Annotated in this window: 50 protein-coding genes and 3 pseudogenes (1 of these 53 only partly in view); 27 read left to right on the top strand and 26 right to left on the bottom strand. The window is 70.2% G+C overall.

Annotated features, from left to right (window positions below; all coding sequences use genetic code 11):
* The 4 genes from ACIPJI_RS23865 to ACIPJI_RS23850 form a co-directional block, all read left to right on the top strand.
* Window positions 1-1691, top strand: the 3' portion of a protein-coding gene (locus tag ACIPJI_RS23865) for a SpoIIE family protein phosphatase (RefSeq protein ID WP_402248641.1). The gene continues 409 nt to the left of window position 1, outside the view; only the last 1691 of its 2100 coding nucleotides appear in the window; its start codon lies off the left edge, out of view; it ends in the stop codon at window positions 1689-1691.
* A 91-nt stretch (window positions 1692-1782) separates the two neighbouring features.
* Complete coding sequence (locus ACIPJI_RS23860; RefSeq protein WP_402248639.1) at window positions 1783-2601, top strand: isocitrate lyase/phosphoenolpyruvate mutase family protein; 819 nt, start codon at window positions 1783-1785, stop codon at window positions 2599-2601.
* A gap of 90 nt (window positions 2602-2691) precedes the next feature.
* Window positions 2692-3933, top strand: coding sequence for an RNA ligase (locus tag ACIPJI_RS23855; RefSeq protein WP_402248637.1), 1242 nt, complete (start codon window positions 2692-2694; stop codon window positions 3931-3933).
* 2 nt (window positions 3934-3935) lie between these two features.
* Window positions 3936-4850: an AAA family ATPase gene (locus ACIPJI_RS23850; protein ID WP_402248635.1), complete on the top strand. Its 915-nt coding sequence runs from the start codon at window positions 3936-3938 to the stop codon at window positions 4848-4850.
* Between the two features lie 176 nt (window positions 4851-5026).
* On the opposite strand, the gene rpmF is transcribed toward ACIPJI_RS23850, so the two are convergent.
* On the bottom strand, window positions 5027-5197 hold the full coding sequence (gene rpmF / locus ACIPJI_RS23845; RefSeq protein ID WP_402248633.1) for a 50S ribosomal protein L32: 171 nt from the start codon (window positions 5195-5197) through the stop codon (window positions 5027-5029).
* Between the two features lie 394 nt (window positions 5198-5591).
* Between rpmF and ACIPJI_RS23840 the strand changes: the two genes are divergently transcribed.
* Complete coding sequence (locus ACIPJI_RS23840; RefSeq protein ID WP_402248766.1) at window positions 5592-5975, top strand: hypothetical protein; 384 nt, start codon at window positions 5592-5594, stop codon at window positions 5973-5975.
* A 227-nt stretch (window positions 5976-6202) separates the two neighbouring features.
* Window positions 6203-6892, top strand: coding sequence for a ribonuclease H (locus ACIPJI_RS23835; RefSeq protein WP_356623903.1), 690 nt, complete (start codon window positions 6203-6205; stop codon window positions 6890-6892).
* 155 nt (window positions 6893-7047) lie between these two features.
* On the opposite strand, the gene ACIPJI_RS23830 is transcribed toward ACIPJI_RS23835, so the two are convergent.
* Complete coding sequence (locus ACIPJI_RS23830; protein ID WP_402248630.1) at window positions 7048-8091, bottom strand: S66 peptidase family protein; 1044 nt, start codon at window positions 8089-8091, stop codon at window positions 7048-7050.
* Window positions 8092-8304: 213 nt separating this feature from the next.
* Here ACIPJI_RS23830 and ACIPJI_RS23825 point away from each other — a divergent pair, with 213 nt between their 5' ends.
* Window positions 8305-9162, top strand: a complete 858-nt coding sequence (locus ACIPJI_RS23825; protein ID WP_402248628.1) for a universal stress protein — start codon at window positions 8305-8307, stop codon at window positions 9160-9162.
* A 165-nt stretch (window positions 9163-9327) separates the two neighbouring features.
* Here the strand turns inward: ACIPJI_RS23825 and ACIPJI_RS23820 are convergent, their stop codons facing one another.
* Both ACIPJI_RS23820 and ACIPJI_RS23815 read right to left on the bottom strand, forming a co-directional pair.
* Window positions 9328-9861: a hypothetical protein gene (locus tag ACIPJI_RS23820; protein ID WP_356623906.1), complete on the bottom strand. Its 534-nt coding sequence runs from the start codon at window positions 9859-9861 to the stop codon at window positions 9328-9330.
* Between the two features lie 189 nt (window positions 9862-10050).
* Entirely contained in the window at window positions 10051-10608 is a 558-nt protein-coding gene (locus ACIPJI_RS23815) for a M23 family metallopeptidase (protein WP_402248626.1), read from the bottom strand.
* A gap of 316 nt (window positions 10609-10924) precedes the next feature.
* Here ACIPJI_RS23815 and ACIPJI_RS23810 point away from each other — a divergent pair, with 316 nt between their 5' ends.
* On the top strand, window positions 10925-11446 hold the full coding sequence (locus tag ACIPJI_RS23810; RefSeq protein ID WP_307709930.1) for an NUDIX hydrolase: 522 nt from the start codon (window positions 10925-10927) through the stop codon (window positions 11444-11446).
* A 120-nt stretch (window positions 11447-11566) separates the two neighbouring features.
* Here the strand turns inward: ACIPJI_RS23810 and ACIPJI_RS23805 are convergent.
* The 3 genes and pseudogenes from ACIPJI_RS23805 to ACIPJI_RS23795 form a co-directional block, all read right to left on the bottom strand.
* Window positions 11567-11708 (bottom strand): annotated as a pseudogene (locus ACIPJI_RS23805) (IS5/IS1182 family transposase); the annotation flags it as partial.
* Between the two features lie 92 nt (window positions 11709-11800).
* The gene (locus tag ACIPJI_RS23800) at window positions 11801-12199 is read right to left on the bottom strand and encodes a hypothetical protein (protein ID WP_402248624.1); all 399 of its coding nucleotides are present in this window, start codon (window positions 12197-12199) and stop codon (window positions 11801-11803) included.
* A gap of 388 nt (window positions 12200-12587) precedes the next feature.
* Window positions 12588-12728 (bottom strand): hypothetical protein, encoded by a 141-nt coding sequence (locus tag ACIPJI_RS23795; RefSeq protein WP_356623909.1) that lies wholly within the window; start codon window positions 12726-12728, stop codon window positions 12588-12590.
* Here ACIPJI_RS23795 and ACIPJI_RS23790 point away from each other — a divergent pair.
* Window positions 12721-13128, top strand: a complete 408-nt coding sequence (locus ACIPJI_RS23790; RefSeq protein WP_356623910.1) for a hypothetical protein — start codon at window positions 12721-12723, stop codon at window positions 13126-13128. The genes ACIPJI_RS23795 and ACIPJI_RS23790 overlap by 8 nt on opposite strands.
* Before the next feature lie 137 nt (window positions 13129-13265).
* Here the strand turns inward: ACIPJI_RS23790 and ACIPJI_RS23785 are convergent, their stop codons facing one another.
* Both ACIPJI_RS23785 and ACIPJI_RS23780 read right to left on the bottom strand, forming a co-directional pair.
* Window positions 13266-14891: an amidohydrolase gene (locus tag ACIPJI_RS23785; RefSeq protein ID WP_402248622.1), complete on the bottom strand. Its 1626-nt coding sequence runs from the start codon at window positions 14889-14891 to the stop codon at window positions 13266-13268.
* A gap of 20 nt (window positions 14892-14911) precedes the next feature.
* Window positions 14912-15553 carry a TetR/AcrR family transcriptional regulator gene (locus ACIPJI_RS23780; protein WP_402248620.1) on the bottom strand — a complete coding sequence of 214 codons (642 nt, stop codon included), beginning with the start codon at window positions 15551-15553 and terminating at the stop codon, window positions 14912-14914.
* 68 nt (window positions 15554-15621) lie between these two features.
* Here ACIPJI_RS23780 and ACIPJI_RS23775 point away from each other — a divergent pair, with 68 nt between their 5' ends.
* On the top strand, window positions 15622-17085 hold the full coding sequence (locus ACIPJI_RS23775) for a purine-cytosine permease family protein (RefSeq protein ID WP_402248618.1): 1464 nt from the start codon (window positions 15622-15624) through the stop codon (window positions 17083-17085).
* 48 nt (window positions 17086-17133) lie between these two features.
* Here ACIPJI_RS23775 and ACIPJI_RS23770 read toward each other — a convergent pair whose 3' ends face one another.
* Both ACIPJI_RS23770 and ACIPJI_RS23765 read right to left on the bottom strand, forming a co-directional pair.
* Window positions 17134-18312: a YncE family protein gene (locus tag ACIPJI_RS23770; RefSeq protein ID WP_402248616.1), complete on the bottom strand. Its 1179-nt coding sequence runs from the start codon at window positions 18310-18312 to the stop codon at window positions 17134-17136.
* A 415-nt stretch (window positions 18313-18727) separates the two neighbouring features.
* Entirely contained in the window at window positions 18728-19840 is a 1113-nt protein-coding gene (locus tag ACIPJI_RS23765; protein ID WP_402248614.1) for a CapA family protein, read from the bottom strand.
* A gap of 123 nt (window positions 19841-19963) precedes the next feature.
* Here ACIPJI_RS23765 and ACIPJI_RS23760 point away from each other — a divergent pair, with 123 nt between their 5' ends.
* The 3 genes from ACIPJI_RS23760 (at window position 19964) to ACIPJI_RS23750 (ending at window position 22677) form a co-directional block, all read left to right on the top strand.
* Complete coding sequence (locus ACIPJI_RS23760; RefSeq protein WP_402248612.1) at window positions 19964-20725, top strand: SDR family NAD(P)-dependent oxidoreductase; 762 nt, start codon at window positions 19964-19966, stop codon at window positions 20723-20725.
* A gap of 191 nt (window positions 20726-20916) precedes the next feature.
* Entirely contained in the window at window positions 20917-21351 is a 435-nt protein-coding gene (locus ACIPJI_RS23755) for a DUF6193 family natural product biosynthesis protein (RefSeq protein ID WP_402248610.1), read from the top strand.
* Between the two features lie 186 nt (window positions 21352-21537).
* Complete coding sequence (locus tag ACIPJI_RS23750) at window positions 21538-22677, top strand: PP2C family protein-serine/threonine phosphatase (protein WP_402248608.1); 1140 nt, start codon at window positions 21538-21540, stop codon at window positions 22675-22677.
* A gap of 129 nt (window positions 22678-22806) precedes the next feature.
* On the opposite strand, the gene ACIPJI_RS23745 is transcribed toward ACIPJI_RS23750, so the two are convergent.
* Window positions 22807-23637, bottom strand: coding sequence for a nucleotidyltransferase domain-containing protein (locus tag ACIPJI_RS23745; RefSeq protein WP_402248607.1), 831 nt, complete (start codon window positions 23635-23637; stop codon window positions 22807-22809).
* Between the two features lie 260 nt (window positions 23638-23897).
* Window positions 23898-24365: a nucleotidyltransferase domain-containing protein gene (locus tag ACIPJI_RS23740; protein WP_402248605.1), complete on the bottom strand. Its 468-nt coding sequence runs from the start codon at window positions 24363-24365 to the stop codon at window positions 23898-23900.
* 459 nt (window positions 24366-24824) lie between these two features.
* Between ACIPJI_RS23740 and ACIPJI_RS23735 the strand changes: the two genes are divergently transcribed.
* From ACIPJI_RS23735 to ACIPJI_RS23725, 3 genes and pseudogenes are all read left to right on the top strand, one after another.
* The gene (locus tag ACIPJI_RS23735) at window positions 24825-25811 is read left to right on the top strand and encodes a hypothetical protein (RefSeq protein WP_402248603.1); all 987 of its coding nucleotides are present in this window, start codon (window positions 24825-24827) and stop codon (window positions 25809-25811) included.
* 307 nt (window positions 25812-26118) lie between these two features.
* A complete protein-coding gene (locus tag ACIPJI_RS23730) occupies window positions 26119-26622 on the top strand; it encodes a nucleoside deaminase (protein WP_402248601.1) in 504 nt (167 codons plus the stop codon).
* Window positions 26623-27038: 416 nt separating this feature from the next.
* A pseudogene (locus tag ACIPJI_RS23725) lies at window positions 27039-27176 on the top strand (bifunctional RNase H/acid phosphatase); the annotation flags it as partial.
* 254 nt (window positions 27177-27430) lie between these two features.
* On the opposite strand, the gene ACIPJI_RS23720 reads toward ACIPJI_RS23725, so the two are convergent.
* The 8 genes from ACIPJI_RS23720 to ACIPJI_RS23685 form a co-directional block, all read right to left on the bottom strand.
* Complete coding sequence (locus ACIPJI_RS23720; RefSeq protein ID WP_402248599.1) at window positions 27431-28792, bottom strand: LLM class flavin-dependent oxidoreductase; 1362 nt, start codon at window positions 28790-28792, stop codon at window positions 27431-27433.
* 108 nt (window positions 28793-28900) lie between these two features.
* A complete protein-coding gene (locus tag ACIPJI_RS23715) occupies window positions 28901-29806 on the bottom strand; it encodes an ABC transporter permease (RefSeq protein WP_402248597.1) in 906 nt (301 codons plus the stop codon).
* The gene (locus tag ACIPJI_RS23710) at window positions 29803-30642 is read right to left on the bottom strand and encodes an ABC transporter ATP-binding protein (protein WP_402248595.1); all 840 of its coding nucleotides are present in this window, start codon (window positions 30640-30642) and stop codon (window positions 29803-29805) included. The genes ACIPJI_RS23715 and ACIPJI_RS23710 overlap by 4 nt, the downstream gene beginning before the upstream one ends.
* Window positions 30643-30650: 8 nt before the next feature.
* On the bottom strand, window positions 30651-31736 hold the full coding sequence (locus ACIPJI_RS23705) for an ABC transporter substrate-binding protein (protein WP_402248594.1): 1086 nt from the start codon (window positions 31734-31736) through the stop codon (window positions 30651-30653).
* A gap of 75 nt (window positions 31737-31811) precedes the next feature.
* On the bottom strand, window positions 31812-32372 hold the full coding sequence (gene ssuE, locus ACIPJI_RS23700; RefSeq protein WP_356623935.1) for an NADPH-dependent FMN reductase: 561 nt from the start codon (window positions 32370-32372) through the stop codon (window positions 31812-31814).
* Window positions 32373-32585: 213 nt separating this feature from the next.
* A complete protein-coding gene (locus tag ACIPJI_RS23695; RefSeq protein WP_356623936.1) occupies window positions 32586-32756 on the bottom strand; it encodes a putative leader peptide in 171 nt (56 codons plus the stop codon).
* Window positions 32757-33046: 290 nt separating this feature from the next.
* Window positions 33047-33511 (bottom strand): SRPBCC family protein, encoded by a 465-nt coding sequence (locus ACIPJI_RS23690; protein WP_307709943.1) that lies wholly within the window; start codon window positions 33509-33511, stop codon window positions 33047-33049.
* Window positions 33512-33797: 286 nt separating this feature from the next.
* The gene (locus ACIPJI_RS23685; RefSeq protein WP_402248591.1) at window positions 33798-37199 is read right to left on the bottom strand and encodes a CARDB domain-containing protein; all 3402 of its coding nucleotides are present in this window, start codon (window positions 37197-37199) and stop codon (window positions 33798-33800) included.
* Window positions 37200-37567: 368 nt separating this feature from the next.
* Here ACIPJI_RS23685 and ACIPJI_RS23680 point away from each other — a divergent pair, with 368 nt between their 5' ends.
* The 4 genes from ACIPJI_RS23680 (at window position 37568) to ACIPJI_RS23665 (ending at window position 42680) form a co-directional block, all read left to right on the top strand.
* A complete protein-coding gene (locus ACIPJI_RS23680; protein ID WP_402248589.1) occupies window positions 37568-38983 on the top strand; it encodes an extracellular solute-binding protein in 1416 nt (471 codons plus the stop codon).
* A gap of 109 nt (window positions 38984-39092) precedes the next feature.
* On the top strand, window positions 39093-40052 hold the full coding sequence (locus ACIPJI_RS23675; RefSeq protein WP_402248587.1) for a carbohydrate ABC transporter permease: 960 nt from the start codon (window positions 39093-39095) through the stop codon (window positions 40050-40052).
* A 15-nt stretch (window positions 40053-40067) separates the two neighbouring features.
* On the top strand, window positions 40068-40943 hold the full coding sequence (locus ACIPJI_RS23670; RefSeq protein ID WP_356623940.1) for a carbohydrate ABC transporter permease: 876 nt from the start codon (window positions 40068-40070) through the stop codon (window positions 40941-40943).
* A gap of 129 nt (window positions 40944-41072) precedes the next feature.
* A complete protein-coding gene (locus ACIPJI_RS23665; RefSeq protein ID WP_402248585.1) occupies window positions 41073-42680 on the top strand; it encodes a glycoside hydrolase family 13 protein in 1608 nt (535 codons plus the stop codon).
* A gap of 75 nt (window positions 42681-42755) precedes the next feature.
* Here the strand turns inward: ACIPJI_RS23665 and ACIPJI_RS23660 are convergent, their stop codons facing one another.
* From ACIPJI_RS23660 to ACIPJI_RS23645, 4 genes are read right to left on the bottom strand one after another with little or no spacing between them, the layout of a single operon-like run.
* Complete coding sequence (locus ACIPJI_RS23660; RefSeq protein WP_402248583.1) at window positions 42756-44123, bottom strand: GH1 family beta-glucosidase; 1368 nt, start codon at window positions 44121-44123, stop codon at window positions 42756-42758.
* A gap of 49 nt (window positions 44124-44172) precedes the next feature.
* Window positions 44173-45012 (bottom strand): carbohydrate ABC transporter permease, encoded by an 840-nt coding sequence (locus ACIPJI_RS23655; protein WP_356623966.1) that lies wholly within the window; start codon window positions 45010-45012, stop codon window positions 44173-44175.
* A 37-nt stretch (window positions 45013-45049) separates the two neighbouring features.
* Window positions 45050-46045, bottom strand: coding sequence for a carbohydrate ABC transporter permease (locus ACIPJI_RS23650; RefSeq protein ID WP_402248764.1), 996 nt, complete (start codon window positions 46043-46045; stop codon window positions 45050-45052).
* 11 nt (window positions 46046-46056) lie between these two features.
* Window positions 46057-47376 (bottom strand): ABC transporter substrate-binding protein, encoded by a 1320-nt coding sequence (locus ACIPJI_RS23645; RefSeq protein ID WP_402248581.1) that lies wholly within the window; start codon window positions 47374-47376, stop codon window positions 46057-46059.
* A 179-nt stretch (window positions 47377-47555) separates the two neighbouring features.
* Between ACIPJI_RS23645 and ACIPJI_RS23640 the strand changes: the two genes are divergently transcribed.
* From ACIPJI_RS23640 to ACIPJI_RS23615, 6 genes and pseudogenes are all read left to right on the top strand, one after another.
* Window positions 47556-48941, top strand: coding sequence for an ROK family protein (locus ACIPJI_RS23640; protein ID WP_402248579.1), 1386 nt, complete (start codon window positions 47556-47558; stop codon window positions 48939-48941).
* Between the two features lie 287 nt (window positions 48942-49228).
* A complete protein-coding gene (locus tag ACIPJI_RS23635; protein ID WP_307709952.1) occupies window positions 49229-49573 on the top strand; it encodes an STAS domain-containing protein in 345 nt (114 codons plus the stop codon).
* 684 nt (window positions 49574-50257) lie between these two features.
* Window positions 50258-50599: pseudogene (locus ACIPJI_RS23630) on the top strand (TetR/AcrR family transcriptional regulator); the annotation flags it as partial.
* Between the two features lie 619 nt (window positions 50600-51218).
* Entirely contained in the window at window positions 51219-53621 is a 2403-nt protein-coding gene (locus ACIPJI_RS23625; protein ID WP_402248576.1) for a glycosyltransferase, read from the top strand.
* A gap of 150 nt (window positions 53622-53771) precedes the next feature.
* Window positions 53772-54155, top strand: coding sequence for a hypothetical protein (locus ACIPJI_RS23620; RefSeq protein ID WP_402248574.1), 384 nt, complete (start codon window positions 53772-53774; stop codon window positions 54153-54155).
* Window positions 54156-54289: 134 nt separating this feature from the next.
* Complete coding sequence (locus tag ACIPJI_RS23615) at window positions 54290-55255, top strand: glycosyltransferase family 2 protein (protein WP_402248572.1); 966 nt, start codon at window positions 54290-54292, stop codon at window positions 55253-55255.
* A gap of 104 nt (window positions 55256-55359) precedes the next feature.
* Here ACIPJI_RS23615 and ACIPJI_RS23610 read toward each other — a convergent pair whose 3' ends face one another.
* Window positions 55360-56334 carry a helix-turn-helix transcriptional regulator gene (locus ACIPJI_RS23610; RefSeq protein WP_402248570.1) on the bottom strand — a complete coding sequence of 325 codons (975 nt, stop codon included), beginning with the start codon at window positions 56332-56334 and terminating at the stop codon, window positions 55360-55362.
* Window positions 56335-56470: 136 nt separating this feature from the next.
* On the opposite strand from ACIPJI_RS23610, the gene ACIPJI_RS23605 reads away from it, so the two are divergent.
* Window positions 56471-56866: a RidA family protein gene (locus ACIPJI_RS23605; protein WP_402248762.1), complete on the top strand. Its 396-nt coding sequence runs from the start codon at window positions 56471-56473 to the stop codon at window positions 56864-56866.
* Window positions 56867-56964: the final 98 nt, after the last annotated feature.

The following is a 56964-nucleotide window of genomic DNA, read 5'->3' as shown; positions in this document are numbered from 1 at the left end:
GCGCCCGCTCACGCATGACCGTCCTCAACGAGGCCAGCCTGCGCATCGGGAGCACGCTGGACGTGGGCCGTACCGCCGAAGAACTGGCCGAGATGGCCACGGGGACCTTCGCCGACTTCGTCACCGTGGACCTGCTCGCCCCCGTACTCGCGGGCGACGAACCCGGCGCCCCGGAGCCGGAAGCCACCATCGTGTTCCACCGGGCCGCTCAGCACTCGGTCCTGGAGGGCTGCCCCGAGTCCGTGCTGCCCGTCGGCGCGCGGCACACCTTCGCGCGGGAGTCGGCGATGGGGCGTGTGCTCGTCCAAGGCGAGGCCGTGCGGTTCACCGTCGACGAGGAGGCACTGGGACTGTGGGAGGCGGCCGACCCCGACCGCGTGCGCAGCATCCGCGCATACGGCATCCACTCCTTGGTGATCGCTCCGCTCACCGCCCGCCGCATCACCCTGGGGATCGCTGTGTTCTCCCGCCATCGCACGCCCGAACCCTTCGACGACGACGACCTGCTGCTCGCCGGGGAACTCGCCGCGCGGGCCGCGGTGGCCGTGGACAACGCCCGCCGCTACACCCGTGAACACGCCACCGCACTCGCGCTGCAACGCAGCCTGTTGCCCCGGCGCACGGCCCGGCAGCAGGCCGTCGAGGTCGCCTCCCGCTATGTGCCCAACACGGCGGGCGCCGGGATCGGCGGTGACTGGTTCGACGTCATCGCCCTGTCGGGCGCCCGGGTCGCCCTCGTCGTCGGCGACGTCGTCGGGCACGGCGTCCAGGCATCGGCGACCATGGGCCGGCTGCGTACCGCCGTGCGCACGCTCGCCGACGTGGACCTCGCACCCGACGAACTGCTCACCCAGCTGGACGACCTCGTGCTGAAACTGGACCGGGAGGAGTCGGTCGACCCCGCGGGCGGCTCCTCCGTCGCCGGCGCGACCTGCTTGTACGCCGTGTACGACCCCGTCTCCGGGCGGTGCGCCATGGCCCGGGCGGGTCACCCGGAACCGGTGCTCGTCCGTCGCGACGGCAGCGCCGCCCACGTCCCGCTGCCCGGCGGCCCGCCGCTCGGGGTGGGCGGACTGCCGTTCGAGGCGGCGGAGTTCGACCTGCCGGAGGGCAGCATCCTCGCGCTCTACACCGACGGCCTGATAGAGACACCGGGACGGGACATCGACGCCGCGCTCGCCGTGCTGCGCGAGACGCTCACCCGTCCCGCCGGATCGCTTGAGGACACCTGCGACGCCGTGATGGCGGCCCTGCTGCCCGAGCGGCCCGGCGACGACATCGCGCTCCTTCTCGCCCGCGCGGGCCGCCTCGACGCGGATCACCATGTGTCCTGGGACCTGCCCGCCGACCCGTCCATCGTCTCGAGGGCGCGCAAGCACGTCGCCGCACAGCTGGAGCAATGGGGCCTGGACGACGCCGTGTTCGCCACGGAAGTGATCGTCAGCGAGTTGGTCACCAACGCCATCCGCTACGGCGGCGCCCCCATCCGGCTGCGCCTCATCCGCGACACCGCCCTCATCTGCGAGGTGTCCGACGGCAGCAGCACCGCCCCCCACCTGCGCCGCGCCCGCACCTTCGACGAGGGCGGCCGGGGACTGCTGCTCGTCGCGAGCCTCACCGAGTGCTGGGGCACCCGGTACGGCCCCACGGGCAAGACGATCTGGGCGGAGCAGGCCCTGCCGGGCGCATGACGTTCCGTCACACGCGAGCAGAAGACGAGTTCCGACGTCGATGTCGGATTCCTGCCGGACAGCGGCGATCGGGCGGTGTTTGACTGCCCGCATGTTCACCACCCGGCCGGACCAGGCCCGCCGCTTCCGCTCCCTGCACACCTCCTCGCGACCCCTGGCGCTGGCCAACGCATGGGACGTCGCGAGCGCCCGCGTCATCGAGGCGGCGGGCGCCCCCGCGATCGCCACCACCAGCGCCGGCGTCGCCTGGTCGCTGGGCTCGCCGGACGGTGACGCCCTCACCCGCGAGCGCGCACTGGAACTGATCTCCCGGATCTCCGCCGCCGTCGCGGTCCCGGTCACCGCCGACATCGAGGGCGGGTACGGGCAGGACGCGGCCGATGTCGCGGAGACCGTCACCGGCGTGCTCGCGGCGGGCGCCGTCGGCGTCAACATCGAGGACGGCACTCGGCCCCCGGGCGAACTCGCGGCACGGCTGGCCGCCGCCCGGCAGGCCGCCGACCGGGCCGGCGCGGACCTCTTCCTCAACGCCCGCATCGACACCTACCTCTTCGGCCTCGGCGACCCGGACACCCGGCTCGCGGAAACCCTGGACCGGGCACGCAGGTACGTCGACGCCGGCGCGGACGGCATCTTCGTCCCCGGAGTCACCGACACCACCACGATCGCGGCGCTGGCCCGAGACATCTCGGTACCGCTGAACGTCATGGCCGGCCCGGGCGCACCGAAGGTGGCCGAGTTCGGCGCCCTCGGCGTGGCCCGCGTCAGCCTCGGCTCGGGCGTGGCGCAGGCCGCGTACGCCGCCGCCCGTCGCGCCGCGCAGGAACTCCTCGACACCGGCGGCTACGACTCCCTCGCCGACGGCATCGCCTTCCCCGAACTCGACGGGCTGCTCTCCGGGCCCCGCTGAACGGCCCGGCGGGGCGCGGCGGTACGAGGACCTGGCCGCGCCGGCAGCCGTCCTCGCAGGTAAATCGGTACGCAACACGGTCTCCCGCGCGTGACAATCACGGTCCACGAACGGGAGGACCCCATGAGCCAGGCGTACGCGACCCTCCAGGAGCTGCTGCCGCCCGACGAGTTGGCGGCAGCACTCGAGGCCGGCCACGTCACCCGAAAGCGCCACCCCGAACTGCCGCTCTCCCTCTACACGTACACGAGGACGTGTCAGTACGAGCGCGTGTGGAACCGGGTCACCATGCGCTGCCGCGGCCTGGTCGCCGACGACGCCACCGGCGAGATCGTCGCCCTTCCGCTGCCGAAGTTCTTCAACGTCGGCGAGCACGAGGCGGGTCAGCCGTACGCGCCCGCCCTCCCGGACGAGCCGTTCGAGGTCTACGACAAGGTCGACGGCAGCCTCGCGGTGGTCTTCCACTACGCCGGTCGGTGGCGCGTGGCGTCCAAGGGCTCCTTCATCAGCGCCCAGGCGGTGTGGGCGCAGCGCCTGCTGGACGGCAGTGACACCTCCGCGCTGATACCCGGAGTGACCTACCTCGCCGAGATCATCTACCCGCAGAACCGGATAGTCGTCGATTACGGCGACCGCCGGGACCTGGTGCTCCTCGCCGCGTTCGCCGCGGACGGCACGGAGATCGCCCTGAGCGAGGCCGCGGCCGGCTGGCAGGGCATCGGCTCGGTCGTCACCGTCTGGCCCGCCGTGCCGCTGGCCGAACTGCTCGCCCTGGCCGAGACCAATCAGCTCCCCGGCGGCCGGACCGCCACGGGCACCGACGCTGAGGGCTTCGTGCTGCGCTTCGCCTCCGGCGTACGGGCGAAGGCGAAGTTGTCCGAGTATGTACGGCTCCACAAGGTGCTCACCGGCGTCACCGAGCGGGACATCTGGCGCAGCCACGGAATCCAGCGGTTCGCCGGCCTGCCCGCCAAGCAGGTGGCGCAGACGCTGGGTTGTGACCCTGCGGACCTCGCGGCGTCCGACGGGAAGCCGCTCGACTTGCTGCTGGAGCAGGTGCCCGACGAGTTCGACGCGTGGGTGCGCGAGGTGATCGCCCGGATCGAGAAGGACGTGGCCGACCGCGAGCGCGCGATCGACGAGGCGTACCGGTCCCTGGTCCCGCTCGCCGCCGACCGGGGCGCGTTCGCCCGCGCCGTCAAGTCGCTGCCCGACACCGCCGTTCGTTCCGCCATGTTCCTGCGTCTGGACGGGCGCCCGACCGAACTCCTGACCTACCGATCCGTCCGGCCTGTGCCGGCGGACCCGTTCCACACCGACGAGGAGAACTGACCGTGCCCGTGGTACACGTGATGACGGGGCTCCCGGCCTCGGGAAAGACCACCGCGGCGCGCACGTTGCAGGCGGAGTCGGAGGGCCGGATCAGGCGGGTGAATCTGGACGACCTGCGGGTCATGCTCGACATCCCGGCGCCCGGGGCCGGCCGTTCGCACGCGCACGAGCAGACCGTGCTGGCGATCCAGGACGCGGCGGTGCGGGCGGCCGTCGACGGCGGGTTCGACGTCGTCGTGGACAACACACATCTGACACCGCACATCCCGAAGCGTCTGAAGGCCGCGGTGGCCGGTCAGGCCGAGTTCAGGGTGCACGACTTCACCGGCGTACCGGTCGACGAATGCATACGGCGGGACGCCGAACGGGACCGGCGGGTCGGCGAGGAGATCATCCGGATTCTCGCCGACAAGCACGCCAAGGCCAGGAGGGGCGGGTGGCGCCTCACCGAGGACTGGCTGAACGACGAGACCGCGGTCGAGCCGTATGTCGCCGACCCGGCGCTGCCCGCAGCGGTGATGTGCGACATCGACGGCACACTCGCCATCAGGGGCGACCGCAGCCCCTACGACTTCACCCGCTGCGAGGAGGACCTGCTCAACGTTTCGGTGCGCGGCGCGCTGTGGTCGTTCCGGCGCGCGGACGGCGACGTGATCGTCCTGCTCTCCGGCCGCGGTGAGGAACACCGGGAGCGGACGGAGTCGTGGCTGCGCCGCCACGAGGTCCCCTACGACGAGCTGTGGATGCGCGCGGCCGGTGACGGCCGGCGTGACGACGTCGTGAAGGCGGAGCTCTTCGACCGTCATGTCCGCCACCGCTTCGCGGTGCGCGTCTCCCTCGACGATCGCGACCGTGTCGTCGCCGTCTGGCGCCGCATGGGCCTGCCCACGTGGCAGGTCAACTACGGCAACTTCTAGGCACCGGACCGCTGCGGCCGCCCGCCGGACCGCTCCGGCCCGGTTCGCGTAGGGGCGGCGGCGCGGTACCGGGCCGGACGGTGCCGTGGCTGCGACCACCGCCCGGCCCGGAGCCTCACGCGCCTGCCGGCGCCCGGGCGTGGTGCTCGTGCCGGCGGGCGTCGTCCACGGCCGCGTCAGCCCTCGGGCCGCAGCAGGCCACGCTCGTACGCCTTGGCCAGCCGCTGAGGCACGAGGTAGGACGCACCGTCCACCGTGATCGGCACCAGTTGCGGCGTACTCGCCTTCCACTGCGCGCGACGGTGACGAGTGTTGCTGCGGGACATCTTCCGCTTCGGGACAGCCATGAGGACTCCATGTCGGTGAAGGAACCTGACCAGGCTACATGAAAATGATTACCGTTAGCCTTTCGGTCGCTCGGGGTGAGCGGCCTGCGTGAGCGGTCCGTCGCCGCTCGCCCGCCAGCGGCGGCGAAGATTCCACCGCGGTCCCACCGTCCGGACGCCTCCTGCTGCCGTATTGCGCGGGCGACGATCCGGACCGATCGGTATCCGAGCGACAGGAATCGGCGTAGTCGGTGAAAACGGACCTGAATCGCTCTCCGTGTAACGCTTCGTCCGTGCGTGGCGCAGTTCCGGCAGGGGCGCGAAAAAGCGACCTTCATGCGGTCAAGGCCGGGATTTCCGCGCTGTGGTATTTCCTCTGTGCGCCGACCGCGTTTCCGTGCCGTCGAAGCTGTCTATGCGCCAGATTGGGAATCCAGTGAGCAATACCGAACCCCTGCCGGACCACCGGCAGTACGACCCCGTCCAGGGCAGCGGTCACCGTTCTGTACGCGGTGGGGACGGGTCCGGCACACGTCGGGCGGCCCTCATCACCCACACGATCGCCGACATCGCCGCGGCGTTCCTCGGCCTGTGGGTCCTGCTTCACCTGCTCGAGGCGAACAGGTCCAACGTCTTTGTCGAGTTCGTGCATGGCATGGCGGACCTGCTGGCGTGGTGGTCACAGGATATTTTCACGATGGACACGGAAGGCCTCCGCGTTCTCCTCAATTACGGGCTGCCCGCGGTGATTTATCTGCTGATCGGGCACGGTGTCGCGTCACGGTTGCGGCGTCTCTGAGACAATTCACGGGCTGTTCAGGTCTGTGAAGAAACGGCAATTGTGCGGCGGAGGACGTGAAAGCATTTCAGCGCCGCACGCGGGGCCGTTCGCCCGGCCGGGGCGGCGTGCCGTTGGACGCCGCCCCCTCCGTGACGACCCGGCACGGCTGGCTTCACGGAGCCGCCCCGTCCGTGGATGCCCGGGCCGTGGGGGCCCTGTGTGCGGGGCGTGGCAGCATCGGGTGCATGGTGGAACGGATCATCGCCGCGTGTGACGGGGCGTCGAAGGGTAATCCCGGGCCGGCGGCCTGGGCATGGGTCGTTGCCGGCACGGACGGCCAGGTGGCGTCCTGGGAGGCGGGCCCGCTGGGGAGGGCCACGAACAACGTGGCAGAGCTGACCGCGCTGCGCGAGCTGCTCCAGGCGACCGACCCGGTCGTTCCGCTCGAAGTGCGCATGGACTCCCAGTACGCGATGAAGGCGGTCACGACCTGGCTGCCGGGCTGGCGCCGCAAAGGCTGGAAGACGGCCGCCGGAACGCCGGTGGCCAACCGGGACCTGGTCGTCGCGATAGACACGCTGCTGACCGGCCGGGACGTCACCTTCGTGTACACCCCGGCGCATCAGGTCGACGGGGACGCGCTGAACGCGGCCGCAGACGCCGCCGCGAGTCACACGGCCCGCTCCCAGCAGCCGGCCGGCTCGGCCGCCGGCTCCGTCCTGCCGCCGCCCGAGCCGGTGTCACGGCCCGCGACGGCGGGACGCAACCGGCGGCCCGCGGAACGGCGCTCCCCGGCCGCGGGGTCCTCCCGTGGTTCGGTCGCGGCGAAGTTCCCCGGCCGGTGCCGCTGCGGCCGGTCCTACGCCAAGGGGGAGACGATCGCGAAGAACCCCGACGGCTGGGGCCACCCGGCCTGCGCCACGGACGGCGGCTGAACCCCACAACGGCAGGCTCCACGGCGCGCGGGACGGTGGCCGGTCGTGCACGGCCGGGAAGACGTTCCCCTCACCCACCGAGGCTCCGCGGCCGAGCGTCCGTGACCGAGGGTCCCCGGCCGCGCGGTCACCGGCCGTGGGCCGCCATCGGCGGCTCAGTAGGCGACGTGGATGCGGCGCGCCGGGCCGTCGACCCGGATCCGTCCTCCGACGGGGATGACGACTTGCGGGTCGGTGTGGCCGAGGTCGACGTCGAACACCGCCATGGTGTCGGGGGCGTACCGGTCGAGAGCCCGCAGGACGGCCTCGCGTTGCTGCCGGCGGAAGCGCGCCCGGGCCTGCGGGTCGAGCGGGTGCTCGAACGACCAGCTCTTCGCCCTGCCCATCAGCAGCGCGGGGAACTGCCGCAGCAGCCCGCTTTCGCCCATGCTCCTGAGGATCCAGAAGACGTCCTGGGCGGGCGGCATCTCCTCCGAGGTCTCCAGAAAGAGCACGCTGCCGGCGTAGGAGTCGACCGGTCGCACGACGCGGTCGGCCATCAGCAGCCAGGACAGGATCTCCAGATTGCCGCCCCAGCCGGCTCCCTCGACCACCCGGTCGCCGTTGTGCCAGAACCAGCCTTCGGAGGGCTCCGCCTCCGGTTCGGTCTCGAAGGTGCGCGGGTCGTCCCAGGGCCTGTCGACGTCGCCGTACGTGCTCGAGGGAGTGAGCTCGTACTCGCCCGACGTGAACAGCGCCGCCCGGAGCGAGTCCGCCGTCAGCGGGTGCATCGCGCCGGGCCGTCCGAGCTCGACCATCACCGAACCGCCGTGGTAACCGACGACGCCCAGGTCCCGCAGGAACAGCAGGAGGTTGGTGTTGTCGCTGTAGCCGAAGAAGGGCTTCGGGTTGGCGCGGAGAAGGTCTCCGTCGAGGTGAGGGAGGACGGTGATCTGGTCGTCGCCGCCGATGCTCGCGATGACCGCCTTGATGTCGGGGTCCGCGAAGGCCGCGTGGATGTCGGCGGCTCGCTCCTCGGGCGTCGCGCCCATCTTCCGGGTCGTCGGGTATTCCACCGCCTTCAGCCCGAAGTCCTCCTGGAGTCTGCGCAAGCCCAACTCGTAGGGCAGGGGAAGGTGTCCAGGCAGACCGGAGGAAGGGGACAGCACCGCGACCGGATCTCCGGGGCGGGGCTTGGCGGGATGCACGGGAGCCGTCATCTCGTGATCGTAGGGCCGGGCGGGCCCGCTACCGAAACGATTTGCCCGCAGGTAACCCCGCACGCTCGCCGCGACGACCGGTCGCGCGTCGGGCACCGGATCTGGGCGCCCGGGGCCCATGGTTGTGGTGGTCACCGCCGTCGCGCCGCCGAGCGCGCGGGCGCGGGAGGCTGGAAGGTGGCCGCAGACAGCGATCCCAAGGAGGGAGCCACCATGACCGGGCAAGTGATCGTCGGTCTGGACAACTCGCCCGAGAGTCTCGCGGCGGCGCACTGGGCGGCCCGGGAGGCCGTGATGCGCGGTGCGGACCTGCTTCTGGTGCACGTGGAGGAGTGGCCGCTGCCGGTGGCCGTGGCCATGCCGACCGTCACGCGTGACGACCATCGGGACTGGGCGGACGAGCTGCTGGAAGGCGCGGTGGACGAACTGCGGCTCGCCCACCCCGGGCTTCGGATCTCCGGGCGCCGGATGCCGGGGCGGCCCGCGGGCGCACTCGCCGTCGCGGCCGCCGACGCGGAGCTGCTCGTGCTCGGATCGCGGGGGCTGGGGACCGTGATGGGCGCTCTCATGGGCTCGGTCGGTCTGGCGACCGTCGCCGCCACGACGGCACCGGTCGTCGTCGTACGCGCCGACGGCAGCGAACACGGGCACGGCCCGGACATGGAGGTCGTGGTCGGGGTGGACCTCCACCGGCCCGCCGGTCCGGTCCTCGCCTTCGCCTTCGAGGAGGCGGCCCGGCGCGGATGCACCCTGCGTGCCGTGCACGGCTGGAAGCTGCCCGTAATGTTCGCCCACTCCGACGAGGCCCGGGCCGAGGCCGGACGCGAGGCCGCGACGGCCCTCGGCGCGGCACTGCGCAGCTGGCGGCAGGAGCACCCGTCGGTGGCGGTCGTGGAACGGCCCGTGATGGGCGCCGGTGCGCAAGTACTGGTCGACGAGGCCGCCGACGCGGGCCTCGTGGTGGTCGGCCGGCACGTCCGCCGCGCGCCCCTGGTCCCGCACATCGGCCACGTCGCCCATGCCGCGATGCACCACTGCAGGGCGCCGGTCGCGGTGGTTGCACACGAGTGACGGCCACGCGGGGCGCACTCCGCGGAGCGGTTGCGCACGTGGGCACCGCCGCCCGGGTCGCCCGCGGTACCGCCCGCGCTGCCGGCCTGCGTACGGATTCCGGGCGGGCCGGCGCCAGCGGATCATGTGAGCGCGGCGCGGGCCTGGTCGCGGTGTCCGGGGCGGTCAGGACCGGTCGTCGGCGAGCTGCTCAGGGAGCTGGACCAGCAGGAGCCGGGCGTCCGCCCGCACGTTGCACTCGCTTATGGTCCGGCAGACCTCCAGGGTGAGGCCGTTCCTCGTCAAGAGGCGCAGGGTCACTGTCACTTCGCCGAGCCCCCGCCGTGGGCCGTCCTGTTGCTCGAGCTGCCGGTAGAGGGTGTTCGGCCAGCGGTCGGGGTCGGTGTCCTGCCAGAGCCGGGGGCCGTCGGTACTGAAGCGGCAGTGCTGGCCGCCGTGCGGTTCCTGGAGCAGCGAGTGACTGACCGGCACGGTGCTGAACAGGGGCCCGAGCCTGGCCCGCAGATCGTCGTTCTCGACCAGGCGTTGCTGCTGCCGGTGCCGGTTGCCGGAGACCGCCATCCGCAGCGCGGCGAGCACGTACGGGTGCCCACCGGGCGCCAGGACGGGATACTCGTCCTGCCACTGGGGCCAGGACGCCGGCAGCGCGCCGGGCTTGTGCGTGCTGCCCGGCAGGGGCACCACATGGTCGTTGTCCACGGCGGGATTATCACCCGAGCGCCGGGTTCGCGTCGTCGCGATGTCCATTTCCGGGCAACCTCGTTCGGACGCGCGTCGGACGGCCGCGCACACGACCGGACCCGCCGCGGACCTGTGGCGCGGCGGGTCCGGTCGTGCCGTGCGGCGAGGCCGGAAGAGCCAAGAGGGTCAGCAGGAGGAAGGGCGGCCTCAGGCGCGGCTGTTCACGCTGACCGGCCAGGAGCCGGTGTTCGGCGTCCAGCCCTGTAGCGTGGCGGGGATGCCCACGCGGGAGTTGCAGTCGATCACCTGGAAGTGCAGGTGCGGCGCCGTGGAGGCGCCTGTGTTCCCCGACCAGCCGATGATGCGGCCCTGGGGCACCCAGTCACCGGTGTTGTAGATCGCCCGGTTCAGGTGGGCGTAGTGGGTGCAGCGGCCGTTCGAGTGACGGATGATCACCTCGATGCCGTTCTGCCAGTACGGCGACCAGTCCGAGACCAGCACGGTGCCCGCCTGCGCGGCGGACACCTCGTAGTTCTCCGGGAGTCCGAAGTCCCAGGCGTACTCGTTGTACGGGCCGGTGTGTGAGTACGTGCCTTCCGGGCCCTGGGTCACCCTGTACGACTCGCCTGCCGGGTAGGGCAGTTCGTAGTAGTAGTCGACCGCGGCGGCGGGTGGTGCCGCCGCCAGTGCGATGCCCGGGACGGCGAGCACCGCGCTCGCCACCGCGACCGCCTTGCGCAGCACCGTTCTCGTTCTCTTCACCATGCGTCTCCGTCCTGGAACCGATCGGGATCTGGGCGTGCGCGTGCTGCAACTGCTGTGTGCCGTGCGTCAACTCCCCTGTTGTTCAGGGTTGTTGCCAAAACCATGCCCAGGGAACACCCGTAACAACCGGACCGGCTGACGACACCCGCACCAGGGGTCGCTTCAGAGCCGTCGCGCCTCTCCAGCCGCTTTCGCCGGAGGCGATCGGAGAGCAGCGGCCTCACCGCGCCCCGTTCCGCCACCTGCTCACTCGGGTGCGAGGATGAGGAGGGCTGCCGGGCGCGATCGCCCGAGCGACGCGACACCAGGAGACGCCGTGCACGACGACCACCGGACCGCCGAACGTCCTGAGCGGGCGTTCCCCACCCCCAACAGCCTCACCGGGGTCGGGGTCGTCGTCCTGGACGCGGGCGGACCAAGGGTGCTGCTCGGGCTCGGCCACGACGGGCGATGGGAGCTGCCCGGCGGGAAGGTCGACCCCGGTGAGGGGTTCGAGCAGGCTGCGGCGCGGGAGTTGGCGGAGGAGACGGGCCTTCTGGTGGAGCCGTCGGCAGTACGCATCGGGGCCGTGTTGGTGGACGGGGAGCGGGGGCTCACGCGGGTGACGGGCGCCGCCCTCGTTGCGCGGGCGGCCGGCACACCGCTGGTGCGGGAGCCGGACAAGATCGTGCGGTGGGAGTGGTTCCCGCCGGAGGCCGTGCCGGAGCCGTTGTTCGCGCCGTCCGCCGCGGTGCTGCGGAGCTGGCGCACGGGGCTGACGGCGGCGGCTGACGACCGGTTCCGCCGCTATCCCGTCTTCCGTGAGCCGGGAGACGCCGCCTCGGAGGGTCTGCCGTAGGCAGATCTCGCTGGTGCGGCCCGCTCGAAGCCAGAGCCGGCGGCGCGACGACGATCACGGCAAGCACAACGGCCCCGGGCCGGCCCTTTCGAACGGGGGACGTGTCGGCGGTCGTGCACCCCGTGCACTTCCCGACCGGGACCGCAGATCCCGCCATCGTGGACCGGTCCGCTGCCGGAACAGAAGCCCGTTGATCACAGGGTGGGCGGTGACACTGCCACCGCCCACCCCGACCCTTACTCCTCGACAGATGCGGACTCAGCCGAGCCCGTTCGTCATCAGAGAGATCGCCCCGCCCAACGTCGACCGAAACGACCCACCGCGAGGCGAGTTACGCGACCCACCGGACACGACCTATGCGACGCGGACCGTCAAGGTCCCGTTGGCCGAGGTGCTGATGTTGGCGGAGGCCCCGGGCGTGAGGGTGATGTTGGTGCTGCCGCCGCTGCCGGCGCTGGAGAAGACCAGGCTGGCGTCGGTGTCGTTGGTCATTGTGGCGACTGCCGAGACTTGGATGCCGGTGTCGAGAGTGGCGTCGGCGGAGAGGCTGGCGCCGGGAATGGTGATCGTGCCACCGGCCGAGAGGCCGATACTGATGGTGCCCGTCACGGCCGCGGTGGACTGGGTGTGCGCGACCGTAGCGGCGTGCGCGGGTACCGCCGCCGAGGCGCTCGGCTGGAGTGTGATCAGGCTGCCCGCGGCCACGAGTGCGGCAGCGGCGATCTTGGCTGTGAGGCAATGGGTCGTACGCATGGGGAACCTCCAGGCAGAAGAGAGAGCACTATTTCCAGGACCGCGGGTGCGCCTGGCTTGCCGGCCTAGGCAAGCCTGCGCAGCCACTTGAATGCAACGTGACTGTGGTCCGTCTGGGGGGCGCAGTGGAGCGTCCGGTGAGTCACGGGGGGGCCTGCATGACAGGTTGTTCACGCCGAGGAGTGAATCCGCGCGGTCCGCTCGAACGGCTCCTGGAACGCGCCGTCACCCACCTGCACGTCCTGATCGCGGACACCGTCGACGAAGTGAGCACCTGATTCACAGGCAGCACCGCCTTGCCCACGTTGCAAGGCGATTCTGAGCTGTGAGCCGCTTTCAGCGGCCGAACGTAATGATCTGCAGGACGTGCTGTGTGCTTGGCAGGTTGTTAGGGAGCCATCTGGCGGTACAGGCCGACCACGTCGCGGACCTTGTCCACGAACAGCGGATCCCGGAACAGCTTGAACGTCTCCGCCGGGGCTCGCGAGGAACCCGGGCCCTCGGCCTCGTAGGGTGGCCGGATGTTCAACCGGTTCGAGATCAGGGTGATGCCGCCCGGCCCTCGGTGGGCGGCGCAACTTCAGCTGTGGGTCGACGGCGCGGACGTGGTGGCGCCGGCCGTGGGGGTCGGTGGCCGCGGACCCTTCCTGCATGAGGCGTCGGCCGCCGGTCGGGACACCGCCTTGGACGCCACGGCCGAGGGCCGGCGCGTCGTTCTGGGCGAACCCGAGTGCACCGGCGGCTGTTGCGGCTTCCTGTCGGTGTTCGTGCAGCGGCTCGGGGACATCGTGGAGTGGTCCGGATGGGAGGTTCCGTACCGGGAGGTGGCACCTCCGGCGTTCCACTTCGATGCCGGCCGGTACGACGCCGAACTCGCCCGGGCCGCCGTCGACCCGGCGTGGGGTGTCCGCCTGGAGGAACGCGGGTAGCCGGTGCCGTCGGCAAGGGGGTCCTGGCAGGCACGACGTCCGGACCGGCCATGGAGCCGCCACCCATCGCGGCGTCACGCCGTCCCGGCGCCACGGATGCCGCACAGGTCCGCGGCGGCCGGGGCGCCGGAAGTGGGTCACACGCTCGGGTCGCGATGCGTGGGACGGCCGTCGAGGACGGTCAGCAGCACAGGCACGTCCGGCAGGTCGGTGGCGGCCGTGCTGAGCGGATCGGCGGCGAAGGCCGTCAGATCGGCGCGGTGGCCCACGGCGAGCCGGCCGGCCTCCCGCGTCTCACCCGCCGCCCAGGCGGCGTTGACGGTCATTCCCTGGAGCGCCTCCAGCGGGGTGAGAGCCTGCTGAGGGCCGTGCGGAGGCTGGGTGAGGTCCCGGCCGGGCCGGCGGTGGCGGGCGCCTGCCATGACACCCAGCGGGGGGTAGGGGGCGATGGGCCAGTCGGAGCCGAGCACGACGGTGGCGCCGGAGTCCCACAGGTCGCGGCAGCGCCAGGCGCGCGAGGCGCGTTCCTCACCGAGGCGGCGCGACCAGTTGTCGGTGTGGTCGGCCCGGGTGAAGTCACAGCAATGGGTGGGCTGCATGGAGGCCGCGACGCCGAGCGCGGCGAAGCGGCGCAGCGTGTCGTCGGGCACGGTCTCGATGTGTTCGATCCGGTGCCGCACCTCGCGCCCGCCCTCGGCCTGCGCCTTCTCGACGGAGTCGAGGGCGTGCCGGACGGCCGCGTCGCCGATGGCGTGCGTGGCGGTTGGTACCCCGGCCCGGTGGAGCCGGGCGATGACACGGGTGTACTCGGCGGGGTCGGGCCAGAAGGCGTGGGTGGACTCGCCGTGGCAGTCGGGGCGCTCCAGCCAGGCGGTGCCGTTGTCGATGGTGCCGTCCATGAACAGCTTCACGCCCTCGGTCCGCCACAGCGCGCCGCCGGTGCCCTGCTGGTCGATCAGGGCCTGCAGCGCGTCGGCGTCGATGCCGGGCTGGCACCAGGGCGCGACCCGCAGCCGTACCGGCAGTTCCCCGGCGACGTCGAGTTCGGCGTAGAGCTCCAGGCTGTCGCCGTTCGCGTCCATGGCGTGGCCGCCGGTGAGTCCGGCGGCGGCCATGGCGCGCAGGGCCGCGGCGAGCCGGTCGCGGCGTTCGGCCCGGGTGGGCTGCGGGGCGGCGCGCTCGACGAGTTCGCAGGCGGCGTCCTCCAGCAGGAGACCGGTGGGCCGGCCCGTCCCGTCGCAGACGACCTCGGCCGAGGCCTGGTCGAAGCTGCGCGGCCCGTCGACACCGGCGAGTTCCAGGGCCCGCCGGCTGGCGAGCATGGAGTGGGCGTCGAAGAGCAGCAGGAGGGCGGGAACGCCTTCGAGTACGGAGTCGAAAGGAGCGGTCGACACGGGCCGGTCCGCGAAGACGTTGGGGTCGAGGCCCCAGGCGTGCAGCCACGCCCCGGGCGCGAGGCGCGCCGCCTCGCGGGCCAGCGCCCGGCGCACGGCGTCGAGGTCGGCGCAGCCCGACAGGTCGAGACCGTGGGTGAGTTCGGCGCCGGAGACGGGATGCAGGTGCCCGTCGACGAGACCGGGGGTCAGCACGGCGCCCTTGAGGTCGATCACCGTCGTCGAGGGGTCGGCGAGCGCGCGGATCTCCCTGTCGTCTCCGATGGCGGTTATCCGGCCGCCGGCCGCGGCGAGAGCGGTTCCGGACAGGAACGAGCCGGAGGCCGGGTCGAGGAGACGGGCCGAGAGCAGGACGAGCGAGGTGCGCACAAGGAGCTCCTAGGAAACGGTCAGTTCGAGGTGGCGGCAGCGTTCAACGCCCCGGCGGGCAGGCCGAGTTCGCGTTCCGCGGTGGTGACGGCCATGCCTGCGACGGCGGGCGGACGGTCGCCGGTGCCGCTGTTGGCGTGGACGCCGAGGCCGTCGATGACGACGAGGATCTGAATGGCCGTCACCGCCGGGTCGGCGGTGCGGAACTCGCCCTGCTCCACCCCGTCACGGATGAGGCCGCCGAGCCGGTCGCGCCACGCGGCCTCCTGCACGGCGACCCGCTCGCGCAGGGCGGGCCGGTAGCGGCTGAGATGCCGGGCGTTGAGCCAGAGACGGCTGATGTCGTCGTACGCCGGCCCCGTCGCACGGGCGAAGAACCGCGCCAGGTGCTGTGTGGGCGTGGCGCCGGCCCGGTCGGCCGGGAGAAGGCCGTCGAGTTCACAACCGGCGGCGCTGCCATATGCCTCGGCCACCAGATCCTCCACCGCGGGGAAGTAGTGACTGATCAGCCCCGGACGGACGTCGAGCTCCTCCGCGATGCGCCGGAGCGTGATGCACTCCAGCCCCTCGGTCAGAGCGACCATCGCGGCCGCCGCAACGATTTCCGCACGTCTGGCGGCCGGAGACTTGCGGATTCGTTTGTGTTGAACGCTTGACGACATGGAATCGATGCTATTGAGTTTGCGACCAACAAACAAGCAGGTGGGTAAACCAGCACCCGGAGGGGCCCATGGCGTCCACGATTCCCGACCCGCGTCCCGGCACGCACGCCGCACCCGATGCGGCCTCGCAGCCCCCGCAGGACCGCGCGGTCGGCATCGAGGCACACGGCATCGACCACATCCCCGACGACGAGCGCCACGGCCGACCACGGCAGCTCTTCTCCGTCTGGGCGGCGGCGAACGTCAACTACCTCAGCCTGGTCATCGGCGGTGCGCTGGTCCTCATGGGCCTGAGCCTGTGGCAGGCCCTCGCCGTGATCGTGGTGGGCAACCTGTTCTGGGTGCTCACCGGGCTGCTCTCCATCTCCGGCCCGGCCGCCGGCGCGCCCAGCGAGGTGATCACACGGGCGATCTACGGGATCCGGGGCAACCGCGTGAACAACGCGATCGTCGGCTGGATGATCTCCGTCTGCTACTTCGCCCTCAACCTGGCCGCCGCCGCGACCGCCGCCTTCGCTCTCGTGGAGAAGGCCGGCATCACGGCGAACACCGGCGTGAAGGTCGCCGTCGTGGTGGTCGTCGCCGCCCTGACCCTGGCCATCGGCGTCTACGGCCACGGCGTGATCATGAAGCTGTACCTCCCGATCACGCTGGCCCTCACCGCCGCCTTCGCAGTCGTCGCCGTCGCCGTCGTCCGGCACACCGACTTCGGCCACACGCCGGCCGAGCCGCTGACGGGCATCGACCTGTGGGCGGTCCTCGTCGCCGGTGTCACCCTCGTCGGCTCCGGTCCGCTCTCCTACACCACCAGCGCCGACTTCTCCCGCTATCTGCCCCGCGCGACCTCGGCGAAGGCGATCATCGGCTGGACCGCTCTGGGCGGCTTCGTGCCGAGCGTCGTCGTCTGCTCACTCGGAGCCTTCGCCGCGACCGCGGTCGACATGACCGACCCGCAGACCGGACTCGAGACGATCCTCCCCGGCTGGTTCCACCCGGTCTTCCTGCTCGCCCTGATCGTCGGCACCATCGCCATCAACGCCCTGACCGCCTACAGCGCCGGCCTCGCCCTCCAGGCCGTCGGCATCCGCATCCGCCGCTCCCGCAGTGTCCTCGTCGACGGGGCCGCCGCCGTTTCGCTCACGCTGTACGGGCTCCTCGTCTCCAACTTCCTCGACACCGTCAGCAACGTCCTCCAGTTGACCGTCGTCCTCCTCGGTCCCGCCATGGCCGTCTACGCCACCGACATCCTGATACGCCGCAACCGCTACGACGGCCCCGTGCTCATGGACGAGACCACCGGCAGCCCCTTCTGGTACGCCGCCGGAGTCAACCCGGCGGGCGCCCTCGCCCTCGGGTCCGGCGTCGTCGCGGCGGCCCTCAGCGTGAACACGCTCTACACCGGGCCAGTGGCGCGTGCCCTGGGCGGAGTGGACCTCGCCCTGCCCGCCGGCATGATCGTCGCCGCATGCGTCTACGCGCTCATGATGCGGAACTCCGACTACGTGCTCGCCGCGCGGAGCCGGGCCGCCTGAGCGAGCCGTCCCCCGTGCCGTACACCTGGTCCGTACCGGCGGCGCCCCCTACAACACCACGATCCCCAAGGGCCGTACGCCGACCGGCAGACGCGTCACGTCCCCGGAGGCGGTGTCGACGATGCTGATGCCGTTCCAGTAGCCGTCGCGCGTGAAACCGCCGGAGACGTAAGCGGTGCGGCCGTCGGCCGACACGGCGACGTCCTCGTGCGGGCCGTCCAGCGGGATCACGCGCTCCTTGCCACCTGGCGTACGGACGGTCAGGGACGGGCCGTTGTCCCTCGACGGGTCGATCGGGCCGGTGCCGACCACGTACAAGGTGCCGTCGTCGGCCACCGCGGCCCCGTGCTGATGGGTGTCGGCGGTCATCCGCTCGACGCGGACCCGGCCGCTGTCCGGGTCGACCACCGCGAGACGCTCGCCCTCGAAGGGGAGCAGGAGGGCGCCGTCGGAGGGGCGCACGGCGGTGTAGTGCGGCTTGAGCCAGGAGCCGAGGCCGCCCTCGGTGCCGTACGGGGCCACTTCGATCCGGCGGCTGCTCCGGTCGTCGGTGTCGACGACGGTGACGTCGAAGGAGTCGTGGTTCGTCGCGTAGACCTGGCGGCCGTCGGGGGAGACGTCGACGTCGAAGGGCCGACGGCCGACCGGGACGGTCGCCACCACTTGGCGCCGCCCGGTGTCGATCACCTCCAACACACCGTCGCCGCCAGGGACGTTCACGCCGACGTAGACCTGCTTCCCGTCCGGGGAGAGCGCGATGCCCATGCCGCCGCCCCGGTACTCGCCGGTGGTCGCCGGGCCGCTGTCCGTCTCGTACGGGATCAGGGCGATGCGCTTCCTGGCCGCGGTGTCCACGGCGGCCACGCCCTCCGCCGTCGCCACCCACGCCGTGCCGTCCTCGCCGAGCGCGATCCCGTACGGGGCCGTGCCCACCTTCACCGAGCCCGCACGGGCGTCCTCCCTCTGCAGCGACGGATCGACGAAGGTCACGGTGTCCGCTCCGAAGTCGGCGACCAGCAGGGCGCCTTCCGGTGTACGCGACGCGCCGGCGGAGCTGTCCGGCGTACCCGGGCCCGTGCCGGTGCCCGCGGGGGAGGAGGGAACGGAGGGGGAGGACCGAGATGCGGAGGGGGAGGGGGCGGCCGGGCCGCCGCCGGACGCGCACCCGGCGAGCACCGCCGCGGCGGCCAGCGCGGAGAGCGCGGAGGTCGTGGTGCGCCGCTTCATCACCGACCGTCCTCCTGGCCGCCGGCCGTGGTCCGCGCTTCGGCGTCCACGTCGCCGTGGTCGGCGGCGGCCGGCAGGGCAAGGCCGGTCGGGGACGGTGACTTCTTGGTCACGACGAGACTCCTTCACGAAGTGGCAGCGGGCGACTCGACGGCCGGCGCCGCGCGGTGCCGGAGGGCAGCGGTGCGATGCGGGACGACGCGTGTGTGCGCTGTGCCTCCAGTCTGGGCCCGTGCCTGTCCCATGATCATCGACGGAGCGGCTCGACCCGGTGCGCGGGACGGCTGACAACGGGGTCGTCCGATCGGTTGAGGGCCACGCTCCTGACATGGGCAAGGGTCGTCCGCGCTTCAGCGAGCGCGGTGACCGGAACGCCCGGGACCTGCCGTACGGGATCATGCCGGGGTAGTTGCGCTCAGGAAGGCCGGGCCGTGACCGAGCCGTCCCGCTCGGCCTGCATACGGACGCCCAGGCCGTGACTGATGCGGTCCAGCAGATCGGACACGACACGGCAGTCGGACGCGGAGGCGTGCGTCAGCCGCAGCCGCCGGGCCTGCAGGGGAACGATCCTGACCTCGTGGAGAGCGCCGGTGGCGGGATCGACCGAGGCGAGGTGGAGCAGACGCAGGTCGTCACGGTACCGCTCGTAACCACCGATACCCTCGTAGTCGTTGATCAGGTCCCCGCAGCCGTAGAGGACGAGCCTGCCGCGGTACACCTCCACCGGCCGCGGATGGTGGGACGAGTGCCCGTGCACGATGTCCGCGCCGCCGTCGATCAGCGCGTGGGCGAAGTGGACCTGGCTGCGAGGGACCTGGTAACCCCAGTTGGAGCCCATGTGCACGGACACGACCGTCACGTCGCCCGGCCGTCTCACCTCGCGCAGCCGAGCCGTCACCTCCGCCGCGACGGCCGGCGACGGGTCGGCCGCGAAGTGGACCCCGCTGCGCCGTGCGGTGGCCGCCCACTGTGGCGGGACACCGCTGGACTCCATGCCGAGCGAGACCACGAGCACCCGTCGACCCTCGGGGAGCGGGAGGCTCACGCATCGCCGCGCGGCCGCCAGGTCCCGCCCCGCACCGGCCGTGCGCAAGCCCGCATCCGCCAGGACCGCGAGTGTCTCCTCCAGTCCTCGGCGGCCGTAGTCCAGGACATGGTTGTTGGCGAGGACACAGACATCGGGACAGGCCGCCGTCAGGCAGGGCAGATTCGCGGGGTTCATCCGGTAGAGGACCTCCTTGCCGGCAGCCGCGTCGTCGCTCCGCGTCACAGAGGTCTCGAGATTCACCACCCGCACGTCGGGCCCGGCATCGGCGAGCACCGGCAGCGCGTCGCCCCAGGGCCAGCAGAACGGGACCGGGCGGGGGACCGTGCCGTTCACCGCCTCCGCCATCTCGACGTAGGCACGCGCGTCCCGGACGTACGGCTCGGACAGGGCCGGATCGCCCGGGTGCGGAAGGATCTGGTCCACGCCGCGTCCGAGCATCACGTCACCGCTGAGGAACAGCGTGACAAGGCCACTGCCCATGACTCCACGGTAGTCCGCCCTGCCACGGTGCCGTCCTGGCCGCTTCGCCCGTGACCGATGGGCGAACCGGTCGCAGCGCGGACCGGATACCGTCGGGCGGATGCCGAAACTGGAGGAGAACCGATGAGGCGGGTACTGGTCACGGGAGCGTCGCGAGGGATCGGCCGCGCCGTCGCGGTGGCGTTCGCGGAACAGGGCGACACCGTGGCGGTCCATTACGCGGCCCAGCGCGAGGACGCCCAGGAGACACTGCGGCGATTGTCCGGCGACGGCCACACGCTTCTCGCGGGCGACATCAGCGATCCGGCCGTGGCGCGACGCATCGTCGACGATGCCGTGGCGACGCTGGGCGGGGTCGACGTACTGGTCAACAACGCCGCCGTCGCGCCCTCCGCCGAGAACCGGCACTCCGTGGCCGACGTCTCCTACGAGGACTGGCAGCGGTCCTGGCACCGCATGATCGACGTCAATCTGATCGGCGCGGCGAACCTGACGTACGGCGTCGCCCGGCATCTCATCGACCGGGGCGCGACGGGCAGCATCGTCAACGTCGGCTCCCGCGGGGCGTTCCGGGGAGAGCCCGACTTCCCCGCGTACGGCGCGAGCAAGGCCGCGCTGCACGCGTTCGGTCAGTCGATGGCCGTCGCACTGGCGCCGCACGGCATCTCGGTGACGTCCGTGGCGCCGGGCTTCGTCGCGACGGAACGGCAGACCGCGAAGTTGGCAGGTCAGGGCGGCGAGGCGCTGCGTGGCGAGAGCCCGTTCGGGCGGGTCGGGACGGCTGAGGAGGTGGCAGAGGCCGTGCTCTACCTCGCCTCACCCGGGGCCGTGTGGTCGTCCGGCGCGGTGCTCGACCTCAATGGCGCCTCCCACCTGCGTACTTGAGGGTGAGGCGTGCCGGGGCCGTGGGCGCGGTCACGCGCCGAGGCGACGCCCGTCGGCGGCCTGGCCGACGTGCTGACCGTCCATCTGAGGGCAGAAGGGGAACGTCGATTGCGCCATGCCCGCAAGAACGTGGGGAACGTCGACCGGGCCCACCGGCAGAGACCGGTACGGCGGTCACACACACTGTGGTCATGGAGTGGAAGAACTATGTGGAGACCCGCGAGGCCGAACTCGCGGCGGCGCGCGAGCGCGGCCCTGCTCATGTCGTCGACCTGCAGTGGCGGCGCCTGCGGGAACAGGCCGTCGAAGCGGACTACACCAGCTTCCTCGACCTCTTGGACGCAGCGGCTTCCGAGCCGAGACTGCGGCAACTCTTCCCGTTCACCAGCATGTGGGTCCTCTGTTTCAGCTCCGACACGGACAAACCGTCCCTTGCGGAGGCACCGGCCGTGGCAGCCCAGCTGGATGGGCGATTCCAGGTCTTGACTGATCGATGGGGCGACATCATCAGCGAGACCAACTGTGCCGAGGAGGCCGTTGCGCTGGTCGTCGCTCACCTCCCGGAGCGCCTCGGCCCTGCCGGAACCGGGACGGCCGGTGAACAGGCACCGGACAACCTTCGGTGAGACGGGACAGGAGCAACCGTTTCCCCAGTGAAGATCCGCACCCGCTTGGGTGAGCGCAGCTTGCTTCCGAACAGGTCACACGTCTCTTGGCCGCCTCGGCGGGGATCTTCCGGTCGCCGTGGCCGAGGATGTGCCAGAGACTGGGCCCGGCCGCACCGACGGGACGAACACCTCAGAGGAAGCGAAATGCGAAACGGTCGCAAGGAAGCGACGGAGCGGAGACAGCGGCTCCGATGGCTGCCTGCCGCCGTGATCGGGGGCGCGTTCGTTCTCGACCTCGCCACCATGGGGGGCGTCAACACGTTCCCCCTGCTCGCGGCCGCTCCTGGAGCAGCCGCGCCGGTTCTTTCTCTGCGGGGGACGATCGCCACCGGAGTGGCGGCGAACCTCGCAGGGCTGCTCCTGGTGTACCTGGAGCGAGAGCCCACCCGCGACGATTTCACTCCCTTCGCCAGCCTGATCCTTCTCACCGTCATCGCAGCGGTCTTCAATGTGCTTCTGGCACGCGACCGGCGGCAACTGGCAACGAGCCGCGAGGTGGCCGCAGCGGTTCAGCGCGCCGTGCTCCCGGAATTGCCTCGTCGTGCAGGGCGGCTGGCTGTGGCCGCCAGGTACGAGGTTGCTCATGAGGAGGCTGCCATCGGCGGCGACCTCTTCGCGATTCAGGAAACTCCCCACGGCATCCGGATGCTCATCGCTGATGTGCGCGGCAAGGGGCTCCAGGCGGTCCGTACGGTCAATGCCCTGCTCGGTTCATTCCACGAAGCCAGCAACCACCGACCGGATCTGCCGGGCGTCGTCCAGCAGTTGGAGGACCGGATGCAGGCGGGGATCAGACAATCGAGTGGAGAAGAAGCCGAGTTGTTCGCCACGGCCGTCATCGCGGAGCTTCCCCCCGACTACTCCGTACTACGCATTGCCAACCGGGGCCACGCGGCGCCACTGCTGGTCCACAACGGCAGAGCGGCACCACTGGAACCGACCACGCCGTCGCTGCCGCTGGGACTTGGGGTCCTCGCAGGCGACGAGGTTCCGGTCGACCGGTTCGACCTGCCCGTCGGGGCCACACTGGTGCTGTTCACCGACGGTATCGACGAAGCCCGCAACGCGAGCGGTGTGTTCTTCGACCCCGTTCCAGTGCTGTCCCAGCGCTTCCCGCCCGATCCGGACGCGGTACTCGAAGCCGTTCTCGGCGCCGTCTTCCAGCACACCGGGGGAAGTCTGCAGGACGATGCCGCACTTTTCGCCGTCACCCTGGAAGCGGAAGCCACCAGAGCGGACCGACAGCAAACCGCCCCGAAAACAGGACCACCAGACAGCCGGTAGCCGGCGCTGACCGATCCGCGTGGGGCTCGCCGCAGCCAGGGGCAGGGAGGGCCGGCGGGCCCAGGTCGGTGGTGATCGCCGCGCCCGGCCCGACACACCCCGACCCCGCCCGCGTCTACGTCCCCGTTCTCAGTGGCCCGCCGCCAGAAGGCCGCTGATCTCCTCGTGCAACCCGCTCGGCACACGCACGGCCCAGCGTTCGGCCGCCTCGGCGGTCAGGTCCCGGCTCCAGCGCCAGCTGTTCCGCGCCGCCGTGCGCACCTCCTCCTCCCGGGCGGCGGTCGTGCCGGCCGTGTAGCGGGCGCGGTCGGCGGCGGGCAGGTCCTGTTCCAGGGCCCGGCTGGGGGTCAGCCAGTGGGCGGTGCTGTCGCGCAGGAGACGGCAGAGCTGCAGTTGCTGCGGAGCGACGACCGAGTGCAGCAGGGCGTGGGCGCGGGCCACTTCGCCGCGGGCCAGGACGTGGGCGAGCATGAGCGTCCAGTTGGTCAACTCGTCGGTGAGCTGCTGCGCTGTGCCGGCGGGCTCCGGCGGCCGGAACGCGGCGAGGCGCCGGGCGGCCCGGGTCAGACGGCCGGTGCGGTCCAGCAGGACAGCCGCCTCGGGACGGGGCAGGTGCACCATCCCCTCCCAGGTGGGGACTTCGTCGATGCCGGGGCCGGCGGGCGTGAGGTGGAACTCGCCGCGCATCAGGTCGTCGAAGACGACGGCGAGGATCCCGTACATATTGGTGTACGCCAGCTTCAGGGGGGCGAGTTGTTCCAGGAGCGCCCGGCCGTCGAAGTCGTCGACGTACTCGTCGTCGACGTACAGGTACGCCTCGATGTCCGAGTGGGCGTCGGCCTCGCCGAGGGTCCAGGACCCGTAGAGCAGAACGCCTTCCAGACGCTCTTCGGAACGGGCGATCTCCCGGAGCCGGGCGATGCGGGCGTCGAGTGCGGGGCAGGCGGAGCGGATCCACATGGTGGTTGATGTCTCCTGAGTGAGCGCGCGGGCACGCTTGCGAACGCCCGGCACACCGCCGGGCGGATGGCTTCGGCCGTGACGGCCGGCTCAGGAGACGCCCATGGGCGGGATTCTACGCGGCGTGGGGGTCCGGGCAGGGCTGGACTCGCACCCGCTGGACTTCTCCATCTGTGCCTGTGGTTGCCGGGAAACAGTCCGGGCGAAGCGAGTTGCGCTCATTGGGACGTGCACGAGCGCCGGCGACGCCTCCGGCTCTGTCACGACCGCCGACGAACCTCGTCCCGGCAAGCGGCAAGCAGGCCCGTCAGGATGCCCGCCGGGTCGTGCAGCACGCGGGCGCCGTCGGTGACGACGCGGTGCGTTCCTGGATCGACGGGATCCGTCGCCGCCCACGCCGGGGAGCCGATACCCATCTCGACTTCCAGGCCAGAGGCCGTGGCGTAGCGGCGTTCCGTGATCGGTCCCCAGGAACGGCTGCGGACAAGGCTGCCCAGGTCGAGTTCCCGGGCCCATGCGCCGTCGAGGTATCGGGGCTCGTCGGTGGTGAGCAGCACGAGGTCGACGTCGGAGTCCGGCCCTGCGGCGTCGCGGGCGAACGATCCGACCAGGAGCAGGCCGAGGATGTCCGCGCGGTCCGCCGCCCAGCGTGTGATGCGCTGGACGATCTCGTCGACCTCCACGATGCGCCGCGGCGACGGTGGGCCCGGAATCTGCCAGGGTTCCATGCCGCCGATCGTGCCGGACGGCTACGACAGGCCCTGCCGCAAGCGGGCCGTCCGGCTGTCTCCTCACCGGTCCGTCCCCATGTTCACCGGCCTTCGCCGGCCTGATCGACAACCGTCCCGGGGCAGCGGAAGTTGACCAACGCCGAAGGTCGGGCCGGTCCTTGGAGAAACCCTTGTAGAGATCTACGAAGGGCCTGCGGACGCTTTCATGTCTTTTACTCCTGGCTGGCTCCACCCGGGTACATGTGTACTCCTCAACAAGTTGCAACGCAGCACAGCACGTTGCGACGGAGCAAGGGGTGCCGTGGACATCGTCCGGCCGCCGCGTGGGGGAGTACCGGCCGTAAAGGCCCGGTATCCGGACGCGACGCCGATCGTGGGCGGGTGGTACCGGCGTGATGGTCCCGGATCAACAGGGACCACCCTCGGTGGACCACTCTGCTCGAGCCTCCTGACATCTTGCCGAACGAAGGAGAAGCCGTGACTGAGACGTTATCCGGTCGACATGTCGAGATTGCCTGGCCCGATCTGGGTATCACCGTCTCCGCGGAACTCGACGGTCGCAACGCCGTGCTGGCCGACGCGCTGTGGGAGTCGTTGCCCTACCGGAGTCTGCAAGGGCACGCACTGGTGGCGGGACATGACCTGTATCACGTGGCACCGATCCCTTCGCTGCTGCATCTGCACGCCCCCCATCGGTTCGATCGACGTGAGGCGCCCGACGGGACCGTGTTCTGTTCCGCGCTTCAGCATGTGGGTATCAAGTACGGCACTCTGACCGAACCGATGCCGGCATCCCCTGTGGGTCAGGTCCGGCCGGAGGACATGCCGGGTCTGATCGAGGCCGGTCACGCGGTATGGGACTCGGTCCATGCCACGAAGAAGCCGGTCCTGGTCGAGGTGCGCAAGGCAGGCACGAGAGGCGGCCACAGCATTCCCTGTCTGACCGCCGCCGACCCCGACGCCGACAGCCTGATCCGCGACGTGTACGCGGAGACCGAGCGGATCTGGCTGTCCGAACCGCCCGAACTCGCTGATCTGCACCGGGGGTGGACACCGTCCGGGGCCGGGAGCTTCGGGACGGCTCTGCCCACCCTTCTGTTCGTCAACGGTGAGACGCGCCCGCTCGGTCATGCCGCCTATGGCGGCCTGGTGCGAGGCGTGGTCGAGGGCATGTCGATGGATTCTCTGCGCCGGATGGCGCGCCTGTTGGTCGGTGTCCCGGCCGAGTTCCTGGGCTACTGCGGATTGGAGAAGCTGTGGGCCTTCACCCAGCGCCTCCTGTCCTGTGTCGACCACCTCGACCGCGACGACTTCTTGGCCGTGGTGAGCCAGATGGCCCTCTACGTCAACTGCTTGGGCGGCTGGAACCTGCACCTGTTCCCGTGGGACACCGGGGGCCACGTGCGTCAGCATCGTCCTGCCGAAGTGGGCCGGCGGTCATGAGTGATCTGCCCCGCGCACGGATGCCCTCGTTATCGCCTTCCTCGGAACGGAGATCGATCACCTCATGCTCGGCAACTGGCTCGTCACAAAGGCGGAGGCTGCGACGGGGCTGAACCCGACCCGTACCCCGGGCGCACCGGAGCAGATCTCCGCCGTCCGGCCTCGATGACCTCCCGCGGCTGCTGCCGACGGCGCTGATCGGCGCTGACCCCAAGGCGGCACCCTCGGTCCACCTGACCGCCCCGGGTGCGGTGTCCCGCACGGGCAGAGCATCCGGGGAGTTCCACCCACGAAAAGAGGAGTGACCATGACCGCACCCACCCATGAAACGAGCATCCAGGAGATCGAGCGTGCCTGGATGGACAAGGCGATCAGATCGGCCCGCGACAGCGTGACGAATGGCGGCGGCCCGTTCGGCGCCCTGGTCGTAAGGGACGGCGAGATTGTCGCGATCGGGAACAACCAGGTCACCGCGACCCTGGATCCGACTGCGCACGCCGAGGTGAGCGCGATGCGCGCCGCCTGCAAGCAACTGGACACCTTCTCGCTCGAGGGCTGCCTCCTGGTCACCTCGTGCGAGCCGTGTCCGATGTGCCTGTCCTCCGCCCTGTGGGCGCGCGTCGACCGGATCGTCTACGCCGCCGATCGCCACGATGCCGCGGTGGCCGGCTTCGACGACCGCAGGTTCTACGACCTGTTCGACAAGAAGTCCGCGTCGATGTGGCCGATGCCGGTCGAGCGGCTGGACGTGGCGAACCGTACGGCGCCGTTCGACGAGTGGCTGGCCAAGTCCGACCGCATCGACTACTGACGAGGAGTTCTCTCGGAGATCCGGCGTAAGCACACGATGCACCACTCGACGATCCTCGACGCCGGTCCCGCACACCGTCTGGACCGAGGTCCGCGACCCCATGAAGGTGGCGAAGATCGTGTCCGGACCCGCGGTGAAGAACGTGAGCCGGACCGAAGGCGGCGCGCTCGAAGGGTGCCGTCCCGGTACGACTTCACGCTGGCGTTCAACGAAGGCCTCGTCCAGCAGGAGATCGCCGGCCGCAACGAGGTGGAGCGATCCTCCACCTACCGGGCCGTCGCGCCGATGATGGGCATCCTCAGCTATGCCGCCACCATTCGCGTCCGGCCGGTGACCAACGATCCGGCCCGCAGCTACTTCGAGTGGTCACGAGAGCTGGAGACAGCCGACGACGCCGATCCCGACGTCGTCAAATGGTGCGGCCGGCGCTGGGTGCGCCGCCGCAGTCGCTGTTCCGGATGGAGCCGGCGGCGGCGTCGCTGTCGGCGGTGGCGTACGACGCGGACGGGAACGCGTCGGTGCGGCTGCTCAATGACACGGGGCACCTTCGGTAGGCGGGGCCTCTCGTGGAATTCGCGGCCGGGGCGTCCTCGGCTCCACGCGGGGCATCCTGCGCTGCGCAGCCGGGAGGGGCGGCACCCGGCTCCTCCGGATCGGCCGGCTGCCCGAGGCCGCGCAAGGTCACGCGGGCGGCGTGATGCCGAGGATGACGCAGGTGTGCCGGTGGACGGGCGGACGCCCTCGGCGCCGTCCACCGGCAGTACCTGCGCCGGCCAGACAGTGGGAGCGAACGTGCCTGCGGTCCCCGTCAGGCGGGCTGCCCGACCTGGACCGCGCCGGGCAGGCCGGCACGGGAGCCGACCGGCCTCGAGAGCCCGTAGTGGTCGCGCAGCGTGCGGCCGGTGTATTCGGTACGGAACAGGCCGCGAGTCTGGAGGATCGGCACGACCTGGTCGACGAAGTGGTCGAGCCCGCCAGGAAAGTACGGCGGCATGATGTTGAATCCGTCGGCCCCTCCCTCGGTGAACCACTCCTGGAGGTGGTCGGCGATCTGCTCCGCGGTGCCGGCCACCACCCGGTGACCGCGACCGCCGCCGAGCCGGGCGATCAGCTCCCGCAGGGTGAGCCCCTCCCGCCGGGCCAGCTCGGCGACGAGCCTGAAGCGGCTCTTGTTGCCGTTGATGTCCCGCTCGTCCGGGAGTTCCGGCAGCGGCCCGTCCAGTGGCAGACCCGTCAGGTCGGTCCCGAGCATCCCGGAGAGCTGGGCCACGCCGTACTCGGGCACCTGGAGGTCGGTGAGTTGTTGTGCCAGGGCCCGGGCCTCCGCCTCGGTCGAACCGATCACAGGGCAGACGCCGGGCAGGATCCTCACGTCGTCCGCCGCACGACCGTGGCGGGTCGTCCGGCTCTTGAGATCGTTGTAGAACGCCTGCGCGTCGGCCAGGGTCTGCTGCGCGGTGAACACCGCTTCCGCGTACCGGGCGGCGAACTCCTTGCCGGCTTCCGACGATCCCGCCTGCACCAGCAGCGGGCGACCCTGCGGAGAGCGGGGCACGTTCAGAGGGCCGCGCACCCGGAAGTGCGTTCCCCGGTGGTCGATCGGCCGCACCTTGTCGGTGTCGGCGTAGACGCCGTTCGCGCGGTCGAGGACGATCGCGTCGTCCTCCCAGCTGTCCCACAGCTTCACGGCGACGTCGACGAACTCCCGTGCCCGCTCGTAGCGGAGGCCGTGCTCGAGGTGTTCGTCCCGCCCGAAGTTCCGGGCCTCGTCGACGTTTCCGGAGGTCACGATGTTCCATCCGGCCCGGCCGCCGCTCAGGTGGTCGAGGGAGGCGAACGCGCGGGCCGTGGTGAACGGTTCGTTGAACGTGGTCGAGACGGTGGCGATGAGCCCGATGTGCTCGGTGACGGCGGCCAGCGCCGACAGGAGCGTGAGCGGCTCGAAGCCGCCCAGAGCGTTGTGACGGACGTTGCCCGGCAGGGTCAGACCGTCGGCGAGGAAAACCGAGTCGAGCAGGCCCCGTTCGGCGGTTCCGGCCAGCTGTTGGAAGTACGTCAGGTCGGTGACGCGCTCCGGTTCGGTGAGGGGATGCCGCCAGGCGGCGTCGTGGTGGCCGGCGTTCATCAGGAAGGCGTTGAGGTGCAGTTGGCGAGGTGGTGAGGAAGGCATGGCGAAGTCCTTGGCGCTGAGGGAGAGGAGGAAAGGGAGGGGCGGAAGCGGCGGCAGCCGGCAAAGGAGCGGGAACGGGGACGGGATCAGGCAGCAGAAGCGGCCGCATCAGCCGTTCGCGGGGACCCGCCAGGAGCTGAGTCGCCGCTCCAGGGCGACCAGGAGCTGATTGAAGGCCACACCGATCGCGGAGATCGTGATGATCCCGGCGTACATCTGCGGGATGGCGAAGTTGTACTGGGAGCTGTTGATCAGATGGCCGAGCCCCGCCTTGGCGCCGATCATCTCCGCCGCGACCAGCACCAGGACGGACACCGCCCCGGCGAGCCTGATCCCGGTGAAGACCGCCGGCACGGACGCCGGGAGGATCACCTTCTGGAACAGCCGGACCGGGGACAGGTCCAGCGACCGGGCGAGCCTCAGCAGCGTCGGATCCACGGAGCGCACCGCGCTGATCGTGCTCAGCAGCACCGGCCAGGTGCAGGCGTACACGACGATCGAGATCTTCGACGTCTCCCCGATGCCCAGCAACAGCACGAACACCGGCAGCAGCGCGAGGGCGGCGGTGTTGCGGAACACTTCCAGCAGCGGCCCGAGGAGGTCCGCCACCGGCCGGTACCAGCCGATCAGCAGCCCGAGAGGGACGGCGAACGCCACCGCGATCCCGAACCCGCTGAGCGAACGGGTGAGGCTGGCGCTCGCGTTGTCTGCGAGCTGTCCGCCGACGGCGAGCTGCCACCACGCCTGGGCGACCTCACTGAACGGAGGCAGGAACGTCCGGTCGACCAGCGCGAACCGGGGCGCCGTCTCCCACAGCAGGACCAGCGCCACGACGGCCACCGATTTGGTGCCCGCCTTGACGAGGCCGTACGCCGAACGCCGGACGGCCGAGCGGAACCGTTTGCGGCGCGGCGGGGGAGCGGCCGGAACGGCGACCGGCTGCGGACCGGCACCCTTCGGGCGCGCCACGGGATGCGGGGCGAGGCCGGTGCCGGCCTCGGTCACGGGACTCATACGACGACTCCTTCTCTTTCCTCCTGCTGGGCCCTGGACACCTCGTCGCGCAGCAGGGACCAGATCCGGTGCCGGTACCGGGCGAACTCGGGGCTGGAGCGCGGGTCGTCGCTGCTCGTGCGGGCGGGCAGGTCGATCGGTACGACTTCCTTGATCCGGCCGGGCCGGGAGGTCATGACGGCCACGCGCTGTCCAAGGTGGACGGCTTCGTCGATGCCGTGCGTGATGAACACGACCGTCTTTCCGGTGCGCTGCCAGATGCGCAGCAGCTCGTCCTGGAGGGACTCCCTGGTCTGGGCGTCCAGCGCCGCGAACGGCTCGTCCATCAGCAGTACGTCCGGGTCGTACGCGAGGCTCCGCGCGATCGCGACCCGCTGCCGCATACCGCCCGACAGCTCGTGCGGATGACGGCCCTCGAACCCGCTCAGCCCCACCAGGTCCAGGAACTCCCGGGCGCGGGCGGCGCGTTCACGCCTCGGTACGCCGGTGGCCTCCAGACCGAATTCGACGTTGCCCTGGGCAGTGCGCCAGGGCAGCAGCGCGTACTGCTGGAAGACGATGCCCCGGTCCAGGCCGGGCCCGGTGACCGGTGAGCCGTCGAGCAGGATGCTCCCCGAGGTGGGCCGGGACAGGCCCCCGAGCAGGTCCAGCAGGGACGACTTGCCGCAGCCGCTGGGGCCCACCACGACGAGGAACTCGCCGGCTCCCACGGTGAGGTCGATACCGTCCAGGGCGGTGACTGCGGACCGTTCGCCGTCCCTGCCCTTGACGGGGAACTCCTTGCGCACACCGTCGAGAACAATCTTGGCCGTGTGCGCGTTCACGGAATCAGCCACGGTGCCGCTCACCTCCCGCTCGCCGTCGCCGCCGCCGTGGCCTTTGCCTTCGGCGCTGAGGGCGAAGGCGACGCGGACGCCGCGGCGTTGTAGTCGTTGCTGTAGAGCGCGTCGAGCCGGACCCGTCCCCGGTCGATGTCGCCGCGCTCGGCCAGCCAGTCGATCCAGAGCCGGAGTTCGTCACCGGCGATGCGACCGCCGGGCCGGGCGACGCCGAACGACCTCCAGTAGCGCAGGGTGGCGGCGTCCTCGTTCCGTCCACGCTTCTTGACGATCTCCGTCATGCGCGCGACAACCTCGTCGCGGGGCGTGCTGCGCGACCAGTCGAGCGCGCGCCCGACGCCCGTGACGAACGTCCGTACCGTGTCGGGGTTCTGCTTGATGAACCGCTCGGTCATGACGTACGTCCCGGCGCTGAAGGAACCGAGGAGCTGGTGGTCGGTGAAGAGCGGCCGCAGGCCGCCGTTCGCGAGCGCCTTGTCCCGGAGCACACCGCTCAGCACGGCGACATCGATCTGTTTCTGGCGCAGGGACTGCTCGGTGTTGACCGGCGGCACGACGAGCGACTCGACCCTGTCGGCGTCCGCGGAGGAGAGGCCGGCGCGTTGGAGGTATATGTCCAGCATGGCTTCCGAGTGCGCGCCGAGGGTGTTCATCCCGACCCTCTTGCCGATGAGGTCGCGGGCGGAGCGGATCGGGCTGTCGGCGAGTACGTAGTAGCCGCTGTAGGCATCCTTGTCGGAGCCGTAGTAGCTGATGACGGCCTTGACCGGGGCGCCGTTGGCGGCGAGCTTGACCACCGCGCCGTTGAACGCGCCGCCGAAGTCGGTCTGACCCGTGGCCGCCGACTGGATGTCCTGAGGGCCGCTGATCGTGTTGCCGACCCACTCCAGCTTCACGTCCTCCAGATGCCCGAGGTCCTGCGCGAGTTCTGCGGGGGTGACCTGGCCGGTCCAGCCCTGGTAGCGAAGGGTCCTGGTCCCGCCCTTGCCTGAGGATCCACCGCCCACGGCCGTGCCGCAGCCGACCGCGACCGCCGAGAGGCCGAGCAGGGCGAGGAACCGGCGTCGGTCCGCCGGGCGCAACGTACTCATGGGAACTTCCTGTTCAGGGAGAGAGGGGGAGACATGGCGAGAGAGCAGAGAGAGGGGAAAGGGGACGTACGGAGCTCAGGCGCTTGCGGTGAGGGCGAGTGACTCCCGGGCGGTGAGCGCACGGGTGAACCCGTCCACGGCCTCCAGCAGCCGCAATTCGGCTGCCGGGTCGACCCGGCACGCGTCCGCTCCGAGGCGCTCGATCGCCGAATCCACCAGGAACGCACCGGGCACCACATGGCGGGCGCCCAGCGCCGACAGCACCGGGCGCAGGGCGTAGTCCATGGCGAGCATGTGCGCGAGGCTGCCGCCGGTGACGAGCGGCAGCACCGTCTTCCCGGCCAGCCCGGCCTGCGGCAGCAGGTCGAGGAACACCTTCACAAGGCCGCTGTACGAGGCCTTGTACACGGGCGTGGCCACCACAACGCCCTCGGCGCGGGCCACAGCCTCCAGCGCCTGTCCCAGTGCGGGGTGCCCGACGGACCCCCTGAGGAGTTCCTGCGCGGGCAGGTCGCGTACGGCGATGTGGTCGGCGCCCTGTCCGCCGACCGTGAGCCGGTGGAGCACGTGGTGGACGACGCGGGCGGTCCGGGAATCGGCGGACGGGCTTCCGGAAATGGCGACGACGGACGGCAAAGCAGCCTCCTGGGCGAAATACGGCAGTCCGGCAGAATCGGAGCGAGGGAATGCCGAAGAGTGGCGAAGAACGGCAGGAAGAAATGGCGGGCGCCGGAGGAAAGGAAGACTCACCAATATCCGGGCCGGGCCGCGAGCGCGGGCGAGGCGGGGCCTGCGGAGGGGGCCGGCACCCCGCGGATCAGGCGAGGAGGGACCCGCCGGAGGGGCCGCCTAGCAGCCGCGGTGGCGGAACAGACAGAGGGCGCCGGCGTGCCGTCGAAGATCGACGTGCCGCCGCGCGGTGAAGTTCGCTGACTGGCTCACGCCAATGAGGCTGGCAGCGTGAATCAGCCACGTCAATGCGGGGAAAGGTCCTGTCTCACATGCCGAATAATTCGCCATGCGCCTGAAGTCCGCCGTTCACGAACCGCCTTCGCCGCGGCCGGGAGGCGGTGCATCGTCCGCACGCCGCCAGGTGGGGAACGAGGCCGCTCGGAACCCCAGCGGCACCGTGCCCCGTACACGGCGGACCGGCCGGCGCGCAGTGCGCGCCGGCCGGTCACGAGGCACCCGTGTGCAGCGGGCCACAGGTCTACGGGGAAGCAGACCCGCGTGGCGAAGCGGCTTCGCGGCCGCGCGTCGACGTCGTCGGGCGCGTCAGGCCGCGGGCACCGGGCACCACGCGAGGGGTGTCACGCATCGCCCGGTGAGATCCGGCCGCGCCAGCCGCCGGACTCGCCGCCCTGACTCTCGATGTAGTCCTTGAACCTCCGCATGTCCCCCTTGACGCGCCGGTCGATGGTGCCGGTGACATCGGCGACCTTCTCCGCCGGACCGGACGGTTCGATGTCCATGACCAGCTCCACCCGTGTGTGCGTGTCATCGAGACGCTCGAAGCGGACGGTGCCCTTCTGCTGCGTGTCGCCACTGATGGTCCGCCACGCGATCCGCTCGTCGGGGAACTGGTCGACGATCTCCGTGTCGAACTCACGACGGACGCCGCCGATCTTGGTCGTCCAGTGGTTGTGGCGGTCGTCGATCTGCCGGATCTCCTCGACGCCCTCCATGAAGCGGGGGAACTCCTCGAACATGGTCCACTGGTTGTACGCGGTCCGCACCGGAACCTCGACCTCGACGGCTTCCTTCACGGTGCTCATCAGTGCCTCCTTCTGTTCTGCGGCGATCCCTCTTTCAGCACTGGGCCCGGGTCGTGCCCGGACCGCCCGTGCTGAGCTCCGGGTACCCAGTTATGCCCGCTCCTCACGTCCCTCTTCGCCGCGCCCTGGGCGCGACCGTCGGTTTCGCCGCACGCGGGGGTCGCCGGAACACGGCTCGTGGCCCCGGCTCGGCGGGGTGTCGGTACGACGTACCCCTCGGCCGGGGCCACGATCGGTCCCCGTGGGGAGTGCTCCCGCGATGATCAGTCCCTGACCGGCCGGCCGGTCACCGTGTCCTCCTCCCCGACGCCGCGACGGGCGCACCGTTGATCACGAACTGCGAGCCCGGTTCGATCACCACATCGCCCTCGGCCGAGTTCGTGACGGTCACGTCCGTCAGGGTCGCGCTGCCACGGGCGCCGCCGTGGGCCAGGATGCCCGAGCCGTTGTTGGACCTGTCGATGAGGACGTTCTGGATCTGCACGCCCGGCACCGCGCCCCCGCCCGACTTGAACTGGATGCCGTCGTACGTGGAGTCGCGGATCTCGGTGTCCCGGATGGTGACACCGGGGATGTCCTGCCCCGCCGCGAAGAGCGCGATCGCGCCGAACTCCTGTGCCTCGCCCCAGAAGGCTCCGCCCGTGCGGTGCAGCGCGTTGCCGGCGATCAGGGTCCGGCCGGAGAAGGGCAGCGGATCGTGGTCGGTCGCCAGCATGATGCCGGGGTAGTTCATCGTGTCGGAGATCAGGTTGTTCTCGATGGTGTTTCCGTAGCCGCCGTAGATCGCGATGCCGTTGGCCCGCCAGGGCAGTTGGACGGTGTTGTTGCGGAAGTGGTTGTCGTGGCCGATGTCGGTGGCGGGATCCTTGACGTACCGGCTGGCCCACACCGCGAGGGCGTCGTCACCGGTGTTGCGGAACGAGGAGTTGAACACCGTCGAGTTGCGTGTGCCGTTGGCGAAGTTGATGCCGTCGGCGTACGTGTTCCTGATGCGCATCCCGGTGAACTCGAGGCCATCTCCCGGACCCCACAGCTCGGGGATGTTGGAGTAGTCGCGGCCGACCCAGGCACCGACGTTGGCGTGCTCGATCCACACGTTGGAGATCTTGGTGTTCTCACCGAACCGGCCGTTGAGACCGACCCCGCCCTCGGCGTTGCCGTCCCCGCCCCGGATGGTGCCCGAGCCGAAGATCGCGATGTCGGAGATCTGGGTGTTGTCGTCGATGTCGAAGCCGAAGTTGCCTTCGTGGGGGTGGTTGATGCCGCCCGCCTCGTGGGGCGGGGTCAGCGTGTAGAGCTGGGAGTGCCACATGCCCGCGCCGCGGATGGTGACGTCCCTGATGCCGACCTGGTTGTGGGTGCCCCGGTCGAGCGGGTCGTCGGTGAGGATCTTCTGCTCCTGGCGCCACTGTCCCGCCGGGATCCACACGCAGCCGATGTCACCTTCCTGGTCGGCGGTCACCGCACGCTGGATGGCGTCCGTGTCGTCGATCCCGTCGTTGGGCACCGCTCCGTAGGACGTGATCGAGGTGCACCCGGCCGGACGGCTCGCCGGCGGGGCCACCTGCTCCAGGTCGATCAGGTCGATGATGTAGAAGGCCGCGGAGTCGCCCGCGTCGCGCTGGAGCCGGAATTTCGTACCGGCCGGGTAGGTCTGCGACAGCAGCGCGTGGGATTCGTCGAACAGCCGCCTGGCATCGGCCTGGGGGGTGTTCGTCAGCCCTTCGGGACTGTCGGTGTTGCCGTACAGCCAGCTGTGCTTGGACGTGAGGGTCAGCTTCCGCACGAAGGTGTTGTCGGCGTAGAGACTGATGGTGGCGTCCGCGCCGCCGCCGGGAGCGTCGGGGACGGAGTTGCGTACGACGATCGAGTTGGACGCGTTGGTGGAGGTGAACTCGACGAACTGACCCGTGGAGTTCAGCCGGACCGACTTGCGGCCGGAGGACTCGGTGGCGAAGTTCGTGTGCCCGAACGTGCGCTTCTGGTCGGTGGTGAGCAGGGTGCCCTCGTAACGGGCGTCCTCCGCCTCGTACTCGGAGTACGGCACCGCGGCTCCGCGTCCGACGACCACGGAACGCGCGAACACGTTGTTGTTCTCGTCGGTCTCGGCGACCAGGCCCGTCGCGTCGGCGGTGGCCGTGAGCGTCGCGCCGCCGCTGGTGGCGGTCCAGCTGCCGCTGATGGGTACGTCGACCGTCCCGCCGGCGGGGACCTGGGTGGTCGTGCCCTGGAGCGTGGTGCTGCCCGCGACCAGGCGGGTGACGGTGCCGGCGCTGACGGCGGTGGTGCCGCGGTTGTGCACCGCCACGGTGAAGGTCACCGGGGCTCCGACGGCGGGGTTCGCCGGGCCGGTGGTGATGCCGCGGACCTCCAGGTCCGGTCCGGGGCTCTGGCCGACGACCAGCGGGGAGGCGGCCGTGCGGCTGTTGTTGGTGTCGTCGGCCTCGACGATCGTGTCGGTCGGGTCGACCACGGCCGTGACGGTGTACCTGCCCATGGGGCGTCTGCCGACGTCGACCGCGACGGTGGCCGTGGCGCCCGCGGCGAGGGCTCCCACCGGGGCGCTGCCCGCGACGACGCCTTCCAGACTGACGTCGAGTGTGGTCGCTCCGGCAGGCGCCGTACCGGCGTTGCGTACCGTCGCGTTCACGGTCACGGCGTCCCTCTCGGAGGGAGAGGCCGGTGACCATGTCAGCTCTGTGAGCGTGAGGTCGGGGTTGGGCGCCGCGGTGCCGATGACCTGGAACTCGGCCACCTGCCCGCCGGGGGCCCCGGTGTTGCCGGAGAACCTCAGCTGCATGTCGGCGTAGCGGCCGCTGACCGGAATGGTCACCGTGTTCTGGTTCGTGGAGGGGGAGAAGCCGTAGTCGGCGCGGTCCTTCAGCGACGTGAAGCCGCTCGCGGACTGCTCACGGCCGAGCACCTGGATGCTCTGGGTCCTGGCTCCCCATATCGGGTCCGGGTCGAGTTTGACCACGACGGCCTCGACGTTCGCGTCGGCGCCCAGCTTCACCGTCAGCCTCGAGGGATGGCCGCCGGCTTCCCAGTAGGTGCTGACACGGCCGTCGTTGGCGTTGGCGGCGACGTACGACTGGGTCGTGGAGGACGCCTCGATCGGTTTGCCTCGGGCCAGGTCGGCGCCGCTCACGGGCGGGTTGCCGGTGTCCCCGCTCTCCCCGTAGACCTCGATCTCGGAAAGCTGCGCGGCGTTCCAGCCGGTGTTGGCGGTGACGTGCACACGGACGTAGCGGATGTCGTCGGCGGCGACGTCGATGCCCACGGTGTTCGTCCGCGACGGGCTGAACGACCGGGCCGCGGACGAGGAGAGCGTGCTGAAGGCGCTGCCGTCGCCGCTGCCCTGGATGCTGAGCGTCTCGGTGCGCGCCTCCCAGGTGGAGGGCAGCTTCAGCACCACCCGGTCCACGTCCGTCCGGCTGCCGAGGTCGACCTGGACCCATTGCGGGAAGCTGCCCGCCGGGCCCTCCCAGTACGAATGCTGGCTGCCGTCGGTGGTGTCGGCGGCGGGGTACGACCCGTGTGAGCCGCCTGCGGTCGCGATCCTGCCCAGGGCGAGGTTGGGGCTCGGATCAGCCGCGTGAGCAGTGCTGACGGGCAGTAGCCCGGCGGCGACCAGGCCGGCTACGAGCGTGCCCGGCAGCAGTCGCCATCTGAACAGTCTGCGTCTCATGGGTGTCCTCGGTTCCGTAGGAGACGGCGGGCCCCGGAGCCGGTGCAGCGCTCACGGGACGGAATTTGAGTGATTCAGTCGAAAGTTTGCGCTGAGTGCGCTGACAGGTTTCTAGCGCTCGGTTCGTTTGTCAACGGTCCCTGCGTACCTGTCGTGCGGAGGGCGGGACGCCAGCGGTGCGGGTTACCGGGATCCCCCTCACAGAAGGGGCCTCGGGTGTAATTGACCCGTCCTGCAACCGACTGTCAATCAATTGCGGAACAAGCGCGAGATATTGCGTTCACCTGAAGGTGGTGATTGAGTGTGCGACGCCCGCCTCGCATCAGTGGTGGGGCGCCTTCCACGTTCATGCCCGAAGGGGACCATCCATGAGAAGTGCTCGGTTCCGTCGTTCACGCCGCGCCGGCGCGGTCACCCTCGTCTCCGCGCTCACGCTCACCGCGCTCGCCGCCTGCGGCACGAGCAGCAGCAGCGACAACAGTGGCGGATCCGACAGCGGCGGCAACTTCGACCCCGCCGCTCCACTGGACCCGAAGACGAAGCTGACGCTCACGATCGACTGCATGCCGCCGGCCGCCAAGGCCGCAGAGCTCAAGCAGTGGAAGGAAGATGTCGCCGCGTTCAACAAGACGTACCCGAACATCACGATCGAGGGCCGCTCCACGCCCGGTCAGTGCCTGGAACCGCCGCGCTTCACCGCCATGCTGAAGGCGAAGTCCCAGCCGGACGTCTTCTACACCTACTTCACCGACCTGCCGCAGGTGCTGGACAACGACGGCGCCGCGGACATCACCGCGTACGTCAGCGACAAGACCGTCCCGCTGCTGGGGGACATCGACCCGGTCGTACTGAACTCCCTCAAGCACGAAGGCAAGCTGTACGGCCTGCCCACCAGCAACTACACGATGGGCCTGCTCATCAACCGCAAGCTCTTCCAGCAGGCCGGGCTCGATCCCGACAACCCGCCCCGCACCTGGGCCGAGGTCCGTACGGCCGCCAAGAAGATCGCCGGACTCGGCAAGGGCATCGCCGGCTTCGGCGAGTACAGCGCCGGCAACACCGGTGGCTGGCACTTCACCGCACAGATGTACAGCCTCGGTGGCGACATCGTCGACGCGAGCGGCAAGAAGGCCGCCTTCGACAACGACATCGGCAAGCAGGTGGCGGCGAACCTCCACGCGATGCGCTGGCAGGACAAGAGCATGGGGCAGACCCAGCTGCTGAAGTGGGGCGACCTCCAGAAGCAGATCGCCTCCGACAAGCTGGGGATGTTCCTCGCCGCCCCGGACGACATCACCTACATGGTTCAGCAACTCGGAGCCTCGTACGAGAACTTCGGCATGGGACCGATACCGGGTGAGCGCAGCACACTGGCCGGCGGCAACAACTACATGATCAAGAAGGGCATCTCCCCGGACAAGATCAAGGCCGCCGTCGCCTGGCTCAACTTCAAGAACCTCACGGTCGGCAAGGGCCAGTTCGACTGGGCGCGCAGCAAGGCGGACAAGCTCCCGGTCGGACTCCCGCAGCCCAACTTCTGGCTCGACGGGTCCAAGAGCAAGGACGACGCGGCCCGCGCCCGGCACGCCACCATGCCCGTGGCCAACTTCAAGACCTTCATGGACAACCCGGTCCCGGGCAAGGCCGAACCGCCCAAGGCCCAGGAGATCTACAAGGTCCTCGACAACGTGATGTCCGGCATCCTCACCAACGAGGACGCCGACATCGACAAGCTCCTCACGACCGCCGCGTCACAGGTCGATCAGGTGCTCGCCACCGGGTGACCACCACGGGGACCGGGCCCGCCCGACCTCGTGCACCCCGCCGACGCGCCGGCCTCGACAGCCGGCGCGCCGGCACCGTCACGTCGGTACGACGCACCAAGGAGCAACCATGTCGGCCCCCACCATGACCACGGACAAGGCGGCAGGGCCCCGCCGCTCGCGGCACCGCGGGGACGCCCCGCGGCCCCGCGGCGGAAGCTTCGCCAAGGCCCTTCGCCGCAACCTCACGGCCCACGGTTTTCTGATCGGCGCCGTGCTCTGCTTCTCGTTCTTCTCCTGGTACCCGATGGTCAGGGAGTTCCTCCTCGCCTTCCAGAAGACCGAGGGCGGACAGACCACCTGGGCCGGCTGGTCCAACCTCACCACCGTCTTCAACGACCCGGCCTTCTGGCAGGCATGGCGCAACACCGCACTGTTCACGGTCCTCGCACTGCTCCTCGGCTTCGCCGTGCCGTTCCTCGTCGCCGTGGTGCTCAACGAGTTCCGCCACGCCCAGGGCTACCTGCGCATGCTGGTCTACCTGCCGGTGATGCTGCCGCCGGTCGCGTCGGTTCTGCTGTTCAAGTACCTCTACGACCCCGGCTACGGACTCTTCAACGAGATCCTCGGATTCTTCGGCCTGCCCGCCCAGCAGTGGCTCCAGGACCCCGACACCTCCATGCTCTCCGTCGTCATCGCGGCGACCTGGATGAACATGGGCGGCGCCACCCTGATCTACCTGGCGGCACTCCAGGGCATCCCGGGGGAACTCTACGAAGCGGCCGAGCTCGACGGCGCCGGCGTCCTGAGGAAGATCTGGCACGTCACCGTCCCGCAGACCCGGCTGATCCTCTCGCTGATGCTGCTCATGCAGGTCATCGCGACCATGCAGGTGTTCGTGGAGCCCTTCCTGCTCACCGGCGGCGCGGGCCCGGAGGGCTCGACCACCACCGTCGTGTATCTCATCTACCAGTACGCCTTCAACTTCAACAACTACGGTGCCGCGGCGGCGCTCGGCCTGGTGCTGCTCGCGCTGCTCGCCGGATTCTCGGCCGTGTACGTGAAGCTCAGCCGCGCCGAGGACGAGTAGGACGGGAACCGACAGATGACCACACGCACGCTCATCTCGCCGGCCCAGCTGGCACGGCCCCGCGGCAAGGCCCTCTACTGGGTCACCTTCGCCCTGGTCGTCGTCCTGTTCACGCTGGTCTTCCTGGGCCCGCTGTACTGGATGGTCTCCGGCGGACTCAAGACCACCCAGGAAGTCGTCCAGACCCCGCCGACCCTCGTGCCGGACACCCTCCACCCCGAGAACTACTCGCGGGCCTGGGAGGTCATGGACCTGGCCCGGCTGCTGTTCAACACCCTCTACTACGCCTTCGGGGCCCTCGCCTTCCAGCTGGTCCTCGACGTCGCCGCGGCCTACTCGCTGTCCCGGCTCAGGCCCGTCTTCGGCAAGGCGATCCTCGGCATGATGCTCGCCACGCTCATGATCCCGGCGACCGTGCTCGTCGTGCCCCAGTATCTGACCGTGCTCGACGTGCCGGTCTTCGAACGCAACCTGCTCAACTCGCCCTGGGCGATCTGGCTGCCGTCCGTCACCAACGCCTTCAACATCTTCCTGCTGAAGCGCTTCTTCGACTCCATCCCGAAGGAACTGCTCGACGCGGCCTCCTTGGACGGCGCCGGCCCGATGCGCACACTCCGGTCGATCGTGCTGCCCATCTCACGGCCCATTCTGGGCGTCGTGTCCATCTTCGCGGTGGTCGGCGTCTGGAAGGACTTCCTCTGGCCGATGCTCACCCTGCCCGACCCGAGCAAGCAGACGCTGAACGTCGGCATCTACTCACTGTCCACCGGTGTGCCCGAGAACATCCTGATAGCGGCGCTCACCATCGCCTCCGTGCCGACGCTGCTCATCTTCCTCCTCTTCCAGCGCAACATCATGAGCGGTCTCACCGCGGGCGGCCTCAAGGGCTGACAGGCCCGGCACCACCCTCGCGGCCCCGCCCTCCGCGCTCACCCATGAAGCCTCTGCCGCCGGTCCGTGTCCTCGACGCCTCGCTGTCCGGGCCGGCGGCGGAGAACCCTCTGCCCGAAAGGACCTCCCGTGGCAGCCCCTCATTCGGACCGCACCGACAACTGGTGGCGCAGCGCCGCCATCTACCAGGTGTACCCGCGCAGCTTCGCCGACGGCGACGGTGACGGCGCCGGGGACCTCGCCGGCGTACGGGCCAGGCTGCCGTATCTGGCCGAGCTGGGCGTCGACGCGATCTGGTTCACGCCCTGGTACCTCTCGCCCCTGGCAGACGGAGGCTACGACGTCGCCGACTACCGCACCATCGACCCGGCGTTCGGCACCCTGGCCGAGGCGGAGAAGCTGATCGCGGAGGCCCGCGAGCTGAACATCCGCACCATCGTCGACATCGTCCCCAACCATGTCTCCGACCAGCACGCCTGGTTCCGCGCCGCACTCGCCGCGGGACCGGGCAGCCCGGAACGCGAGCTGTTCCACTTCCGCCCCGGACGCGGCGCGAACGGCGAACTGCCGCCCAACGACTGGCCCTCGCAGTTCGCCGGCAGCACCTGGACCAGGGTCGAGGACGGCGAGTGGTACCTCCACCTCTTCGCACCCCAGCAGCCCGACCTGAACTGGGCACATCCGGCCGTCCGCGAGGAACACGAGGACGTACTGCGCTTCTGGTTCGAACGCGGCGTGGCAGGCGTACGGATCGACTCCGCCGCCTTGCCGGCCAAGGACCCCGATCTGGCCGACTTCGTCGAGGGCCGCGACCCGCACCCCTACATCGACCGCGACGAACTCCACGACATCTACCGCTCCTGGCGGGCCGTCGCCGACGAGTACGGCGCGGTCTTCGTCGGCGAGGTGTGGCTGCCCGACGCCGAACGCTTCGCCCGCTACCTGCGCCCCGACGAACTGCACACCGCCTTCAACTTCAACTTCCTCGGCAGCCCCTGGGACGCAGCGCGGCTGCGCCGCACCATCGACGACACACTCGCCGAGCACGCGCCTGTCGGCGCCCCCGCCACCTGGGTGCTGTGCAACCACGACGTCACCCGCACCGTGACCCGCTACGGGCGCGAGGACACCGCCTTCGACTTCGCCACCAAGGCCTTCGGCACACCCACCGACCTGGAACTCGGCACCCGTCGCGCCCGCGCCGCCGCACTGCTCACCCTCGCGCTGCCGGGCGCCGTCTACCTCTACCAGGGCGAGGAACTGGGCCTGCCGGAGGCGGAGATCCCACCGAGCCGCATCCAGGACCCGATGCACCATCGCTCCGGGGGGACCGACCCCGGCCGGGACGGCTGCCGGGTGCCGCTGCCGTGGACCGCGGACGCCCCGTACAGCGGATTCGGCTCCAGGACCGAACCGTGGCTGCCGCAACCGGCGGACTGGTCCGCCTACGCCGCTGACCGCCAGGCCGGCGACCCCGGGTCGATGCTCAGCCTCTACCGGGCAGCTCTGCGGCTGCGCCGCACCGAGCGCGGCTTCGGGGACGGCCCGTTCAGCTGGCTGTCCGTCGGCGGCCCTGCCGTGCTCGCCTTCGCCCGGCCGGGCGGGCTGGTCTGCGTGGTCAACTTCGGCGCGGACCCCGTCCGGCTCCCGCCGCACACACGCCTGCTGCTCGCCAGCGGCCCGCTGGACGACGGCGGACAGCTGCCGCAGGACACGGCGGTATGGCTGCGGAGCTGACCGGACGCGCCGGCGCCGACCGGGGGACGGCAAGGGCCCGGGACGCCATGCGTCCCGGGCCCTTGCCGATCGGTATCAGGCCGCGTTACCGGCGCGCATCTCGCGGTGCGCGCGGATGATGTCCGTGTAGCGGTGGCCGCTGCCCTTGATCGTGCGGCGCTGCGTGGCGTAGTCGACATGGACGAGGCCGAAGCGCTTGTCGTAGCCGTACGCCCACTCGAAGTTGTCCAGCAGGGACCAGGCGAAGTAGCCGGCCAGCGGTGCGCCCTTGCGGACGGCGCGGGCACAGGCGGCCAGGTGCTCCTCCAGGTACCGGGCACGCTCCCGGTCGTCGATGCTGCCGTCGGCACGGACGACGTCCGGGTAGGCGGAGCCGTTCTCCGTGACGTAGAGCCTGCGCGCGCCGTACTCGTCGGTCAGCCGCAGCAGCAGCGCCTCGATGCCGTTCGCGTCGATCTCCCAGTCCATGCCGGTGCGCGGCACGCCGGGCCGCTCGACCTGCCGGGCGAAGGGCGCGGGACCGGTGGGATCGTCGGTGACCACCGCGGGGAAGTAGTAGTTCAGCCCCAGCCAGTCCAGCGGCGCGGCGATGGTCTCCATGTCGCCCGGCAGCTCCGGCAGTTCGACGCCGTACACCTCGAGCATGTCGGCGGGGAAGCCACGGCCGTGGACGGGATCGAGCCACCACCGGTTGGTGTGTCCGTCCATCCGCCGGGCCGCCGCGACGTCCTCGTCGCGATCGCTCGCGGGGGCCACCGTGGACAGGTTGTTGACGATGCCGACCTGCGCGCCGGGCGCGGCTGCCCGGATCGCCCCGGCGGCCAGGCCGTGGCCGAGCAGCAGGTGGTAGGAGGCGCGGACGGCGGCGGCCAGATCGGTCGCCCCAGGAGCCATCCGGCCTTCCAGGTGCCCGATCCACGCGGAGCACAGCGGCTCGTTGAGCGTGGCCCAGTGCTTGACCCGGTCCCCGAGCCGTTCGGCGACGGCGGAGGCGTACGCCGCGAGGTGGTGGGCGGTGTCCCGCTCCGGCCAGCCGCCCCGGTCCTGCAGGGCCTGCGGCAGGTCCCAGTGGTAGACGGTGACGGACGGGGTGATGCCCGCATCGAGCAGCCCGTCCACGAGCTGGTCGTAGAAGTCGAGGCCCTTGACATTGACCTCGCCGTCACCACCGGGCACGACGCGGGGCCAGGCGACGGAGAGGCGGTAGGCGTTGGTGCCCAGCTGCTTCATCAGCGCGATGTCCTCGCGCCAGCGGTGGTAGTGGTCGCAGGCGACATCGCCGTGGTCGTCGCCGTCGATCTTGCCGGGCGTGTGCGAGAACGTGTCCCAGATGGACGGCGACCTGCCGTCCTCGGCGACCGCGCCCTCGATCTGGTAGGCGGAGGTGGCGGTCCCCCAGGCGAAGTCCTGCGGGAGGGCGGCGAGGTCGGTGAACTCGGTCACAGACGTCCTTTCTGACAAGGGATCAATGAATGGCGCGGCGGGGCGCCGGTCACTTCACGGCGCCGGCGGTGAGTCCGGTGACCAGGTAGCGCTGGAGGAGGAGGAAGCCCGCCACCACAGGGACGGAGACCACGAGCGAGGCGGCCATGATCTGGTTCCAGTACACGTCGTTCTGCGTCGAGTAGCCCTGGAGGCCGACGGCGAGCGTGCGCGTGGTGTCGTTGGTCATGACGGACGCGAAGAGGACCTCTCCCCACGCCGTCATGAAGGCGTAGACGGCGACGGCGACGATGCCGGGGATCGCCGCCGGCACGACGACCCGGAAGAGGGCCTTCAGCGGCCCGCAGCCGTCGACCAGCGCGGCCTCGTCCAGCTCCCTGGGCACCGAGTCGAAGTAGCCGATCAGCATCCAGATGGAGAACGGCAGCGAGAACGTGAGATAGGTGAGGATCAGCCCGCCGCGTGAACCGAACAGCGCGACACCGGTCGTGTTCCCGATGTTGACGAAGATCAGGAACAACGGCAGCAGGAACAGGATGCCGGGGAACATCTGCGTCGACAGCACGGACACGGTGAACAGCCGCTTGCCCCGGAAGCGGTACCGGCTGACGGCGTACGCGGCGAAGATCGCGATGATCACCGAGCAGACGGTGGCCGCACCCGCCACGATCAGGGAGTTGACGAAGTACTTCGCCAGCGGGACGGTCTCCCAGATGTCGAAGTACGGGCGGATCGTCAGCCCGCTCGGCATCCACCGGAACTCGCTCGACACGTCCTCCAGCGGTTTGAGCGAGCTGGAGACCATGACGTACACGGGCAGCAGCACGAAGCCCGTCAGCAGGGTCAGGAAGATCCGCCGCGACCACACGAAGGACCGCGGCGCGGCCATCGGGGACCGGGGCACGGCGGTGCCGGTTTCTGGAGAGCTATGCATCGGTGGCCTTCCTCCCGCGGGAGGTGAAGAAGAGATAGACGCCCGTCACCAGCAGCAGGAAGAGCAACAGCAGCACGGACATGGCCGCACCGGCGCCGAAGTTCCAGGTGGCGAACGACGACTGGTAGATGTGGATGGAGATGAGGTCGGCCGCTTCCGGCGCCGACTTGCCGAACAGCACGAACGGCGTGTTGAAGTCGTTGAACGTCCACAGGAAGAGCACCAGAACCAGCACCTGATTGACACTGCGCAGCGACGGCAGCGTGATCTTGCGGATCTGCTGCCACACACCGGCGCCGTCGAGCGCTCCCGCCTCGTACAGCTCCTTGGGAATGTTCTGCATACCGGCCATGACGATGAGGAAGGCGAACGGCCAGCCCTTCCACACGGAGACGATGAGCAGTGCCCAGAAGCTGTTGTCGCCGATCAGCCAGAAAGAGGGGCTGTCGGTGAGCCCCAGCTGGTCGTGGAGCACGTGGTTGATCAGTCCGTTGTCGCGCTGGAACATGAACGACCAGGTGATGACGGCGGCGTAGACGGGCAGCGCGTACGGCACCAGGAACAGGGCCCGCAGGAAGCCGCGGCCCTTGAACGTCTCCTGCATGAAGACCGCCGCCGCGGTGCCGAGCAGCCAGCACAGACCGACGGACAGGACGGTGAACAGGCACGTGGTCGTGAACGACTTGAGCAGCGACTCACCGGCCGGCGTGTCGAAGTCGACCGCGAACCTGAAGTTGTCCAGGCCCCGCCACGGGGCGGCTCCCCAGTCGCGCAGGTAGAACTGGGTGAGCTCCTTGAAGCTCATCCCGACGCCGATGACGATCGGCAGCAGGTGGATCAGGATCTCCAGCAGCAGCGCCGGGAGCAACAGCAGGTACGGCAGCGCCGTGCGGCGGGTCCGCCCGGGGCGGCGCGGGCCGGGCGCCGCCCCTGGGGAGTTCTTCCGCACGGCCGGTTCCCCGGTGGCCGGGACGACGGTCGTGTTCATGAGAGTGTCGCTCACTGCTGGGGCATCTGCTGCTGGGCCTTGGCCAGTTCGGCCTTGACGGACTCGGTGGTCACCTCGCCGCCGTTGGCGGCCGAGGCGAAGAGGTTCTTGACCGCGGTGCCCACGACCGTCTCGAACTGCGACTCGCTCGGGACCTGGGGGAGCGCCTCGGCGCTGGTGGCGAGGGTGTCACGCAGCACCTTCAGCTCCGGCCGGTCGAACGCAGGGTCGTTCTGCGCGGCCTTGACCGGCGGTATGGACCCGTAGGTCTTGCAGAGCAGCTTCTGCTCCTCGTCGCTGGTCATGAACTTCACGAACTCCAAGGCCCCGTCGAGGTTCTTGGTGTTCTTGAAGACGGCCATGTTGATGCCGGCGACCATGGAGTTGACGTTCTTCCCCTGGCCCGGAGCGCCCGCCTGGACGGGCACCGGAGCGACGCCCCATTCGTCGTCGCTCATGCCCTGGGACTTGAACGTGGAGGCGGCAGCCTGCCACAGCACCATCGCCGTCTTGTCCTTGGCGAAGTCGCTGAGCGACTGGTTCTGGGCGTACTCGGCGTTGCCCGGGGCGATGATCTTGTCCTTCGCCATGAAGTCCACGTACTGCTTCACGGCCGCGACGGCGCCGTCGGAGGTGAAGTCGGGCTTGCCCTCGGCGTCGAAGAAGTCGGCGCCGTGCTGCTTGCCGAGGACGAACACCTGGTGGATGTTGTTGGACAGGTTCGCACCCTCCGCGCCCAGGGCCCACTTGCCGTCCTTGGACAGCTTCTTGCCGGTCGCGACCATCTCGTCCCAGGTGGCCGGCGGCTTCTCGATCCCGGCGTCCGCGAACATCTTCTTGTTGTAGTAGAGCGCGTACGACATCGAGTACAGCGGCACCGCGGCCGGGTCGGAACCGGCCGCACCGGTCGAGCCGAGCGCGGCCCCCACGAACCGGTCCTTGCCGCCGATCTTCGAGAAGTTCTTCTCGTCCCACGGCAGCAGCGCACCGGTGGACTGGAGGGACGCGGACCAGGTGTTGCCGATGTTCAGGACGTCGGGGCCCTGGCCGGAGGTGGTGGCGGTCATGATCCGGGTCAGCAGGTCCGACCACGGGACGACCTCGAGCTTGACCTTGATGCCGGTCTTCTGCTCGAACTTCTTCAGCTCCGGCTCGAGGATCTTCTTGTCGGCCTCGATGTTCGGACCCTGGTTCGACGCCCAGTAGGTGAGGGTCTTCGGCGACTCGTTGGAACCGCCGCCTCCGGCAGACGAGCCACCGCCGCACGCGGTCGCGGTGGCGAGCAGGGAGACGGCGACTGCACCGCTGGCTACAGCTCTGTATCTGCGCATAACTCCAGGTGTCCCTTCCGGAGGGGTGGTGCCGCGGGGAGGGGCCGACAGGCTGCGGCTTCAACCTCTGGATGCCCTCACGGCTTAATTTAGGACGTGAGTTAAGCTTTCGCGGGCGACATCGTCAAGGGGTGCGACCCGGCGCACTTCCGGGACAGCGCAGGCCGAAGGAGCGAAGGATGTCTGGACGAAGCGGGCGGACGGTCCATGACCTGCGGAGGAGCAATCGCGCGACCGTACTGCAACGGTTGTATTTCGATGGCCCCATGAGCAGGCAGGCCCTCGGTCCCGCCACCGGCCTGAGCTCCGGCACCATCAGCAACGTCGTGGGCGAACTCCTGGGCGACGGCCTGGTGGAGGAAGCCGGCAGCATCGAGTCGGACGGCGGCCGCCCCCGCACCCTGGTCCGTGTCGCGCCAGGCAGCGGATGCCTGATCGGTGTCGACGTCGGTGAAACCCGGGTGCGGGTGGAGCTGTTCGACCTTACGCTCACCGAACTGGCACGCACCGAGCGGCCCTTGAACGGAGTCGGCTACGACGTCGGCGTCATAGTGGAGCACGTCCGCCACGCCATAGCGGAAGTGCTGCACGCGACGGGGGTCGGTGTCGACGGACTCCTCGGCGTGGGCGTCGGCGTGCCCGGCATCGTCGCCGCCACACCCGAGTGCGGGGCCGTCGTCCACGGCCAGACCATCGGCTGGGACGCGGTCCCCCTGGAATCCCTGCTGCGTGCCTCCTGCCGGCTGCCCGACACGGTGCCCTTCTTCATCGAGAACGGCGCGAGGACGCTCGGCCAGGCCGAGATGTGGTTCGGCGCCGGCCGCGGCGCGCAGAGCGTGGCCGTGATCCTCTTCGGCTCCGGCGTGGGCGCGTGCCACGTCACGGACACCGCCGAACAGGGCAGGGCCCTGGAGTGGGGCCATCTGACGGTCAAAGTCGGCGGCCGCCGCTGCCGTTGCGGAGCGCTGGGCTGCCTCGAGGCGTACGCGGGGGCGGAGGCCCTCGTGGACCGGTGGCGTGAGGCGGGCGGACTGCCGCCGGAGGGGGCCGACGAGGAGACGGCACTGACGGCGCTGCTGTCCGCGGCGTACCCGGACGGCGAAGAGGGTGCGGATCGGGGCGGGGGCCGGGGGGCGGATCGGGACGGCGGTGAGAGGGCGTTCCGGGACAGAGGCCGGTGGGCGGTTCGGGACGGCGGCGAAGGAGCGGATCCTGTGGCGCTCGCGGTCGTGGAGGAGACCGCGGAGTACTTGGGTGCCGGGCTGTCCGGCCTCATCAATCTCTTCCAGCCCGAGCGCATCCTCATCGGCGGATGGGCCGGGCTCCAGCTCGGCCCGCGTTTTCTGGCCGCCGTGAGGGAGCACGCCACGTCGTACTCGCTCCGCTATCCGGCCGGGCGGGTGACCATCGACCTGGGGCAACTGGGGCCGGACGCGGTCACGGTCGGCGCGGCCACCCTGCCGCTGGCCGGCTTCCTGGCGGGCGGCGGCAGACCGGCGGAGCCGGTGCGCGAAGCGGTGCCGCCGGCATGGAGGTCCGCGCTGGAAGGCCGGGTGCCGAGCTGACAGCGGGGGAGCGGACGGGGTGGCCACCGGGCCGGTCCGGCCCGCTCGTCCGCCGGCCGCGTGCGCCGGTCCGGCCCGCTCGTCCGCCGGCCGCGTGCGCCGGTCCGGCCCGCTCGTCGCCGGCCGCGTGCGCCGGTCCGGCCCGCTCGTCGCCGGCCGCGTGCGCCGGTCCGGCCCGCTCGTCGCCGGCCGCGTCGGAGGTTCGCGCCGCCGGTGCTGATCCCGGCTCTGCCGTCGGGCTTGAGACAATGGAACCGCACGCCCCGCTTACTGCTGAGGAGGTCGCCGTGGCAGTCGAACCCGACCAGCCCGCCCGCTCGCAGGCCGGGTCCGTTCGGATCGTCGAGACGGACAGCCGGCACGCCGTCCTGGTCCTCTCGGGTGTCGTGGACACCCACACGCTGCGTGAGCTCGAGGAACGGCTCCTCGACCCACGGCTGCGACAGGCCGGCACCTGGGTGCTGGAGATGAGCGGTCTCGAACGGATCGACCTCGCGTGCGCCTACGGCCTGCTCCGGGCCGTGACCGTCGCGCCGGACTCGGTCGGCATCACCGTCCGAGGCGCCCGCCGTGGCGTGGTGCGGACCCTGCGGCACGCGGGCGTCGACGCGGTGGCGACGATCGAGACCTGACCGGCGCCGCCGGCCCCGGACAGCGGGCCACACCGGTGCCCGATGTCCCGCCGCCGTGCCGTGACGACCCTCCCTCACCGCCGGCCGATCACGCACCGGCCGCTGGACCACGTGTCGGCCGGCAAGGGCCTTACTGCCCGGCCGGCCGGACACCGCCCCGCGAGGTGCGGGCCCCGTCGAGGAACGCGCCGAGCCCGGCGTCGAAGCCACCGACGAGCCGGTGAACAGCACCGTCTCGTCGGGCGCTACGTAGACCTTGCCGCCGCCGCGGACGGCGTGCACTACGCACACGCCCGCGCCGTTCTCCAGCGTGACGACGTTCAGGCTCGCGTCGGGCGTGAGGTCCGGCAGCCAGGTCCTGCCGACCTCTGTCAGTCGGTCGACGTCGAGCGGGGTCACCGGCCGTGCCTCTTTCCTCTGTCGGGTCGTGTCTGCGGCCCTGTCCGTCGCGTCCGGCACCGGACGCTCGCCTCCCACGGCCGGAGCGCGTGGTTCGGACGCGCCGGCCGGCGCTTCGGGGGACAACCGGGTGACCGCTTCGACGAACCGCGCGGTCGCGTCGTCCAGCAAGTGAGGCCTCCTCGAGGGGTGGTCACGGGATCGACCCAGTGTGCCCCCGCTCGCTGGAGCGTGTCCGGCAGGTCACTGACGAACGCGCCCTCGGGGATCAGCCGGAGACGTACGCTGACCGCCGGCTGTCAGGAGTTCCTCACGGCGACCACCGATCCGGACGTCCAACGGGTCATGCTCGTCGACGGGCCTGCCGTGCTGGGATGGAGTCAATGGCGTGCGATGGACGAGGCCGCCTCTGCCCGCCACCTCGCCGACGCGTTGTCCGGCCTCGTCGACGCAGGGATCATCGCCCCGCAGCCGGTCGCCCCGCTGGTCCACCTGCTGTCGGGGGCGATGAACGAGGCGGCCCTCTGGCTGGCGTCCTCCTCCGACCCCGAGGACCTGTCCCACACCCGAGCCGCGCTGGGGCAACTGCTCCAGGCGCTGCGCACCGACCGAGGCCCGGCTGCCTGAGTTGCTGCACAGGCAGACGTACCGGCCAGGTCCGTTCGCAACCTGCGTCTACAGAGTTCACGGAGCAGGTGCCTCTTGACCTGCGGTCCTCAGTGCGATCGCTGGAGCCTCCGCCGGTCGAGGTGCGGCCCGGGTGGTTCAGCGTGGCCGAAGCCAGAGCTTCAGCATGAAACCGGCGTGTCGAACAGCTGGTCGGTGACCTCGGAGCCCAGTTCGCGGAGCGTCCGATCAGCTTGTTCGCGATGACCTTCGAAAGCGCACAGCCCCCGCCGGCAGGATCAGGTCCGCATCGTCCCAGGCGCCGGCGCCGGGACTGCGGTGGTGATGCTTGCTCTGTCTTGAGCATGTTCCGCAGTTCAGCGAGGTGTCGGTCGGCCGTGAGCAGCACGTCCCGCTTGCATCCGCCGAGTATGACGAGTCCACGCAACGCTCCGGAGCCTCGGTGGTTGCGAGTTGGGGTCGTACGGCTCCAGACCGAACGGCATCGCCCCAGCGGCCGTGCAACTGAGCGGAGGAGCGGGCCGCGCACGGCGATGTCTCGTCGACCGCGCGGGTGAATGTTCTTCCGAGGGGTCTATCGGGAGCTCGGCTCGACCGGACGGCGCGCCATACTGTGCAAATGTCCGCACAGGAGAGAATTCCCCCACTGATCCACCAAACGTGGAAAGACTCTGACATCCCTCCGGAATGGCAGGAGTGGGCCGATTCCTGGCGTCGGCACCATCCTGACTGGGGGTATCGGTTGTGGACCGATGCGGACAATCGCGCATTCCTCCAGGAGCACTATCCGTGGTTCCTGCCGATCTACGACGGCTACCCCGAAGCAATCATGCGGGCCGACGCAATTCGCTACTTTCTACTCGACCACTTCGGCGGGCTGTACGTGGATCTGGACTTCGAGTGTCTGCAGTCCGTCTCCGGAATCCTTGACGGGCGCGACCTCGTCCTCGGCTGCGAGCCGGATGTGCACACCCGGCTGCTTCTGGCTCGCCAGCGCGGATTCGACCGCATCGTCGGCAACGCGTTCATCGCGTCGCGGCCGGGCCACCCGTTCTGGACCCATGTGCACCGCCAACTGGTCGGTGCGCACAAGCTGCCCAGCACCTTGGACGTGACAGGCCCGTTCTTCCTCACCAGAGCGGTCGACAGCGCGCCGGCGACCGACTCGATCACGGTTCTCGCCCCGGAGGTGCTGTACCCAAAGGTGAGCCCGTACGCGACAGAGCTGTTCGGGCCGCAGGAGGCCGACTACGACAGCGCGTGCGCGGTGCACCACTGGTCGGACAGTTGGGCGTTCGATACGTCCGCGCCGCCGCGGAAGTCCGCAGGTAAACGGTTTCCGTTCTGGGCGAGCCAGGAACTCCAACCGCTCGCTGACGGCCTGCTCAGCCTGGACACCCAGCGCCGCCGCTGGGCCTCGGGCGCGCCGGCACCGACGGTGTCATGCCTGATGGTCACGAAGGACCGCTCGGCGACGGCGCGACGGGCGATCACGTGCTTCCGTAACCAGACCTACCAGAACCTGGAACTGGTAGTCGTGGAGGACGGCACGGACGACGCCTTGGAGCAGCACATCCGCAATCTGGGCGACCCCCGAATCTGCTATCACCGGCTCCCCCCGGAGGGACGGACGCTGGGCGAGCTGCGCAATGAGGCGGTGGACCGGGCCACCGGGCCCTACGTGTGCCAGTGGGACGACGACGACCTGTACGACCCGGAGCGGGTCGAGACACAGATGGCGGCGATTCTCGCGCTCGGCACCGAGGCGTGCTTCCTCGCCCGGGAGCAACTGTGGTGGCCGGACCGCCGCAAGCTCGGGGTCTCCTGCGCACGGGTCTGGGAAGGGTCGATGGTGTGTGCGACCGACCGGATGCCGCGCTACCCGGCGCAACGCCGGGGCGAGGACACCCCGGTGGCGGAAGAGGTGGTGCGGACCTGCCGGGTCGTAACGGTCGACGCGCCCCAGCTGTACACGTATGTGTGCCATGGGGCCAACACGTTCAACGAGTCCCATTTCGCGGAGCACTTCGACGTGGCGACCGAGATCTGGGCCGAACCCGGTGCTTACGCCGAGCGGTTGCTGGCCATGGCGGCCCGGCTGCCGATCGAGCCCGGGGACATCGCCCATGCGGAGACCGGCACCACCGCCGACCGTACCTCCGAGCGGAAACCTGGGCCGACTGCCGTGCCGGCGACGGCCCCGGCGAGTGAGCGGCCCCTGATCTTGGTGCTCAGCCCGCTCAAGGACGCTGCCGCGTTCCTGCCCGACTATCTGGACCGCCTTCGCACGCTGGACTACCCCCGCGAGGCGATCTCGTTGGGGCTGCTCGAGGGCGACAGCCGGGACGCGACAGCGGAGATGCTCCAGCAGGTCCTGCCACGGCTCGAGGCGGAGTACCGGCGGGTCACGCTTGTGCGCCGCGACTACGGCCTCCAGTTGGCCGGACCTCGTTGGGAACCCGGTATCCAGCGTCGGCGCCGGTCGGTGCTGGCCAAGGTACGCAACCACCTGCTCTCCAGGGCCCTCGTCGATGAGGAGTGGGTTCTGTGGCTCGACGTCGATGTAACCGGCTACCCGGCCGACCTGGTCCAGCGTCTGCTCGGCGCACGCAAGGACATCGTCGTTCCGCACTGTGCCACCGCACCCGGTGGGCCTACGTACGATCTCAACACCTTCGTCCTTCACCCGAGGGCCGGCACGCTCAACTGGTCCCAGTGGCTACGTGACGGCATCCTCCAGCCCCCGAGGGGGTTCGGCCGGACGTACCTCGACGAGTTGCGCGGGCAAGGGCTCCTCCGTGTCGACTCGGTCGGCGGCACCACATTGCTGGTCCGCGCCGACCTTCACCGTGAAGGCCTGATCTTCCCGTCCTTCCCCTATCAGCACCTCATCGAGACCGAGGGTTTCGCCGCGATGGCCCGGGACATGGGTGCCGCTTGCTGGGCGATGCCCGACCTGGAAGTGCTGCATCCGCACCACGCCCAGGCGCCAGCGCACGCCGAGGCCGTCCCGGTTTCCTGAACAAGGGCCGTGAGGGTGGTAGCACGGCCCGCTGCTCGCGGAGAGTAGTCGTTTTGACGCACTGAGTAGTTAAACTTACGGTGGCACTACTGCCTCGCCGCGAAGTTCACCGGCATCCCGGGGCAGATCCCCCCACAGAAAGGCGCCACCGTGAAAGCCCGCGCCATCACTTCCCTGGCTCTTCCCGCCGTTCTGGCCACCGCCGGACTGGTCGGCACCGCAGAGGCGGCTTACGCCTCCCTCGGTCCGGATCCGGCGGCCTCGGCGAAGCACGGACAGCAGATACAGCCGATAGGCGACGTCACCTTCACGCCAGGGTCCCAAGCGCACTGCCCCCCGTTCGGCAACGTCACCGTCACGGACTACGGGTACTGCTGTACGCCGGTCGGCAATGTCACGGTCGCGGACTACGGGTACTGCTGTACGCCGGTCGGCAACATCACGATCCCGGACTACGGGTACTGCCGCGACGACGATCACCACGACCACAGGCCCCACAGGCCCCACCACGCGTCGCTCGAACTCCACAGCTAGCACGCGGTTCAGCAGGTCGGCTCCGTCGCCGCCCCCGGCACGGGCCGGGGGCCGCGACGCCCGACCTGCCACCCGCGGCCACACGTCCCCAGGATCCTCCCTTCCCGATTCCGTTCCGAAGCGAAGGACGGCGCATGCCCAGTTCCCACCCCGTGGTCTCGGTGGTCATCCCGTGCCATGACTACGGCCGCTATCTGCCCGAGGCGGTGTCCAGCGTCGTTTCCCAGACGTTCCGTGACTGGGAGATCGTCATCGTCGACGACGGCAGTACCGACAACAGCGTCGAGGTGGCCGAGGCCCTGATCGCCCGTCACCCCGACCGGCGCATCAGGTTGCTCCAGCAGGCCAATGCCGGGGTCTCCGCCGCGCGCAACACCGGGATCGAGGCCAGCGCCGGCCGGTACATCCTTCCACTGGACGCCGACGATGTGATCGCAGCCACGATGCTGGAGAAGACCGTCGCGGTACTGGACAGCGACCCCGGCGTCGCCATCGCCTCGACCGATGTGTTCGCCTTCACCGACGACGATCTGCCTCCGCAGGCGATGCCCTTCCCCGCCTACAGCAGGGAACTGCTGCTTCAGCGGCTCATCATGTTCTACTGCTCGCTGTTCCGCCGCGAGGCATGGGAGACCGTCGGCGGGTACAACGAGAGCATGAAGGCCGGAGAGGACTGGGATTTCTGGGTCGGCTGCGTGGAGCACGGTTTCGATGCTCACCACATCCATGAGCCGCTGTTCGGGGCGCGCAACAAGGACACAGGACTGCACGTGGAAGCCGTCGAGAACGACCTGGCGATCCGAGCGCGGATCGTGGCCAACCACCCGGGCCTGTTCAAGCCGATCACCCGTAACTGGGCGGAGGCGGTGCTCGGCCAGGACGCGGACGCCTGTCTGCGGGACGAGCACGTGCCCGACGACATCCTCACCCGCGCTGCCGAGATGGACCAGTTCCTGACTGCGGTCATGGCCCTGCAGCGCACGACGCGGGTGCAGTACTACCACATCAAGCGGCTGGAGAAGGCTCTGGCCGCTCATACCGACACCGTCGGCCTGCCCACCGGTGAGAAGGAAGCGACCTCGACGGTCCCCGCCGTTTGACGGGCTGCCAGAACACACCCTCGCGGAGCCTACGCAGCGCGGACACCGGCATTACGGGCTGATCCTCGCGCGGCGAAATGCTCCGGTTGGTCGGCTTCTCGCTCTTAGCGCGAGTCGCCGTAGCGGGTCGCCATCGCGGCGGCGCGGTTGCGTAGGGCGGTGCGCAACGACTGCGGGGCCAGGGCTTCCACGTCCGTGCTGAGCTGCCACAGCGCCCATTCGGCGTGTCGTGAATCCTGGAAGGTCACCTCCAGCCGCAGCCGGCCGTCCGCGTCGGGTTCTTCCGCGCGGACGGCCAGCGCGGTGTCCAGCAGCTCCTCCCGCCGCGCCGGGTTCACCCGTACCGGCACGGTGATGTGGTCGCCGCCGGAGAGGAACTGCGCGGAGCGTTCCTGCCAGATCCGGTCCAGATCGACCCGGTTCGGTCGCTCTGCACTTTCGGGGAGTTCCTCGGCGGCCAACACCCGCGACAGCCGGTAGGTGCGGTCCGCGCCGGATCTCGTGGCCAGCAAGTAGCTTCGGTCGCGCACGGTGACCAGGCCGATCGGGTCCACCGTGCGCCACCGGGGTGTCTGGCCTGTGGCCGCGTAGTGGATGCGCAGCTTGTGTCCGGCGAGCACCGCGCGCCTGACCTCGATCATTGCGGTGTCGGGTACCTCCTCATTGACCAGCCGGCGTGAGAGCAGGTCGGTCTTTGGGTCGACGAGAAAACGCTGGGCCGCGTCGCTCGCTGAGGCCCGATGGCTTTCCGGCAGCGCGTCGACCACCTTCCGCATGGCCGAAGCGAGCGCCGAGCCGAGGCCGAACACCAGCTCGCCGCGCCCTGATCCAGCGGTCAGCAAGGCGAGGGCCTCGTCGTGGTTCAGTCCGGTGAGCTCGGTCCGGAAACCGGGTGACAGCGCGAAACCGCCGTGTCTGCCGCGTTCGGCGTAGACCGGGACGCCTGCCGCGGACAGCGCCTCGATGTCGCGCAGCACGGTGCGGGTGGATACCTCCAGCTCGCGGGCCAGCGTGTCCGCTGTCAACCGGCCGCGTTGGCGCAGCAGTAGCACCAGTGACACCAACCGGTCGGCACGCATAGGAGAACTCTATGGGAATACATGACCGAGGGTGTCGTGATTCGTTGGGAGGCTCGTCGACGCGACGTCGAAGCTGGCGGATACCGAGCCGATGGACGTACGTACTCCCGATGAATCGAATGGAGCTGATGTGGCAGTGGAACGAACGGTGGTCAACCCGGTGACGTGGTCGGTGGAGATGGGATTCAACCAGGGTGAGGTCGTCTCCGGGCACACACGGACCCTGTACATCTCGGGGCAGACCGCGATGAGCGGCGACGGCAGGCCCCAGCATGACGGTGACATGGCAGCGCAGTTGACGCTGAGCATCGACAACGTGGAGGCCGTGCTCGGCGAGGCCGGCATGTCTCTCGCGAACCTTGTCCGGCTCAACGTCTACACGACCGACGTCGATCTGCTCTTCCAGCACTACGGCGTGCTGGCGGCGCGGTTGGGCGCCGCCGAGGTGGCGCCGACCACCACGATGCTCGGGGTGACGCGACTGGCGATCCCCGGCCAGATGGTCGAGCTCGAGGGGACCGCCGTCGCCTAAGGGGTCTTCGCCGGCCCTGTTACTCGTGCCGGTCGAACCGGCACGAGTAACAGCCGGCGGGTGATCACCTGTGCTCAGCCGATGGCTTCAGACGGTGG

This window comes from Streptomyces sp. NPDC086835, from assembly GCF_044745705.1.
Lineage (GTDB): Bacteria > Actinomycetota > Actinomycetes > Streptomycetales > Streptomycetaceae > Streptomyces.
The sequence above is the reverse complement of the archived record's forward strand: the minus strand, read 5'-3'. Positions and strand labels throughout refer to the sequence as shown.

Coding starts and splice junctions, on each gene's coding strand:
- ACIPJI_RS23775 (WP_402248618.1), top strand. CDS start 15,622: ATGGCGTCCACGATTCCCGACCCGCGTCCCGGCACGCACGCCGCACCC.
- ACIPJI_RS23835 (WP_356623903.1), top strand. CDS start 6,203: ATGGTGGAACGGATCATCGCCGCGTGTGACGGGGCGTCGAAGGGTAAT.
- ACIPJI_RS23830 (WP_402248630.1), bottom strand. CDS start 8,091: ATGACGGCTCCCGTGCATCCCGCCAAGCCCCGCCCCGGAGATCCGGTC.
- ACIPJI_RS23730 (WP_402248601.1), top strand. CDS start 26,119: ATGACCGCACCCACCCATGAAACGAGCATCCAGGAGATCGAGCGTGCC.
- ACIPJI_RS23625 (WP_402248576.1), top strand. CDS start 51,219: ATGTCCGCACAGGAGAGAATTCCCCCACTGATCCACCAAACGTGGAAA.
- ACIPJI_RS23610 (WP_402248570.1), bottom strand. CDS start 56,334: ATGCGTGCCGACCGGTTGGTGTCACTGGTGCTACTGCTGCGCCAACGC.
- ACIPJI_RS23815 (WP_402248626.1), bottom strand. CDS start 10,608: ATGGTGAAGAGAACGAGAACGGTGCTGCGCAAGGCGGTCGCGGTGGCG.
- ACIPJI_RS23705 (WP_402248594.1), bottom strand. CDS start 31,736: ATGAGTACGTTGCGCCCGGCGGACCGACGCCGGTTCCTCGCCCTGCTC.
- ACIPJI_RS23825 (WP_402248628.1), top strand. CDS start 8,305: ATGACCGGGCAAGTGATCGTCGGTCTGGACAACTCGCCCGAGAGTCTC.
- ACIPJI_RS23685 (WP_402248591.1), bottom strand. CDS start 37,199: ATGAGACGCAGACTGTTCAGATGGCGACTGCTGCCGGGCACGCTCGTA.
- ACIPJI_RS23650 (WP_402248764.1), bottom strand. CDS start 46,045: ATGAACACGACCGTCGTCCCGGCCACCGGGGAACCGGCCGTGCGGAAG.
- ACIPJI_RS23860 (WP_402248639.1), top strand. CDS start 1,783: ATGTTCACCACCCGGCCGGACCAGGCCCGCCGCTTCCGCTCCCTGCAC.
- ACIPJI_RS23765 (WP_402248614.1), bottom strand. CDS start 19,840: ATGGGCAGTGGCCTTGTCACGCTGTTCCTCAGCGGTGACGTGATGCTC.
- ACIPJI_RS23800 (WP_402248624.1), bottom strand. CDS start 12,199: ATGCGTACGACCCATTGCCTCACAGCCAAGATCGCCGCTGCCGCACTC.
- ACIPJI_RS23655 (WP_356623966.1), bottom strand. CDS start 45,012: ATGGCCGCGCCGCGGTCCTTCGTGTGGTCGCGGCGGATCTTCCTGACC.
- ACIPJI_RS23740 (WP_402248605.1), bottom strand. CDS start 24,365: ATGGAACCCTGGCAGATTCCGGGCCCACCGTCGCCGCGGCGCATCGTG.
- ACIPJI_RS23790 (WP_356623910.1), top strand. CDS start 12,721: ATGTTCAACCGGTTCGAGATCAGGGTGATGCCGCCCGGCCCTCGGTGG.
- ACIPJI_RS23640 (WP_402248579.1), top strand. CDS start 47,556: ATGTCTGGACGAAGCGGGCGGACGGTCCATGACCTGCGGAGGAGCAAT.
- ACIPJI_RS23750 (WP_402248608.1), top strand. CDS start 21,538: ATGCGAAACGGTCGCAAGGAAGCGACGGAGCGGAGACAGCGGCTCCGA.
- ACIPJI_RS23745 (WP_402248607.1), bottom strand. CDS start 23,637: ATGTGGATCCGCTCCGCCTGCCCCGCACTCGACGCCCGCATCGCCCGG.
- ACIPJI_RS23755 (WP_402248610.1), top strand. CDS start 20,917: ATGGAGTGGAAGAACTATGTGGAGACCCGCGAGGCCGAACTCGCGGCG.
- ACIPJI_RS23770 (WP_402248616.1), bottom strand. CDS start 18,312: ATGAAGCGGCGCACCACGACCTCCGCGCTCTCCGCGCTGGCCGCCGCG.
- ACIPJI_RS23675 (WP_402248587.1), top strand. CDS start 39,093: ATGTCGGCCCCCACCATGACCACGGACAAGGCGGCAGGGCCCCGCCGC.
- ACIPJI_RS23670 (WP_356623940.1), top strand. CDS start 40,068: ATGACCACACGCACGCTCATCTCGCCGGCCCAGCTGGCACGGCCCCGC.
- ACIPJI_RS23690 (WP_307709943.1), bottom strand. CDS start 33,511: ATGAGCACCGTGAAGGAAGCCGTCGAGGTCGAGGTTCCGGTGCGGACC.
- ACIPJI_RS23715 (WP_402248597.1), bottom strand. CDS start 29,806: ATGAGTCCCGTGACCGAGGCCGGCACCGGCCTCGCCCCGCATCCCGTG.
- rpmF (WP_402248633.1), bottom strand. CDS start 5,197: ATGGCTGTCCCGAAGCGGAAGATGTCCCGCAGCAACACTCGTCACCGT.
- ACIPJI_RS23615 (WP_402248572.1), top strand. CDS start 54,290: ATGCCCAGTTCCCACCCCGTGGTCTCGGTGGTCATCCCGTGCCATGAC.
- ACIPJI_RS23720 (WP_402248599.1), bottom strand. CDS start 28,792: ATGCCTTCCTCACCACCTCGCCAACTGCACCTCAACGCCTTCCTGATG.
- ACIPJI_RS23695 (WP_356623936.1), bottom strand. CDS start 32,756: ATGGCGAATTATTCGGCATGTGAGACAGGACCTTTCCCCGCATTGACG.
- ACIPJI_RS23680 (WP_402248589.1), top strand. CDS start 37,568: ATGAGAAGTGCTCGGTTCCGTCGTTCACGCCGCGCCGGCGCGGTCACC.
- ACIPJI_RS23645 (WP_402248581.1), bottom strand. CDS start 47,376: ATGCGCAGATACAGAGCTGTAGCCAGCGGTGCAGTCGCCGTCTCCCTG.
- ACIPJI_RS23780 (WP_402248620.1), bottom strand. CDS start 15,553: ATGTCGTCAAGCGTTCAACACAAACGAATCCGCAAGTCTCCGGCCGCC.
- ACIPJI_RS23840 (WP_402248766.1), top strand. CDS start 5,592: ATGCGCCAGATTGGGAATCCAGTGAGCAATACCGAACCCCTGCCGGAC.
- ACIPJI_RS23760 (WP_402248612.1), top strand. CDS start 19,964: ATGAGGCGGGTACTGGTCACGGGAGCGTCGCGAGGGATCGGCCGCGCC.